Here is a 57,671-nt window from a genome sequence, read left to right as displayed (position 1 = left end):
TGCCAATACAAATAATACGATCGATTTATCTGGTTTACCTAAAGGAGTTTATTATGTTTATTTAATCAATGGAGATGCCGCTTCTGCGAAAAAAGTAATTGTAGAATAATCACTATTCGTAAAAATTAAAAATCCCATTTTCATTCAGTTGAAAATGGGATTTTTTATAGTTTAATTTCTATCTTAAAAAATCTCCTCGCAGGTAAAAACCTCTTTTAATCGAACTCCTTTTTCGGTATGTTCGACCGTTATAATTTGATTATGAGCATCGTGCTCTAAAAACAAATAATGATTTTGGTCTGCTGCCAAATTCAAGAATTTTGATTTTTCAGGCATTGTTAGCAAAGGTCTTGTATCGTAGCCCATAACATAAGGAAGTGGAATGTGTCCGGCAGTCGCTAATAAATCGGCACAAAAAACGATTGTTTTATCTTGGTATTTGATATAAGGAATCATTTGTTTTTCGGTGTGGCCGTCTACGTAGAAAATTTCAAAGCCCATTTCTTTTGAAAATCCAAAATCGGTTTCTCGTCTTTCGATGAAATTCAATTGTCCGCTCTCCTGCATTGGTAGAATATTTTCAGATAAAAAAGACGCTTTTTCTCTTGGATTTGGTTTTGTAGCCCACTCCCAATGATTTTCATTTGTCCAGAATTTTGCATTTTTAAAAGCTGGTTCATATCCTGTTTTATCCGAATTCCACTGAACGCTTCCGCCGCAATGATCAAAATGAAGATGTGTCATAAAAACATCTGTAATATCATCTCGGTTAAAACCATATTTGGCTAGAGATTTATCTATAGAATGAGATCCCCAAAGCGAATAATACCCAAAAAACTTTTCAGACTGCTTATCGCCCATTCCTGTATCAATTAAAATCAAACGATTTCCGTCTTCGATCAATAAACAGCGTGCGGCAATATCAATGAGATTATTAGGGTCAGCAGGATTTGTTTTGTTCCATATTGTCTTTGGAACAACACCAAACATAGCACCGCCATCTAATTTAAAATTTCCAGATTCGATTGGGTAAAGTTTCATGAGTTTGATTTTGTAAAAGAACAAAGCTAGCAAATACAAAATCCTTTTACTACAATTTATTTTTAAAAAACGCTTATTCTAAGGTAATCGAAGCGCTTCCCATTATTTCCTGCTTGTCGAAGAAATTGACAAAATAGGTTCCTTTTTTAAACTGGTCATTTAGAATTCCATACACATTTACCGATTTACCCTGAAAATCTGTGCTCACAATAAAACTATATACCAAAGCTTTATCATTTCCAAATTCAATCAATTTATTATCACCCAAAACATTATTCTTCTGGTCGAGTACTTGAATGTAAAAGATTCTTTTTCCTGTTTTTGCAACAGCATTTCCATTAACAGTAAAAATAGCTTTAAGTTTTTTTGTGCTTTTTGCCTTTGTAGTTTCCAGTTCTGCTCCCGAGCTTTTTTCGCGCAGAGCAATTACTTTAAAATTACTTAGAGAAAGTTTTGATGCATCTTTTAAGGTAGACTCTAATTTCTTTTGTTTAGAAATAAGTGTGTCATTTTCTGCTTTTTGGTTGTACATTACAACATTCTGACTTTCAATTTCTGTCAATAAATTTTTATTCTGAGATTTCAATTTCTTAATTTCTAACACTTTTCCTTCTAAAGAAGAATTCAAATCTGAAAGTTGATTTCTAAATATTTTAATTTGAGCAGCAGATGGATTTTGAGAAGCCTTAATGATTTCCATTAAATTCTCAACATTCTTACGCTCTAGCTCCAACTCTTGAGATAGCGCCGTTTTTTCTAAAATTGCAATATCGTACGCAGCCTTGAGTGTATTTAGAGAATCTAAAATATTTTTTTGTTCCGTGTTTTCTGTATTAACAAATGGAATTTTGGAAGTACTTTCTTTTTTAACCTTATTTTCATTTTTATCAGACTCATTGCTAAAAACTAGTACTGCAGCACCTACTCCAAAAACAAAAAATACTGCAAAAAAGATTTTTACCCAATTATTCTTCTGTTGTTTTTTCATAATTACTCACAATTTATTGCAAAAGTACCAATAAAGCGTGGGTTGGAATTGAGTATAAATACTTGTTTTTTAACATTTACAGGTGATAAATTCAATTTAAAATCATAAAATTGAATTATTCGGATTCTAGTGCCTTTTTTTCAGGTTGATTTTATCAAAATAACTAATATCTATTTTCACATTTGTTATAATAATGTGAACCGTTATGGAAAAAGGTTTTTAAGTCGTATCTTTGCAGATAATTTCTATTTAACATTGAAAATTAGCGCTTTAAATCTGTACTAAATTAATTACAGACAAGAAATGCTTATTAAAAACAAACATCTAAGAACAATGATAAAAGTTTCTGATACTGCCAAAAAGAAAATCATCGACTTGATGACTGACGATGGTTTTGACGCCGCAAGCGACTACGTAAGAGTAGGCGTAAAAAGCGGTGGATGCTCTGGCTTGTCTTATGATTTAAAATTTGACAAAACCAAAGGAGAAGATGACAAAATATTCGTAGACAATGATATCCAAATTGCTGTTGAAAAAAAATCATTTCTATATTTAGCTGGAACAATTTTAGAATTTTCTGGCGGATTAAACGGAAAAGGATTTGTTTTCAATAATCCAAATGCAAGCAGAACTTGTGGCTGCGGAGAATCATTCTCTCTTTAGTCAAAGCTGAAAGTCGCAAGTCGTAAGGACTTAAAATGACTTTCGAACTTTAGACTTTAAAACTATTTAGACAATAAAAAAATAATGAGCAAATACACCGAAGACGATTTAAAAATCGAACTGGAAACAAAAGAATATGAGTACGGATTTTATACCAATATAGAATCTGAGACTTTCCCTATTGGCTTAAACGAAGAGATTGTTAGAGCTATTTCGCTTAAAAAAGAAGAACCTGAATGGATGACCGAATGGCGCATCGAGGCTTTCCGTGCTTGGAAAGAAATGATCGAGCCAGAATGGGCAAACGTAAATTACGAAAAACCAGACTTTCAGGCAATTTCTTATTATTCAGCTCCAAAACAAGTAGATCCTAATAAAACTTTGGATGATGTTGATCCAGAACTTTTAGAGATGTACAAAAAGTTAGGAATTTCTGTTGATGAACAAAAAATGATGAACAATGTCGCAATGGATATTGTGGTCGATTCTGTTTCTGTAGCAACAACTTTCAAGAAAACTTTGGCTGAAAAAGGAATTATTTTCTGTCCGATTTCTGAAGCTATTAAAGAACATCCTGAATTAGTAAAAAAATATTTAGGGACTGTTGTACCTCAAAAAGACAACTTCTATGCAGCATTAAACTCAGCGGTTTTCTCTGATGGAAGTTTCTGCTATATTCCAAAAGGCGTTCGTTGTCCAATGGAACTTTCTACTTACTTCAGAATCAATCAAGCAGGAACAGGACAATTCGAAAGAACTCTTGTCATTGCAGATGAAGGAAGTTATGTTTCATATCTTGAAGGATGTACAGCTCCAAGCCGTGATGAAAACCAATTGCACGCTGCTGTAGTTGAATTAATTGCTTTGGATGATGCTGAAATTAAATATTCTACTGTTCAAAACTGGTTCCCTGGAAACAAAGAAGGAAAAGGCGGGGTTTACAACTTCGTAACCAAAAGAGGTTTATGCGAAACAAACGCTAAAATTTCTTGGACACAAGTTGAAACTGGTTCTGCTGTAACTTGGAAATATCCTTCTTGTGTACTTAAAGGAGATAACTCAGTAGGAGAATTTTATTCAATCGCCGTTACGAATAATTACCAACAAGCAGATACTGGAACTAAAATGATCCATTTAGGGAAAAATACTAAATCGACTATTATTTCTAAAGGTATTTCTGCTGGAAAATCACAAAACAGTTACCGTGGTTTAGTGCAAATCTCTCCAAGAGCAGAGAATGCAAGAAACTTTTCGCAGTGTGACTCATTGTTAATGGGTAACAATTGCGGTGCGCATACTTTCCCTTATATCGAAAGTAAAAATCCATCAGCAAAAATCGAGCACGAAGCAACTACAAGTAAAATTGGAGAAGATCAAGTTTTTTACTGCAACCAAAGAGGTATTCCAACTGAAAAAGCGATTGCCTTAATTGTAAACGGTTTCAGTAAAGATGTATTGAATAAGCTTCCAATGGAATTTGCTGTAGAAGCTCAAAAATTATTAGAGATTTCTTTAGAAGGATCTGTGGGATAAAAGTTTAAAGTTTCAGGTTTCAAGTTTTACAAATGCTTTGATCCTTAAAATAGAAACTTTTCACAAAACCTAAATTGAAAAATAAATAGTTTAAACAAAAAAAGATTTTAAAGTAGCATTTCTTAAAACTAAGAATTTGAAACTTTAAACTTTAAATAAAAATAACATGTTAAGTATAAAAAACCTTCACGCCTCAATTGGTGATAAAGAAATCCTTAAAGGAATTAATATAGAAGTTAAAGCTGGAGAAGTTCACGCTATTATGGGACCAAACGGTTCTGGAAAAAGTACACTTTCTGCTGTTATTGCAGGAAACGAAAACTACGAAGTTACAGACGGAGAGGTAATTCTTGACGGAGAAGATCTTGGTGATTTAGCTCCAGAAGAAAGAGCGCACAAAGGAGTTTTTCTTTCTTTCCAATATCCGGTAGAAATTCCAGGAGTTAGTGTAACTAACTTTATGAAAACTGCTATCAACGAAACTCGTAAAGCAAACGGTCAGGAAGAAATGCCTGCAAATGAAATGTTGAAAGTAATTCGTGAGAAATCTGAATTATTAGAAATCGACCGTAAATTCTTATCTCGTTCTTTAAACGAAGGTTTTTCTGGAGGAGAGAAAAAAAGAAACGAAATTTTTCAAATGGCAATGTTAGAGCCAAAATTAGCCATCCTTGACGAAACCGATTCTGGTCTTGATATCGATGCTTTAAGAATCGTTGCAAACGGAGTTAACAAATTGAAAAGCGACAAAAACGCAATTATCGTTATTACTCACTACCAACGTTTGTTAGACTATATCGTTCCAGATTTCGTTCACGTTCTTTACAACGGAAGAATTGTAAAATCTGGAGGAAAAGAATTGGCTTACGAATTGGAAGAAAAAGGATACGACTGGATTAAAGCAGAAAACTAATTTGTTTCAGGTTTCATGTTTTTTTAGTTTCAAGTTACAAACTATATTTGTAAGTTTTAACTTAAAACAATAAAAACAGAAATGGCCACAATTAATAGATTTGAGGATTTAGAAATTTGGAAAGAGGCTCGCCGATTAGCAAAAGAAATACATTTTATTTCAGTTGAAACAGAGTTAAGATCTGATCTTAGGTTTAAAAATCAAATCAAAAGTTCTTCTGGCTCAGTAATGGATAATATTGCTGAAGGATTTGAAAGAGATGGAAATTTAGAATTTCGACAATTTTTATCAATTGCAAAAGGCTCGGCGGGAGAAACAAGATCTCAGTTATATCGGGTTTTTGATTTTGAATATATTTCAGAAGAAAAATTCGAAGCTTTAAAAAAGGATTATGAAAATTTAAGCGGTAAAATAAAAAACTTTATCACTTACCTAAATAAAAAAGATTTCAAGGGGAATAAGTTTCAATAGGCAACCTGAAACTTGAAACCTGAAACACCGAAGGAAACAAAAGAACAATGGATTTAAAAGAAAAATTAGTATCGTCTTTTATGGCTTTTGAAGAGCGTGTCGATGTACATTCAGATTTACACGACATACGCACAAATGCTTTAAAAAACTTCGAAAATAAAGGTTTCCCAACCAAAAAAGAAGAAGCTTGGAAATATACATCGCTAAATGCCATCTTAAAAAATGACTTTACGGTTTTTCCTAAGCAGGAAAATGCAATCGAATTTAATCAGGTAAAAAAATACTTTTTACACGAAATTGACACTTATAAATTAGTGTTTATTGATGGTGTTTTTAGTTCACATTTATCTTCTACAACTCACGACGGAATCGATGTTTGTTTGATGTCATCGGCATTGACCAAACCAAAATACAAAATGGTTATTGATACTTACTTCAATAAAATAGCAAGTAAAGATGACAGCTTGACTTCATTGAATACAGCTTTTGCAATTGAAGGTGCTTTTATCAATATCCCACAGAAAAAAGTAGCTGACAAACCAATTGAAATTATGTATTTCTCAACAGGAAATGAAGCTGCGTTAATGGTTCAGCCAAGAAACTTGGTTATTGTGGGTGAAAATTCACATGTTCAAATTATCGAGCGCCACCAAAGTTTGAATGAAAATCCAGTTTTAACAAATTCTGTTACTGAGATTTTTGCTCAAAAACGTGCGATTGTTGACTATTACAAAATTCAAAATGATAATAGCGAAGCTAACTTAGTTGACAACACTTATGTTTCTCAGCAACAAGAAAGTCACGCTTCTGTTCATACATTTTCGTTTGGAGGAAATCTAACTCGTAACAACTTAAATTTTTACCATTTTGGAGAAAGATTGACAAGTACGCTTAACGGAATTTCTATCTTAAATGATAAGCAGCACGTTGACCATTATACTTTGGTAAACCACGCAACTCCAAACTGCGAAAGTTTCCAAGATTATAAAGGAATTTTTTCTGATCGCTCAACAGGAGTTTTCAACGGAAAAGTTTTGGTAGAAAAAGAAGCTCAAAAAACAAACGCTTTCCAAAAAAGCAACAACATTTTATTGAGTGATAAAGCAACTATCAATGCAAAACCACAATTAGAGATTTTTGCGGATGACGTAAAATGTTCTCACGGATGTACTGTTGGACAATTGGATGAAACAGCAATGTTCTACATGCAGTCTCGCGGAATACCGAAAAAAGAAGCAAAAGCTTTATTGATGTACGCATTCTCAAATGCCGTTATCGAAAGCATCAAAATACCTGAATTAAAACAAAGAATTACTAAAATCATTGCCATGAAATTGGGCGTGAATTTAGGATTTGATTTGTAGTCAGGTTTTACCGCAAAGACACAAAGGTTATGCAAAGTTCGCAAAGTTTTTTATATAAAATTTGCGAACTTTGCGCTTTTTACTTGGCGTTTGCGATTAAATTTTTTTAATCTCTTACTGCTAAAACAAACATTATAATTCCAATAAAAAACAATACAATACCTCCTAAAAAACAAAATGTATTTATTATCGAATAACCTAGATTAGTAGAATAACCTAAGCCGATTGAGAACCAACCTCCAATTATCATTAAAACCGATTGTAAAACTTTGTTTTTTATCATAACTATTGTTTACTTCTTCACACTCTCAATTACCTCCTTCAAAAACCCATTAAAGTCGAAACTTTTATCACCTTCTCTTACTCCCATTCTCACCACAACCATATCCAGAGACGGAATAATTGCCACCATTTGTCCTTGATAACCGCTGCAATAAAACATATCACGAGGCACATCTGGAAATTTCCCTCCCGCGTTCAGCCAAAATTGCGCACCGTATTTTCCCTCAGAAGTATTCGTTGGAGTTGCAGTATATTTTACCCAGCTTTCGTCAAGGATTTGTTCGCCGTTCCAGTTTCCTTTTCTTAGATATAACAATCCAAATTTAGACCAGTCGCGTGGCGTTGCCCATCCGTACGAAGAACCAACGAAAGTTCCAGACATATCCTGCTCGACAATCATCGAGTTCATTCCGATTTTGTCGATTACAGCGCTGTACCAAAAATCAAGATATTCTTGCTGCGTTTTAAATTGTCTTCTTAAAATCAGGGATAATAAATTGGTTGTTCCAGAAGAATAATTCCAATGTGTATTGGGTTTAAACTGCGACGGTTTTTCCAATTGCACTTTTCCCATATCTTCCGCCTGAAAAAGCATCTTTGTAGCATCACAAATGGTGCTATAGTTCTCCTCCCATTCTAAACCAGAATTCATGTGAAGCAAATCGTTAAGCGTAATATTTTTGCGTTCGTCATTTTGCCATTCTTTAACTGGTGCCGGTTTGTAAATATCGATTTTTCCTTGTTTTGCCAAAACACCAAAAGCCGAACTTGTGATACTTTTTGTCATCGACCAACCTAAAATTTTGCTGTCTTTATTAAAACCTTTATCGTATTTCTCGGCAATTAATTTGTCTTTATATAAAACTACAACGGCGCGGGTTCTTTTTGTTCCGCCACTAGGTTTATCAAAAGCATTATCAACCGCTTTTTTTAATTTGGAATAATCAATATTCGAAAATGCGGTATCTTTTGGCTCCTTATTACCGTAAGGAAAAGGAAGATTATTAACCAATTTGGTTCTCTTTGGCAGCAGATACGGTTTCGAAACATCAAAATCATCATTAATCAAAACAGCACCTAAACCTTCTCTGTAAATCGCTTTTCTTTCTTTTAAACCATAAACATTTGAAGTTGCAAATTTTCCTGCATCATCAATTGCATTCGTTGCCAAATCAATCATGTCGATATCATTGTCGGTTTTTTCAATTAATTCTTTCGAACGATTATCTATAAAATGTCCTGATGCAATACTCTTGGCAGAAAAACCCGAAATCAAATCTAATTTTGGATAAGTTGTAAATCCGAAATATAAAAAAGCCAGAACAACTACAAGCAGAAGTACTTTGAGAAATTTTTTCATTGATACGTTATTTTTATTGCAATATAAATAATTTATGTTCACGTTTTTAGGAGTCAAATTATAAATCTGATTCAGATAATTCAGAAAAGTCAACAGATTTTTACAGAATCAGCATTTACGCCTTGTAACAATGATGCCATAAAAGGAAATTATAGAATTCCTGTATAAACAAATTTAGTTTTAGTACTTTTGTAAATAGATTTTTTCTAAATAAGACATGCTAGATATTCAAAAAATAAGAGCTGATTTTCCAATTCTTAACCAAAAAGTTAACGGAAAACCTTTAGTATATTTCGACAACGGAGCTACTTCGCAAAAACCACAAGTTGTGATCGATGCGGAAGTAAAATATTATCAAGAAATTAACGCCAATATTCACCGTGGCGTTCACACTTTAAGCCAGTTAGCTACTGACGCTTACGAGATTTCTCGTGGCAAAGTAAAAGAACATATAAACGCAAAACATGCTCATGAAGTACTTTTTACTTCGGGAACAACTCATGGTATTAATTTAGTAACCAATGGTTTTGCTTCAATTTTAAAACCAGGTGACGAAGTAATTGTTTCGTCATTGGAACATCACAGTAATATTGTGCCTTGGCAGATGTTGTGTGAAAAAACAGGGGCGGTTTTAAAAGTAATTCCAATTAATGAAAACGGAGAATTAATTCTAGAAGAGTTTGATGCTTTGCTTTCGGAAAAAACAAAGGTGGTTACACTTAACCATATTTCAAATGCACTTGGAATCATTAATCCGATAAAATATATAATTGATAAAGCGCACTCTGTTGGTGCCGCTGTTTTAATTGACGGTGCTCAGGCAGTTCCGCATTTAAAACCAGATGTTCAAGAATTGGATTGCGATTTCTATGCTTTTTCAGGGCATAAAATGTGCGGTCCAACCGGAACTGGAATTTTATACGGAAAAGAAGAATGGTTAAACAAACTTCCTCCTTATCAAGGCGGCGGCGAAATGATCAAAGAAGTTACTTTCGAGAAAACTACTTACGCAGATTTGCCTCATAAATTTGAAGCAGGTACGCCAAACATTGCCGGCGGAATTGTTCTTGGAACTGCAATTGATTATTTGAATACTATTGGTTTAGAAAATATTCAAGAGTACGAACACGAACTTTTGGAATACGCCACAAAACGTTTATCTGAAATAGAAGGTTTGAGAATCTACGGAACGGGGAAAAATAAAGCATCTGTAGTTTCGTTTAATATTGATGGAATTCATCCGTATGATATTGGTTCAATTATAGACAAATTAGGAATTGCTGTTAGAACCGGACATCATTGTGCACAGCCAATTATGAGTTTCTTCTGTATTCCTGGAACAATTCGTGCTTCTTTCTCTTTTTATAATACTAAAGAAGAAATTGATTTAATGGTTGATGCCGTTAAAAAAGCACAAACAATGCTAAGCTAAAAAAAAACTATTTTTATGAGAATATTGTCTTTATTGCTTTTAACGCTTTTTATTGCAACTGGATGCTGCAGTCAAAAAAAAACAGATATGACTTCAACACAAATTGAATATTCTGCGCACTCAAGAGGTTATTACAAAACTATCGTAGCACAAAACAAATCGGTTTTGGTTACTACAGCACGTAATGCTGAACCTGTGCAAATTAATATTGATGATGCAAAATGGAACGAAATTGTTACTGCATTTTCTAAAGTTAATTTAGACAATCTTTCCTCTTTAAAAGCACCAACTGACAAACGCACATACGATGGCGCTGCAATAGGAAATTTAAAAATTACAAAAGATGGAAAAATCTATGAAACACAAGGTTTCGACAATGGTTTTCCTCCTAAAGAAATCGAAAAACTAGTAAATTTATTAGTTGATTTTGTTAAAGAATAATTATGACAATAAAAGAAATACAAAACGAAATAATAGATGAATTCTCAATGTTCGACGACTGGATGCAGCGTTATGAATACATCATCGAGCTCGGAAAAACGCTTCCGCTGATTAAAGAAGAATATAAAACCGATGAGAATTTAATTAAAGGATGCCAGTCAAAAGTTTGGTTACAAGGTGAAGAACAAGACGATAAAATTGTTTTCACGGCAGACAGTGATGCTATTTTGACTAAAGGAATAATTGCAATTTTAATTCGTGCTTTCTCTAATCAAAAAGCAAAAGATATTCTTGAAGCTGATGTCGATTTTATTGATGAAATCGGCTTAAAAGAGCATTTATCAGCAACACGCGCAAACGGATTAGTTTCGATGATTAAAAACATCAAAATGTACGCTTTGGCATTTGATTCAAAAAATAAAAATTAAATTCTTCTGCCACGAATTTCACGAATTAACACAAATTTTAATTCGGGAAATTTGTGAAATTCGTGGCAAAAAAACAAAAACAATGGAACAAGAAATAGACACAAACGAATTAGGAGAATCAATCGTAAAAATTTTAAAAGGAATTTACGATCCTGAGATCCCTGTTGATATTTACGAGTTAGGATTAATTTATGACGTAATGGTAAATACAGATTACGAAGTAAAAATCCTAATGACACTTACATCTCCAAACTGCCCAGTTGCAGAAAGCTTACCACGCGAAGTTGAAGAGAAAGTAAAAACAATCGAGCACATTAAAGATGTTGAAGTAGAAATTACTTTTGATCCACCTTGGAGTAAAGATTTAATGAGCGAAGAAGCGAAATTAGAATTAGGAATGCTTTAAAAATATTTGTTTCAGGTTTCAGGTTTAAAGTTTCAGGTTACTCAACTTGGAACTTGAAACCTCAAACTTGAAACTAACTTTTCACATGGAAGAAATTATCAATAAAGTTGCCAATAGTGCTTTAGAAGTTTTTGATTTAGAGGATTATTATCCAAAAGGAATGCGTGTGCAAATTGACATTTCGCAATGGCTTTTGGAAGGATTTTTATTGAAAGAAAAAGACTTTAGAGAGCACCTAAAAAATCATGATTGGTCGCAATATCAGGATCAATATGTTGCTGTACATTGCAGTACAGATGCTATTATTCCAGCTTGGGCATTAATTTTAGTGAGTGTTCATTTAGCTCCGTATGCCAAAAAAGTAGTTAACGGAACAATCGAAGATCTAGATGCAAGTCTTTACGAAGAGATTTTAAGTAAAATTGATTATTCTGTTTACAAAAGCAAACCCGTAATTGTAAAAGGATGTTCTAGAAAACCCGTTCCTATGCGTGCTTATATTTTAGCTGCAAATTATTTACAGCCATTTGCTCGCAGCATAATGTATGGCGAAGCATGCTCTGCAGTACCTTTATACAAAGAATCTAAGAAATAACCTGCAATTACAAGCGATAATTATCTAGTTTCAATTGGTTTTTAGTATATTTGATAATACACTTAAACTAAACAACCATGAGAAAGCTGGCGTTATTACTATGCATTTTAGCGAACTTTGCTATTGTTCAGGCACAAAATTCAGAAAAAGAATTAATTCAGAATACCGAAAAAGCAGTAAAAAAAATTAATGATACTATTGAAGGAGAAGGCTGGAAAGCAAAAGGAACAGTATCTCTTTTGTTAAACCAATCAAGCTTCAACAACTGGATCGCTGGTGGTGAAGATAGTTTTTCTGGAACTTTAGGAATAAACTATGACTTTAATTATAAAAAAGACGATGTAACCTGGGATAATAAAATCCTTGCTTCTTACGGACTTTTACAAACTAAAAATACCGACTTCGGAAAAAAAACCGATGACCGATTAGAGTTTAATTCAATTGTAGGGAAAAGAGCTTTTGGCGAGTGGTACTACTCTTTCTTTTTAAACTTTAGAACGCAATTTACAACGGGTTATATTTATGGTCAGGATGCTAACGGAAAAGAAATTAGAACTGAGCAGACTAAATTCATGTCACCTGGATATCTAACTACTGGACCTGGTATTTATTGGTCTAAAGATGAAAATCTGAAAATAAATTTTGCACCGCTTACTTCAAAATTCACTTTTGTAGACAATGCTTATACAAGCGGAATTGATAGATTTACAGGTCTGCCTTATGTAGATGGCGATTATTTTGGAGTTGACGAAGGCAAAACGATGCGCTATGAACTAGGTTTTTATGCTTCACTTTATTACAAATTGGCTATTATGACCAATGTAACTGCAGAAAACACATTGAATTTATACTCTAATTATTTAGAAGATCCTCAAAATGTTGATATCAATTATTCTTTGAATATCATAATGAAAATAAACAAATTCTTATCTGCTAACTTAGCATTCCAAGCAATTTACGATGATAACGCTTTTGAAGGTCTCCAAACTCGAGAAGTATTTGGTTTAGGAGTTAACTTCGGATTTTAATCTATAAAGTCTTATTATATTTTACCGCAAAGAGGGCAAAGTTTTTTCAAAGCTCAATTTTATAAAAATAAAAATTCGCAAAGCTGGATGTTATTTAGCTTTGCGAACTTTGTTTTTTATGATACTATAATATAAAAATCTTAACGCTCTTTGCGGTAAAAAATTTATTATTCTTCATTTTCTTCTTCCTTCTCAATCGCATCCTTATAATCTGGATACAAAAATTTATTATAAGGAAAACGAGTAATATGAATTTGTCGAACAGCTTCATAAACCGTTTCTCTAAATTCTTCAAAGTTTTCTTTTTCTCTTGCTGAGATAAATAAAGCTTTGCCTTCTCCTACATCATTCATCCAAGTTTGTTTCCATTCTTCGAGTGTATAATGTTTGCGGGTTCTTTCGGTAATTAAATCATCTTCTTCAATAGTGAGATGACGGTAAGCATCAATTTTATTGAAAACCATGATCGTTGGCTTATCATTACTTTTAATTTCCTGCAACGTTTTGTTTACAGATTCTATATGATCCTCAAAATCAGGATGTGAAATATCTACAACATGCAAAAGCAAATCTGCTTCACGAACCTCATCTAGTGTACTTTTAAAAGAATCAACCAATTGGGTTGGCAGTTTTCGAATAAAACCAACAGTATCTGAAAGCAAAAATGGTAAGTTTTTAATCACCACTTTTCGAACTGTAGTATCCAAAGTTGCAAACAATTTGTTCTCAACAAAAACATCACTTTTACCAATTGCATTCATCAAAGTCGATTTCCCAACGTTTGTGTAACCAACCAAAGCCACACGAACCATCGCACCGCGATTACTACGCTGAATGCTCATTTGCTTGTCAATGGTTTTGATTTTATCTTTCAACAACGAAATTCTGTCACGCACAATACGTCTGTCGGTTTCGATCTCTGTTTCTCCAGGTCCACGCATACCAATACCCCCTTTTTGACGCTCAAGGTGTGTCCATAAACCAGAAAGTCTTGGAAGTAAGTACTGACATTGAGCCAATTCTACCTGAGTTCTTGCATATGAAGTTTCAGCTCGCTGCGCAAAAATATCCAGAATCAAATTGGTTCTATCCAGAATTTTACAATCAATAATTCTCGAAATATTTTTTTGCTGTGAAGGCGTTAATTCATCATCAAAAATTACTGTCGATATTTTGTTTTCTTTTACAAAAAGATTGATGTCATCAATTTTTCCCGTACCCACAAAAGTCTTGGGATTCGGACGTTCCATTTTCTGCGAAAAGCGTTTAATAACTTCACCTCCTGCGGTAAATGTCAAAAACTCTAATTCGTCCAAATATTCATTTAGTTTTTCTTCACTTTGATTTTGAGTAACAATTCCAACAATTACTGTTCTCTCAAAATTTATAACTTCTTTTTCTAACATAGTCTTGAATAAGTTGCAAATTTAATCATTTGTAAGCTACAATCAATTATACAATTTCGTTTTTAAATTTATATCTACAACTGCTTTTACAGCAAATTATAAAAAAATGGAATTCTGTTAAGCTTACCTCAACAAAATTCCATTTTGAATAATTTCTAAATTTGAAATATTTACTCGTAAATAAACGTTTTTTCTGTTTTTACAATTCCGTTTTCTTCAATTTGCGAACAAGAAATCGGAAAGTTTAGTTTGTTGTATTTGTATTTTCTGCTTACCGCTACTAAAGCTGTAGACGAAGGACTAAAATTCATTTCATTATTGTATGAAATTGATTCAAAGGCAAATTCGTCTTCATGGTAAGAAATCATTGGTACAATTACTTTGTAATTATCACCAAACAAGCTTTGAACAATCAATTGATCCACCGATTTTTTATCATCGTAAGTGTAGGTTTTAGAAATTTTATCTCCAACCAATCCTTTGTGTTTAGATACATTATCGTTTACATAAACGTATTCAAGTTTTCCAATAATTTGTTTATTTCTATCGCGTGAAGTACGTCTTACAATGATTCCGTTTTCAACAAGATATTCGATATCATCTACTAAATTCTGGTGATTCGTGCTCTTTTTTGTAGTAACTTTAATCCTTGCACCTTCATAAACAAATGAAACCACTTTAGTAATATAATTTGGTCCTTCTTGATATTTTTTGACAAACTTTGTAATATTGTTGTCAGCATCATAAGTATAATTTACGACTTCTTTCCAGTCGCTTCCAACCTTATCCTTAACAGTCATATCAAGCAAACCATTTTTGTTGTAAAAGAAATGCTGTACAACGTCTGAAGTTGTTACGGTTTGAAGTTTACCATCTTTAAAGACCATTGTTTTATTTACAATTTCACCGTCTTTAGAGTTTTGGTAATTTGTTTTAACAATATTGATCTGCTTCAATTTAACAGGAGCGTCCTGACTATGCAGTAAACATGGAAAAACCATCATCAAGATGGCAAGAAAGTAGGTTTTCATGAGGTATTTGTATTGATTTGGGATGACCAAAATACAAAATTCAATTAAATTTCAGGAATTTGAAATACGAAAACTACAAACTTTTAAATAAAGCTCTAAAAATCAACTATTTAATTTTGAATTTAAAAATTACGTCCTATTTTTCTCCAAAAATCTTAATATCATCAACCATAAAAGCGCCGTTTAAAGTTTTATCTTTTCCAGAACCGATGTATTTAAATGCAATATGAATATTTCCAGAATACGCCGAGAGATCAATTCCTCCAGAGCTTATAAATTCGCGTGTTGGTGTTGCTAATGAAGGAACTTTAGCTTCTAATTTTGTCCATTTTGCTTTGGTAACATTCGAACCATCAAAATTGGTTGAAACATAAACTTCTAACGTATTTAAAGGCGAATCCATTTTTAAATCATGCTGTGCACTTCTAAACGAAAATACCGCATTTTTATATCCTGCTAAATTAATTTTAGGAGAAACCAGCCATGCAATATTTTCGGCTGCCGTCGTGCTTGTAGTATTAAACTCTGCATACCCATTTCCGGAATATACCATACTCTTCCAAAGTTTAGTGGCTTTTTCTACAATATTGCTCCAGCCAGGCAAAACAAAATTTACATTGTTTTTAACGGACTGAAAATCTTCTGCAAAAAACGGGACATTCCTTTTTCCATTCATATCAATGTCACTTTCGTATCTTAGCATCAATTGATAATCAGTGCCAAATTTGGTCAAAATCCCTCTTACTTTTCCACTCCCTTCTGGCACAAAATGATCTGCAAATTTTGCATAACTGCTGGTTCTAAAAATAATTTGGTTTCCTGTTTTATCTCGCAGATTCCAATTTGTAGATCCGCCCACATTATTTGATTCTTCAAAATAATGACGTCCTAATGCCGCCTCTGTAAATTCGACATCATTTAATTCTATTAATGTGTTTAACTTAATATCCTTAAGCGCCTCTTCTATAGAAAGTGATTCAACCAAAGTATTTTCATCAATTATTGTACAGGAAGCATTCAGAACATTTTTATAATCATTTTGAGAAATCCTGCCAATTGTTGGATCGCCGGCATTACTTACATATAAACTTCCAATTCTTAATCCGCCATAATATAAATCTGTAAATTGGTTTTTAAGTTTTACATATACTTTATTTCCAACGCGATAATCAATATAAGTATTTGATGCGTCTATGGGAACGCTAAAACCAATTGCTGGAGTTTTTGCAGCAGCAATTGTTTGCAATGAAATCGTCTTAAAAAAATTACCGCCTTCGTCACTAGAAACTACATACGCTTCAATAATATCATCGTATAAATATTGTTTGGCCGTATTATTGGAAAGTTCATATACTTTTTCTACAGTCTTATTTACTGTGAAATCTGGCTGTGTGCAAACCAATTTCGGCATTTCGACTTCGGTACTGCAACTCGTGATGATAAATAATGATATTCCAAAAAATGAATTTAAAAATATGTTTTTCATGAGATTTTGATTTACAATCCAATGGTGAGATTTAAAAAATAAGTTCTTCCGTAACCATAATAATATTTAGGACCAAAGGATGGAGTTCCGCTGGAAATATCTTGATTTAAAGCTCTGAAGTTTGCATTCCGCGCCTGTTCAAAACCTCCAGTTTTATATATTGAATTGAAAACGTTATTAACGCTGGCAAAAAGACCTATATATTTTTTACGAATGCGCCATGACTTTCCTCCACTTATATTTAATAATGATACTGGATCAAACTTTTCTTGTTTTAATAATTCATTTCCTCTTTCTGAAGTTGCTTCTGGGAAAGGAAAATTATTGGCTGGATTAATGTAAAATTGGGAAGTTCTTGAAATTGGCGAAACATCGATATAACTTTCTGCCAAATAATTAATATTAGCAGCCAGCCACCAAAATTTTGGATCGCGATATTCCATTCCAAACGAATAAGCCTGCTGCGGAGTTCCTGGCTGTTTGTAATTTTTAAGATAGGCTTGACCAAAATCAAAGGTAGTCTGCGCACCATCTTTTGCTGCGTTTGCATCATTTGTAATTGATACGTTTGGATTACTGCTGTAAACATAATTTCCGTACGCTGCAGACAAGGTCGCTTTTACTGTCGATGAAAATTGATATTCTAAACTTAATTCTGCTCCAGTATTTTTCTTGTCTAAATGCGTTAAAGTCTGACTTACAAAAGCATCTGTAGCATCATAACCTGCTCCGTTATCAAAAATTCCTTCGGCATAGAAAAAAGAAATTTTTGAAGTGTTTTTTATTAAAGTATAATAAGCCGTAAAACGCATTTTAAGTTTTGGTGAACGATAAACATAATTAGCTTCAGCACTGCTAATATTTTCACTTTCAATTCCATTAACTATCGAATTATTTAATCGTGAATTTGAAAATGTATTTCTAAGAGAAGGAGCTCTTGTCAAATGCGCTACATTAAAAAACAACAGCTGCTTTCCAGAGATTTTATACGTAAATCCGCCTTTGAAACCAAAATTTTCAAAGTTTACCTTATCACTTTTTCCCAGTGAAGACGTTGGATAAAGTCCGTTTTGATACAATCCTTCTCTTTGATAATCGGACATTGCGTATGATTGTGCCAGATAAAATTCTGTTTTATTATAAGTAAATTTAAACTGCGTGAAAAGATCTAAAGTATTAGCAAGCAAATTATAATTATACCCATAAATATCTCCTTTCTTAACTTTTCGATCTGGATGCTGTAAATCTGATTGTGAAAGATTTCCTTTGTAAAATGGATCAATATCTTCAAAATATTCTCCGCCTAAAAGATCCAGCAAATACTGAAAATTATGTGATTTTAATTTTCGGAAAGTGAATCCGCCATCAAATGAAATATTTGGAGTAATCTGCGTGTTTAAGTTTGAATTTACTGCAAAAGTCTTATCGTCTGTTCGGTCTTCATAAAGAACATATTTACTTTTTGCAGGTTCATAACCATTTTCCGTTGGATTTTGATTAGCAAGATACATTGACTCCCAATCAATCTGAGGATTTTCTAGAAGTGCAATTGTATTTTTTGCTGCATTTTCATAATCTGGAGTAAACTCACCTGAAAATTGTCCTTGATCTTTCGCATAAAGCGAACTAAAATAACTTGGCATTTTTTTATAATAAACGGGATCTGGATTATCTGCATTTTGATAATCTATACTGCTGTTTCCGACTTTCCCAAATTGATACATAACGCTCGAATTCAGGTTTGTTTTAGCATCAATTTTAAAATAATGATTCAGCATTAATAATGGTTCTTCAACATTTTTAACTCTTGCGTTTCGTTTTTCACCATTCTGAAATCCCCAGTACGAATTGTACTTTTCGCCCATTAAACTGGTCACTTCACTTGTATTTGCTGAATTTTTTCCGCGCGAATTCGGAGTATAAAAGCCTGTAAAATTGAGAGAATTTCTGTTGGTTAATTTCTTTTCGACACTAATGAAAAAAGAATCTGCATTGAAATTTGTTCCTTGAAAGTAACCTTCATCCGCCCATCTTTTTCCAGCTGCAACCGCATAAGCCCAACCAGAAGAATTCATTCCAGATGCATATGTTCCAATTGCACGCCAAGTGTATGTTGTATTGCTTCCAGAAAATGTAAGTGATGTTCCCTTTCGGTATAAGGAAGCTCGAGTTGTTATTTGCTGTGTACCTAAAATTCCACCGAAAGTATAATTTGATGCAGCCGTTCCAACAGAAAATTCTTGATTGCGCAATACATTATTTAAGCCTCCCCAATTGTTCCACTGCGGTCTTCCGTCGTAGATTTTGTTCATTGTCATTCCGTTGAGCATCATTGTTCCGTTTTCACTGTCTAAACCGCGAATTCTAAAGCGAGCTTGACCCCAATTAAACGCAGATGCCTGCATAAAGGCATCTTTTGAAGATTGTAAAAGTCCAGATGTCATTTCTGAGGAGCTGTTATCTTCAGAAAAATCATTATCAGACAAAGTAATCAATGCAGCTGGAACTTCATCCGAATAAGTATCTTCGATCTGTAAAGTTCCTAGATTAATGTTTTGTTTTGAAGATTGGATTTTTAAAATATAATCTTTGTATCCTTGGTTTCTCAGCAAAAGTAATTGCTCTTTTTGCGGAAATATATGAAGTTCAAATTTTCCATCTTTTGACGTGAGCTGCATAACTGCTGTATTCTGTATCGTCACGACTACATTTTCCAGCGGATTTTGCGTTCGCGCATCAATAACGATTCCAGTAACAGTTATTTCTTGCTGCTGTGCCGATGCAAAAGTACAAAACATTAAAATTAAAGCCGTTAAGTATTTTTTTACCATTAAAAATTCCAATTTATTTTTGAAAATTTTTTAGGATCGCAATCCTTATTCAAAAGATAAAATTGGTTTTTGGAAAAGAAATTCTAAGTTTTAGCTGTGAGGCTCTACATTCAAAAATAGGTAAAATATTTAAATATAGGTAAATTCTTTCAAATTTATTTTAATTAATGAAAAGCTAATTAAGTACTCATAAGCGATAGTTTAAGCTGTAGTGCGAATTTTAGAAACCATAAAGGCGATCAAAACTCCAAATATTCCGATAAAAGCAAAAGAGAATTGAAGACCAAAACTTTGTGCAATATGCCCAATTACAGGAGGTCCCATCAAGAACCCTAAGAAACTTACACTCGAAACAATCGTTAAAGCTTCGCCGGCAGGCACGGTTGGATTTTTCCCAGCAATACTATATACGGTTGGAACTATAGTAGCAACGCCCAAACCAACGAACATAAAAGCAATGGTGCACGGAATAATATAAGGAAGAAAAACAGCCGTAAAAAGTCCGGCAGAAATCATAACGCCGCTAATCTGCATAACACGTTCACGACCAAATTTATTGATTAATCCGTCACCCAAAAATCTTCCGCCAGCCATCATAATCATAAAAGAAGTGTAGCCTAAAACTACTAATGCTCCAGGCGCTTGTACAATATCTTTAAAGTAAACACCGCTCCAATCGAACATAACTCCTTCGCTTGCCATACTGCAGAATCCGATTACACCAAGCCAAAGTAAAGCTGTGTCTGGTTTTACAAATAGTTTTTTGCCTTCTTGTTTTACTTTTACTTTTTCTTTGGCACGCACCAAAAATTTAAAATTAAAAGCAACCATAAGCAAAACTATTCCGGCTACAATTAGAAAATGATGTAATGGACTTAATTTTAAAGCAAGCATGCCTAAGCCGACTAATGCTCCTGTAAATCCTGCAAAACTCCACATTCCGTGAAATGCTGACATGATTGTTTTTTTGAACAAAACTTCCGTATAAACTCCTTGCGTGTTTACGGCAATATTGGCTAGATTTCCAAACAGGCCAAACAAAAATAATCCTAAAGATAATTGTAATGCAGTTGTTGCTAAACCTAAATTAATTAAGCAGAAGACGTACATTATTAAAGAAAAAATCAAAATGCGGTGACTGCCAAATTTGGTAACCATTTTTCCAGAAAAAGGCATAATCATTAATTGCCCAACTGGAAGCGCAAAAAGTATAGAACCCAAATCGCCTTCTGTTAAATGCAAAGCCGTTTTAATATCTGGAATCCTGCTCGCCCATGTTGCAAAACTCAAACCCATTCCGAAATAAAACATTCCAACGGCAAAACGAATCCGATTTAAATAAGAAGCCTTTGCTTCTCTAAATACTTTCTTGATTTTACCTTTGGTCTGAAAAAGCGCTAATGGATTAAAATTTATCAGCATATTTAATTTTTAATGAATGATATTTTCAAAAATACTAAAAACGCTTGTTAAAGTGCATAAAACCTAATGTTATGCACAATATACAACGTTATTGTTTATAAATTCGAAGGTTTTCAATTGAAATCTTCTTATTAAAATTACAACTTTTCAGGTTTAGTAGAATTATAATCTGCGTCATTTTTTTATTAAAAACAAAAAAAGGAGCAATCTCAACTTTCGAGAAAAACCCCTTTTTATTTATATTTCTCTGTTCCATAGGAACATTTCGTCGGTAGAAAAAATTATATCGTTGCGATATTTTACGTTCCGTAGGAACGTTTGATACATTTAGATTATAAAAATGACAACAAAATCAAACGTTCCTATGGAACGTAAATGTGACTGAACATTATATTTTTTACCGACGAAACATTCCTACGGAATGATAATCCTACTTAATTACATACTTATTATATACTTATTACCTTTTGCTGGGCATTACTTGCAATTGCAGCTTCTATAACCTGCATCACTTTTACACCGTCTTCTGCAGTAACAGGTTCCTTTTTATCGTTTACGATTGAATCATAAACTCCATCAAAAAAACTGAAATAATTACCTTGAAGTGTCGGGATTTTTTCCCTTACTATTTTACCATCAATTTCTGTGTGTAAAAGTCCTTGGAGATTTTCATCTTCTGTTCCCCAAGATTCTAGATTTGGCTTTTTTCCGACTTTCAAATCGTCTTCCTGAACATCTCCTCGAGGTTTTAAGAAAGAACCTTTTTTACCGTGAATGGTATAAGCTGGATTGGCTTCTCTCACAAAAAAACCTGCTTTTAATCTTACTCTGAAATTAGAATAAAACAATGTCAAATCGATCCAGTCGTCTACAACAGAATTTTCTCTGGTTACTCGAATATCTCCAAATACTGATTTCGGACAGCCAAATAAACTCACCGCTTGATCTATTAAATGCGGACCTAAATCTTTTAAAACTCCAGCGCCGTCATTTGCCGTTTCTTTATGTGCCTTCGGACTCAATAAAGGATTATAGCGGTCAAAATGAAATTCTGCTTCTATCAAATCACCTAAAACTCCTTCATCAATAATTTTCTTGATTGTTTTAAAGTCACTGTCCCATCTTCTGTTTTGAAATACGGCTAATTTCAGTCCTTTTTCTTTAGCGATTGATGAAAGTTCTTTTGCCTCAGCAACTGTTGTTGTAAAAGCCTTTTCTACTACAGCATGTTTGCCTGCCAAAAGTACTTTTTTAGCATATTCATAATGTGTTCCTACGGGTGTATTTACAATTACTAAATCTACATCGTCGTTTAATAATTCGTCTATCGAAGCGTAACTTTTAACGTATGGATAATCTTCTTGAATTAACTTTTTGCTTCTTTCCCAAGAACCTAATAATTCAAATCCTTCGTGAATATCTAAAAACGGAGCGTGAAAAACTTTTCCCGACATTCCGTATGATAAAAGTGCTGTTTTTATTTTTTGCATGTTATTTTTAGTTTTTTGCCACAGATTAATGTGATTAAAAAGGATTTTTGTTTTGCCACGAATTTCACGAATTTACACAAATCGTTACTTTACAAGTTTAAAATAATTCCTGAAATTCGTATCGAAAAACATTAAAAAGAAATCATTTTAATCTGTGAAATCTGTGGCTAATAAAATTTAAATCTTAGCTCTTTCGTATTGTTTTGGCCATTGAATTTCGCTGTCTAATTCTTTAGCGAAATCTAAAGGCAAATTGGGATTTCTCAAAGATTCTCTGGCGAATAAAATTAAATCGGCTTGACCGCTATTTAGTATTTCTTCAGCTTGTCTGGCTTCTGTAATTAAACCAACTGCTCCAGTTGAAATATCAGCTTCTTTTTTTACTTTTTCTGCAAAAGGAACTTGATAACCCGGACCAAGTGTAATCTTTTGATGCGAAACCAATCCGCCTGATGAAACGTCAATTAAATCTACTTCTTTTTCCTTTAATATTTTTGAAAGCTGTACCGATTCTTCAGGATTCCATCCGTTTTCTGCCCAGTCAGTTGCCGATATTCTAACAAATATTGGTAGATCAGACGGCCATTCGGTTTGAACTGCTTCTACAATTTCGAGTGTAAAACGAATTCTATTTTCAAAACTTCCTCCATACTCGTCTGTTCTTACATTTGTTAATGGAGATAAAAACTGATGCAGCAAATATCCGTGCGCGCCGTGAATTTCTAAAACCTGATATCCAGCTTCTACCACTCGTTTTGTTGCTGCTTTAAAATCTGAAATCACTTTTTGGATTCCGTTTTTATCCAAAGCTTCTGGAAGAAAAGGTTCGCCATCATGATACGGAATCGCACTTGCAGAAACCGTCTGCCATCCGCCTTGAGCGAAATCTAATTTTTTATTGCCAAGCCACGGGGCAGAAACACTTGCTTTTCGTCCCGCATGCGCCAATTGAATTCCCGGAATTGAATTTTGAGAAATAATAAATTGGTTGATCTGTTTTAGTTTTTCGACATGTTCGTCTTTCCAAATTCCAAGATCTGAAGGAGAAATCCTTGCTTCTGGAGAAACTGCCGTAGCTTCTTGAATAATTAATCCTGCACCTCCAGTCGCTCGACTTCCTAGATGAACCAAATGCCAATCGTTTGCAAAACCGTCTTCTGCAGAATATTGACACATTGGAGAAATTGCAATTCTATTCTTTAATGTAATTTTTTTTATAGTTAATGGAGTAAATAATTGTGAAGCCATAATTGTAACTTTTGAAGATTTTATGCTACCAATTGAAAATGACAGCAGTTTAAAAAGTAAAGTTACGGCATCTTGCGAAAACGAGAAATTGAAATGTTTATTAATTAACAAACATTTAAAACCTTAAACATTATCTTGCGGTCTTAAATTAAATAAGAAAACGCTACTTTTGTGCGTTAAATACGAACTAAAAATAAAAAATGGATATAGTTATCAAACTCTCTCAATTTCTATTGAGTTTATCTTTACTTATTATTCTTCATGAATTAGGGCATTTTATCCCTGCAAAATTGTTTAAAACAAGAGTCGAAAAATTTTATTTGTTTTTTGATGTTAAATATTCACTTTTCAAAAAGAAAATAGGAGAAACAGAATATGGTATCGGTTGGCTTCCGCTTGGAGGTTATGTGAAAATTTCTGGAATGATTGATGAAAGTATGGACAAAGAGCAAATGGCTCTGCCTCCACAGCCTTGGGAATTTCGTACTAAACCAGCTTGGCAGCGTTTAATTATTATGCTTGGCGGTGTTACTGTAAACTTTATTCTGGCTTTTATTATTTATATCGGAATGGCTTTTGCCTACGGAGATACTTATATTGCTAATGCCGATTTAAAGGATGGTGTTGCAATTGAAAATCCTGCTATGATTAAAGCTGGTTTTAAAACTGGCGATAAAATTATTTCTATTGACGGAAAAGCTGTAGAAAATTACGACAGTGATATGAACATGAATGTTATCATGGCAAAACATGTTTTGATTGAAAGAGACGGAAAACAGCAGACTATTACAATGCCAACTGATTTTGTAGACCAACTTTCTAAAACAGAAAAAGGACTTCTTATTGGTATTCGTACTCCTTTTGCAATTGGTAAAGTTGCGGAAGAATCTCCTAATCAAAACTTAAAACCAAAAGACTTGGTTCTTTCTTTGAATGGACAAAAGATTAAATACTTTGATGAAGCTAAAACAGTTTTGGAAGCTAATAAAGGCAAATCAATTCCAGCTGTTGTTTTACGTGATTTAAAAGAAACTCCAATTACCTTAAAAGTTAATAACGAAGGAAAACTAGGTGTGGTTGCAGGTGGTTTAGACATGAAATCTTTAGAAAAGCTTGGTTACTATAAAATCAGTACTAAAGAATACGGTTTCTTCGAATCTATTCCGGTTGGTCTTGAAAAAGGTAAAGACCAATTAGTAGGTTACGGAAAACAATTGAAAATGATTTTTAATCCAGAAACTAAAGCTTACAAACAAGTTGGCGGTTTTGCAGCAATTTTCAATATTTTCCCTACTTCTTGGAGCTGGGAAGTATTTTGGTCAATCACGGCTTTATTGTCAATTATGCTTGGAGTTATGAATTTATTGCCAATTCCAGCACTTGACGGTGGTCACGTAATGTTTTTATTGTATGAAATGATCAGCGGTAAAAAACCAAGTGATAAATTCCTAGAGAATGCGCAAATGGTTGGTTTTGTTTTACTTATTTCACTATTACTATTTGCTAACGGAAACGACATTTACAAAGCAATTGTAGGCAAGTAAAAATATTTAATAAAAAGAGTGAAAATGTTTTTGAGAAACTAAAAATAGTTTTATATTTGCACTCGCTAAAAAGAGCAACAACTTCCTCCTTAGCTCAGTTGGTTAGAGCATCTGACTGTTAATCAGAGGGTCCTTGGTTCGAGCCCAAGAGGGGGAGCAACTTTTTTTAGCAAACATATTTACCTTTAAGGTGATTCCTCCTTAGCTCAGTTGGTTAGAGCATCTGACTGTTAATCAGAGGGTCCTTGGTTCGAGCCCAAGAGGGGGAGCTTAAAAAAAAGACGATCAATTTGATCGTCTTTTTTTTTGTCAAATTCCAAAGTTTAAAAAATTCCAAATTCCAATACTTTAGGACTGATTATTTTAATAGTAAAGGCGCAGGGTTTTACGCAAAAAGCGCCAATTTTGTCATTTCGACCAAAGGAAGAAATCACGCAAGAAACTACACAATTTAAATTGCCAATCTATGTCGACAAACCATTGATCTCTGGCCCCTCGAGATGACAAACAAGATATCTAATAACATGCTTGATTTTTTGATTTATGTAAACCATTTTGTTTAAATTATCAAATTAACATAGCCTTTGGTTTCAACTGTTCACCTTTTTTTTAATATTGATTTTCAAAATCTATAAAATTAGATCTAATTAACCTTTGCGCTTTTTCTTAGTGTCTTTGCGGTTAAAATCTGCGGCTAACAAAATCTACTTAACTACCAAGGTCTCGCTTTTAAATCGTTTCATCAACAAATCAGCTTTTTCGATTTGGTTGACTGATTTTAAAGACTGGGCGTATCTGTAATAATAAATAACATCTGGATCTTTAACGAGATTAAACAATTGCTCATAATATCCTGCCGCTGTATTAAAGTTTCCTTCGAAGTAAAGTCGATCCGCAACCTTTTGAAGCATTTCTGGAGATTTATATCCTTTTTCCAGCACTCTTTCATAAGTTCTCGTTACATCTACTTTGACATATTTTTCAGGCTCAGCTGGAACTTTAACCACAACTGGCTCTGAATAGGCTGTTATACTTTCAATAGAAACTTCAGGCTGTGTCATACTTGCTCCTTTTTGTTTTCGCTTGACATATCTCGGAATAATAGTTCTAGTATTATTTGGTCCTAAATCGTTGGTATAAACCATATCCAATTTAGTTACCTCATAAGTTGTAATTCTGCCTCCAAAAAGTTTATTGATTCTCTCTTCTACATAATATGATTTTATAACATAATCACTGTTTGAAGCAAGATTGTCGGTTAAAATTATAGTTTTTCCGTTAGCGGAAGATCCCTGGGCATTTGCAGTTTGTTGTGCAAAGCAATTAAGAGATACTATTATTAAAAATGCGCTTAAAAACGCTTCGAGCTTTTTCATAAATATTCAATAAAATTAATGGATCGCCTTAAAATTTTATTAAATATATGCCATTCAAGCCGTTACGATTAATATTCTCCGCAAATAACTAGAAAAAACGTTGAAGCGCTTCTTTTCTTTTAAGTGTTCCTGATTAGGGAAAAAGGTTCCTTAAATTGTTTATAGGAAAAATGGCTTAATGAAAAATATATAATTAATCAATAAAAAAAGCGCCACAATTTCCATTGTGGCGCTTTCTCTATTTCTTAAAAACTCTCAGGATAATTAAACCCCTAATTTCTTAGCAATCTCAGTTGGAATTCCTCCTTTGTTTACTAATAATGCTGTAGTTTTATATTTTACGAAGTTCTTAGTTACAAACAAGAAACCTTTGTAGTCGTTTGTTTCTCCCCAAGAATTTTTTACGATATAGTATTCTTTTCCAGTTTGATCTTTTGCTAAACCAATAATGTGCATTCCGTGGTCGTCTGTTGTTGCGTAGTTATCAAACGCAGCCTGACGCATTTCTGGAGTAATTTCTGGTTCTGCTTTTGGTCCGTTAAACATGTCTGCTTTTTCTTCAGCCGTCATATCGTCGAATTTTTTAGTTGGAACATAAGCTACTCCATTTTTCCAGCTGAAACTTTTCTCACTCACATCTGTTGCCCAAGCCACAGTATATCCTTTTTTCAAAGCATTGTCGATAACATCTGTCATATCGTTTACTTTTACGTTGTAAACTTGATCCAATGACCAGTTGTCTGGCACCATCATTGTAGTTTTTTGATAGTACGGAGATGTTGTGAAAGATGACATTTCTACATAATCATCTGGGTTAATTCCAACCACTTCTTTTGCAAAAGATTGCGGCGTATAGTTTTTTCCTTTGTAATTGAAGTTATCAGGCACTTTTCCTAAATAAGAGTCAATAACTGCTGTGTAAGCTTTTTGCCAGTTTGGTGTCAATTCTCCATTCGGGTTTTTAACAACAGCTGCCAAAACTCCTTCGATTAGAGCAGCCATTTCTCCAAATTTATTTTTATCTGTTCCGTAGTTTAATCCTGTGTAAACTTCTCTAGGAACAGTTCCGTATTTTTTGTACATATTAATTACATCGTGCAAAGCTCCTCCATCTCCAAGCGTAATTGCTCCGTGCATACGAACATAATTTACACCTTTGTCAACATATACATTTCTTGCAGAGTAAATTTGAGATAATTCTACTGGCTGTTTTCCTAAACGAATCATTTCCGACTCTAAGAATGAGTTTGTTGAATAACTCCAGCAAGTTCCAGATGAACCTTGAGTTTTTACTGAGGTTGTACCTAAGTTAATTACTTCTGTAAATTTAAAGTTCTCTTTACTTTTGTCGCTAGCGTTTAGTTTAAGTGAATTTACTAACACGTCTTGCGCAAAACAGCCTGCTGTTCCAGCTAAAAATACTGAAGCTGCAAACACTGATTTGAATGAAAATGTATTCATAATTTATGTTTAAAGTTTAATAAAATTAGTCTCTAATGTTTCTAATTTGTTACAAAACAATTAAATATTATAGAATTTGTGTAATGTTTAATTGTTAATATTTTCTTAATGAATATAATTATTAGGTTATTTACGACAAAAAGCCTCAATAATGCAATATTGAGGCTTTTCAAAATTATTTTTTTTATAAATCAACTTCTTACAAGTTTTTTGCTTTTAATTTATCGCAACCAATTACTTCCAAAAACGATATAGTAAGCCCAATCTTCTGGTCCTTTTGCAACGTCAACACCCATTCTGAGTTTAAACTTTCTGGCCAGTAAATATCTGAAACCTGTTCCGTAACTATAAACAACTGGTTTTGCAAAAGCATCGTCCCAATCGTTAAAAGCACTTGCTAGACCTCCATAACCCATTATACTCCATCGTCGGTAAAAATCCCATCTTAATTCGGCTTCTGTTACAATACTTGTTTTTCCTTGGTATCGTGCGGCTGGAATTCCTCTTAAATTAATTCCCGGCAAAAGATAAAAAGGCGGGTTACCAAACGCCTGTTCCCCTTCAATCCTCAGCCCGCCGATTAATTTTTTAGTTAAGGGATAAAATCCAATTGCAGATAAATTGACGCGCCAGGCATCATAATCACTTCCTAAAATATTATCTGACCAGAAGAAATCTGATTGAAGCCTAATTCCTTTATCTGGTGTAAAAATATTATCACGTCCGTCGAATTGCACTGCTAATCCGAGCTGGCTTATGGTACTTTTAATATCTTTTGGATCTACAAATGGCGGGGGAAGATTAACGTCGGGCAGGTTTATTTTAGAATTTAAAAAAAGATATTGTGGTCCTGCACTCCATTTTGGATTATTAAACTGCTTGAGCCATTGTGTATAAAAAATAGTAGATTTAAAATTGAGTTTAAATTCCTGATCTGGCAGATTTGGTCTGTTGTTGGCATAAAATGATAAATTCATATCGCCATAGCCAGCCATAACTCTGTATAATATTTTGGGTTTAATAAGCGTTCCTGAACGAAAAGCTCCAACCATCCAGCTTTTATTTCCTGTATACATCCCAATTCCGCCCGTGATATCTGGATTTATAAAACGCTTTTTACCATTTTCGTCTACAACTGGTGCATGTTTTTTTAAGAAAACAGGCACGATTGCACCTCCAATTCCTCCTAAAGCTGGTTCTGTAATTACGGTTGGAACGACCAGAAATCCGTGTGCGTAAATAATATAATCACTTAAATCAAACGCTCCGTCTAGAGAATCTTTTACACTTATATGCTGTTTTTGTGCATTTATAACATTAAATGACAACAGAAATCCAAGCAAGAATAGGATAATTTTTGGTGGTGTTTTTTTGTTTTTCATATAAAGAAGCTGAATCGTTTTACATTTAAAAATTACCGTATTCTTAAAGTTCCGAAATCTCTTAATTACTTTTTCTTGAACTCGAAAACATGTGCCAGCGTAATGAAGAAGGTATTTCCTTGAAATCTATTTACAGCGTTAACTTCTCCAATCCATCTCAATCCTGCAGAAGTCATACAGCCAATATGAAGGTAATTAATTTCGGCACCAAGTCCGCCGACATGATCTTTATCTGGCTCAAGCAATAAGCTTCCTACTGGAATTTTATCATCCGAAACTTTGTATTGGAAATAATAAATTAACCCTGCATTTAATATTCCTTTTGGAGCTGTTTTCTCAGCATTCATACAATAAAAAGTTTTCCCAAGACCTCCTTCAACACTAAGGATATCACCTGTTTTGATATCGGTATCTTTTTTCTTTCCATTAATTTCATAAGAGGCTAATGCTGAAAAATGAAATGTTTTTTTATCATTAAAGAACAAAGTTGTTCCTGCTGAAAACTCATTCATAAACATTCCTAACCCGCTGTTATTACTTCCGCCAAGCTCATATTTTCCTGTTGGAAGATACATTTGGTAAGTAAAAATAAAATCGGCTCTTTTATTATGCCAGCCTAACTGAATGGGCTGTATATACATATCTGTAAAGGCAAAATCACTTTTTGAATCGATATAACTTCCTTGAATAGTATTAGAAGCACCTGCTAATAAAATAGTTGCACCATAATTGGCCCCCAGAATTTTAAAGTCGCTTACATAAGAGGCTCCTGCCCCAGTTATAAACATAGTCAAATCTGGATTGCCAATTTTGTCCCCGTCACCATTCCTTAACGAAGATGCCGTATAAATATAACCTGGAATGTATACTCCTAAAGTATTTTCTGGAGCTTGAGTTCCTGATTGAAGTCCCATGGCGCCAAGAATATGTCCTCCTTTTAATTGTGCCGTGCTGTGAAAGGAAATGGCGAATGATATAATGGTGAAAATTGATTGTAATGCTTTTTTCGAATTATTAATTTTTGCTTTCATATCGAAATGTTTTAAAATTAATTAAGACTTTACGAGCGCTAATCATAACTGATTTTATACAACAGCTATTTCTTATTTAAAATAGTAAGCACTTGTACGATCAGTATTTATTCTAATGGTTTTAAAATATTCTGATGGTGATTTCCCAGTATGCTTTATAAATGCTCTAAAACAGGTTGTACGGGATTTAAAACCAGAATCCCAAGCCATTCCTTCTAGAGACAAATCTTTCCATTCTGGATCGTTTATTTTGTCTTTAAAATATTCTATCCTTTTGAGGTTGACATAATCTTGAAAATGAAGCCCAAATTCAGAATTAATCAAATTGGACAAATGGTGAACCGATATTCCTGTTTCATCTGACAAATCTCTAATGACAAAGTCTTTCTTTAAAAAAAGCTTTTTAGCATTTAAAACATAATCTAGTTTTAATAAATAATCTTCTTTTTTCTCGGGTGTTAACTCATATGTTATGAGAAGATTATTCTTGATTTCTTTTGATTTTACAGCAACCGTATTATCGCTTATAAAATCGAATGTTTCTTCTTCATCATGAAAAATTTGAGGTTTGAAATAAAGCCATCCCACAGTAAAAAACAAAACTGATGAAATTAAGAAATAGCAGGAAATGTCTACGACATCAATTTTTCTTAACAGAAAGTGATGAACAAAAAGCGCAGAAAATAAAAACAAAATCATAAGATTGTAAATCTTGATCCAGTTGATTACTTTAATTCGATGAAATTGATCTCCTTTAAATTTTTTCAGATCATAGTTTAAAATCAACATGGTTTGAAAAAAGACATAGGACAGCCAAATCGTCAAGGCTAAAATAGAAAATGGATTTTTGATTTTGATTGCAATATAATGTGCCGCTTTTAGATTGGTAAAACTTCCAACGTATGCAAAAAGTGTCAATACAAAATAAATAACAAAAGGCAGAAAATGAAGCCAATCGTATTTCCTGATTCTTTTATTGAGAGATAAAATGTTTCTAACATACAAATAAGAACAAGGGGCTGCTAAAAAAATAAACGATTTTGTAATAGTGAATAGTTCTGGAAAGTTTTTAATGGTATTGGCAGACAGATAAAAATTGTAAATACTTACCACTGCAAGACTCAGCAAAAACATTCCTAAAAAGAAACTTTTTGAATAGGTTTTTTTGGAAAAAAGCACCATAATTGAGGTAGCCAGACCTGCAATTGTGGCTATAAAAAAGAAGAGTGAAAGTAATATATCGATCATTTTTTTTAAGGTTAATTAGCATTATTTCTCTTAAAAATGCGAAAGGGAGCATTCAAATAGAAGCTTCGGGCCTGTCTAAGCTGACAGGCACAAAGCTGTTTATTGATTATTTACTTTTTAGCTGATCCCGGAGGAAAATCAGCAAGTATTTTTTTGATAGCACCATTTATAAATTCTTCGGGATTATCTGGTTTACTGTCAATTTCAGCATTTCCAATTCCCTGCCAAAGCAGTTTTTGACTTTTAGTAGAGACAATATCAATTACCAATGAACCATCGACATAATCGTAGGTATTGAATGTTGTATTGGCTCCTCCCATCATAGCGCCGCCGCCCCAATATCCGTACGGACGATACATACCGCCGTATCCATAAAAATCTGTGTTTGCACTTACAGAAGTTTTATTTTTTAATATCGAAACTGCATTTACTTTTAAATCAGGATTACTAGATTCTGTAAAGCCTTTAGCAAGCATTTCGTTTCGAATAGCTTTTGTTACACGATCAACATTTAGTTGATTAACTTGGCCTTGCTGTGCTTTTAAATCATAAACCGCAAAGGTTTTATATTCGCCAAAGTTGGCAGAATGATCATAATCTGATGTGACTTTTACAGTTGGAGAACAGCTGTAAATTAATCCCAAAAACAATACTGGGAGTATACGAAGATTTGTTCTTTTAATCATTGTTGTAGTATTTAAATTGTTAATTAAATTATTTTTAACTAGAATGTATTAAAAACTTAAAATCTTGAATAGAAGGGCTTAGAATGGCTAAATACGACCTAAATACACACAAGTATCTACTAAACAATTACTTAGCTTACTCTCAAAGATAAATCATTTTATTTAATAATTCAATTAAATAAATAAAATCTTACTTGTTTTTTTACCTCCTTGTTAAATTCATAAATTTCAAATTTATTTTACTCTATGCAGTTATTTAAAAATTATATCTCTGGCGAAATTGGGAGTCTTCCTGCTTTTACAGCTTCGACCATTTTATTGTAATCTGACTCATTTTGATCTGCATATAAAATGGAAAACTTGGCAATTGCGTCGGCGAAGTCGTCATTTTTACCCATATATCCCGACAGCAACGACGGATCTCCTGTTCTTGCGTGTGCTCTTGCAAGTGCCCATCCGCAGGCTTTGGCATAATCATTCATATTTTGTTCTTTCATTATTTCAAGAACTGGTTTTACTTTGGCATCACGAAGCTGGCGGATGTAAAAAAACTTGTTCTGGCTGTCGTTTGTCCATCCTAAAAACATATCCGAGGCAGACTGCATCAGCTTTTGTCCCATTACAATTCGTTCTCCTTCGTGCGGATACTTGTTTTTAATTTTTACATTTTCTTCGAGTACACTTTTTCGGGCTTCTTTAAATTGTAAAAAAATAGGTTCACCAGTTGCCGACATCAGTAAACTAATGCCGCAGCTTGTGCCGACACTTCCTACACCTACCACTTTTACAGCTAGATCGTGTAACGTGTAACGGTTTAAAAGCACCTTTTTATCATCTGGCAGAGAATCGATATAACGTTTGTGCACAATTTCGGCTTCTTTCAAAATTCGTTTTCCTTCTTCTCCCGTTGGATGATAAATTAAAGGTGGATCGTCTTTTATTCTTGCGCGCGAACCTTCGTGATAAGTCATTTTTGCAAACTCTTTTTCGTGTGCGGTATATTCAGCTGCTTTTTTAATCCGCTTTTGCTGAAAGGATTTTATTTCTTCGTCTTCTCCTTTTTCTATTAATTCTGCCAGATCAATATGGGCGTACCAAATTTGAAGTGCCGATAATTTACTGTATTCCAGCATATGCCTTTTGTAACTATCAGCAACATTCCATGCAAATTCCTTACAGGTTTTGTTCGAAAATTTTTTCCATCTTCCAGCAATGGCAAAACTGGCAGCCAGTCTTTTCAAATCCCATTCCCACGGACCTGGATATGTTTCGTCAAAATCATTAATATCAAAGACCAGTTTACGTTCTGGAGTTGCAAATCCGCCAAAATTCATCAAATGACAATCACCGCAAAGCTGCAAATGAATTCCAGTATTGGGCGTGTGAGCCAAATCGGCAGCCATAATTGCGGCGGCTCCTCTAAAAAATGCAAAAGGCGACTCCATCATTCGGCTGTATCGAATAGGCAATAGATTTTCGATTCTTCCAATACTTGTTTTAATGAGAATCTCTACAGGATCTTCGCGATCCTCTGTGAGATTCAATTGCCGATGAACCGAACGGGGCGTAGCTTTTCTAATCGCAGCGCCTTTCTCAAAACGTTCCGCTTTTGAAGCTGCAGCATCAAATGAAGTGTCAGTTCTATTTTCAAATTCTTCAGCCATAAAACTATTTTTAATCTATTACACTTTAATTACAGCTGGCGGCGTCCAAATATCTTTCAGTACTTTTTCTTCTGGCCAGTAACATCTTATGTAAAGTGAAAAAACTTCTTTTGGTGCTGGCAGCCAATTGCTCATTTTGTCAGCAGATGGCGGTGCATTTTGAACATATAAAGTCAGTGATCCATCGGCATTGTATTTCAAGCCTTTATTCTTAGTTCCCAGAGAAAATCGATCAACAGAATTTGGAGAGAAGAAATGGTATTCATTATACAATGTAAGTGACCAAAAACCTTTTACAGGAGGCACTTCACCTTTTGCAAAAGTTACCGTATAATTATTCTTTCCGCTTAATCGTACACCTGAAACATCTCGGTCTTGATAGAAATATTTTGTTTCAAAAGGTTTATTCACGAAAATATTTGCTTTGGCACAAGACGTTCTGGTTAGATAATCTAAACCAAATTGCGCTCCATTTGATTGCGTTGTCCAATAATCTTTTACTGGATAACCCACATTCGAAAACTGAAATAAAGGCTGAATCAGCTTTTGATCTGCTTCGATGGCAGTTTGTTTGAGCAGATTTTTGATCTTTGGATCTTTTGTAGCGGCGGCTAAAACAGATTGAATTTGTCCATAAATGGCTTCTTCTCCTGGCAACGCAGGAACTTCTTGTAAAATAGCAGGCAGCTCATCAAAAAATACCTCAGGTTTTACCCATTTAGTTTCTTCGTTTCCGGTTTTTGGATCTGCTGGAAGAATTGGTGTTTTAGCCCATTCTTTTGTTTTCATTTTTCCGTCGAACTGACTTAAAGTGTATATCATTATTTTGGTCAGAACGGGTTGAATCGCTTTTTTATCTGCTGGATCATCTGATTGAAAAACACGAGGAATTACAACTCCTAAATCTGTATCACATTTATAAACTCCCGAAATTCCATCTGGCACTTTTCCCTTCCATTTTGGACCAGTCAGCAGATAAAAACCAGGTTTTGTCCCGTACATTTTTCCTATTGGGGCGTATCCGTCTATTCGCTGGTTGCAGATTTGGTAGACCCAAAAACGATCTCCAAAATCAGGAACCTGAACTACAATTGCATCTTTTGTAAAATCAGTAATTCCAAATCCATAAACCACATCCTGATTAGGACATGCCACTTCTCTTTCTCCTGGTTTAATGTAATCCGTAAGCATACACAATTGGTTTGGAGGACTTAAAGGAACAATTCCGCCTTTGTACATTGGCTGAGGAAGTTTCTCAAAAGTTACTTTTCTGTTATGGATATTAACCATTGGCCATCCCCATAAATAAGCAATTGCCCCAACATGTTTTACATATTCATCTGTCAAAATAGTATTTGCGACTGGACCGGCAGGGATATTTTTTTTAACTGCTGAAGAATCTGCGACAGTTACATTATCCCCTTCTGTTTCTTTAATTGTAGTTTCTTTTTTACAGTTTATAAATAGTAATGAAACTGTAAGTAATAATAGATACGTTTTTTTCATTTTTAATTTTTTTATTATAAAAATTACTTTATTTCTTTAATGTCATCCATTTTCCAACTCTTATCGAAATAAGCTTCTGTAGGTCCATAAAAACGCATATAAGTAAACCAGTGTTTTCCCGGTAAAGTCTGCACCCAGTTTTTCTCTTTTCCTGCTGGAGCTTTTGGTCCAAAATATAAATCAACAGAGCCATCGGCATTTTTTATCAGATCCTTACGGGAAGATAAATCAGCATTTCTCTGCGGATTATCAATCAAACATCGTGTTGCTGTATCATAAATCGTAATCGACCAGAAATTGACTGCAGGTGGATTTGCCGGAACTTTCAGCGTGTAATTTTTACCGCCGTCTAACCAGTTCCCTTCACTGTCGTAATAAGAGCCTAAATACGCCTGACCGACATTTGGAATTTTGGTAATCATAGCTTTTGAATATGTAACGGCTTCATAGAAATAAGAAGTTCTTTCGAAGAATTCGTCGTAATTATCAGCATGCTGCGAGGGATCTTTGATGATCATTACATAATCCCATTTTTTATCCGGCCAGTGTTTCACATCTTTGAATCTTTTGTTGAAAGAATTTGCCATGGCCATTTGTTGTCCTTTTGCAGCAGCGGCAATTAAAATTTTCTTCTGACGTTCGTCTGGCGTAAAAGGTTTTCCTTTTTCGATTCCGAGATTTCTAAGCCAAGCCATGAAAAAACGATCGCGTTCTTCAACTGGTTCGTTTTGTAAAATAGCATGAAGGCGTTCCCAATAAGCGATTCCCGTTGGCTGAATTCCGTACCATTTTTTTCCTGCCGGCGGACTTACCACTTTTGTAGGTGTTGGATTGGCGCGTTGTGCGTATGGATAAATTTTTACTTGTTTTACTAATGTTTCAGTCGCTTTTGGATCTGGATCTAATGCTCTGAATCCGAAAAACATATTTACTGTCGTACACGGCACTATAAAATATCCTGCTGGTTTGAAATCTTTCATCGTTGGCGGCACTAAAATGTATTTTCCCCCTTTCCCTTTATCCGGTCCCATTTCACCAATTACGGCTTGCTCACGCTGCCAAAAATCTCCAAGCCCGCCTGCTGTGTGTCCTGCGGGCATTTCAATAACCGTTGGTCCGTTTGCAGCAAGGTCAATAAATGACATAATATAAGGCGTTGTAGCATTTCCTGTTAGAATTCCTAAACGGTCATTATAAGTATTATAAAAAACAAGGTCATTACTTGTAGCATTAAATGTTTTGTAATGAATTTGCTGCCATTCGGCGAAAGCCACAATTGGCAATCCCCATAAATAACACTGGGTTGCCTGCTGAAAATCCATTTCATCAAACAAAACCGGAATCGATTCTTTTGAAGGCAGTTCGCCATCCATTTTTACTGGAGTTCCAAACTCAGAAGCCACAACTGTTGTTGTGTCAGATGGTGACGTTTCATTTATTACTGTCTTTTTTTCACATCCAACAGCTAAAATCAGCATAGAAACTACAAGGATTATAAGGCTTTTGTTTTTCATAACTTTTGTTTTTTGAGTATTAAAAAGTGCTATTTTTTCTCTTCAATAGGAGCAGGAAACCATTTACCATCCTGAACTTCTTTCTTAGGAACATACGTTCTAAAGTTGATAGAAAAACCTTTTCCTGCAGGAGTTGGCAGCCAGTTGCTTTCGATTGCATCTTTTGGCAATGAAGAAGCTAACCAAATGCTTAAAGAACCATCAGGATTTTTCTTTAAACCCGAAACATTATTAAGGTTATAGCGTTTTAATTTATTAGGTACTACTCGATAATCAGGTACGCTGTAAACCGTTGCTGACCAAAATGCATTAACCACTTTGTCTGGAAGTCCATCTTTTGGAAATCTGATTTCATAAACTTTATCTCCGCTTAATGGCTGTTTATTGCTGTCAATTAATCCAATGAAATAAATGGCTTCATCAATTTTATTAGCCCATAAACCTCCATAATTAATAATATCACGTGCCAAAATATCATCACCAAAATTACCTGTCGCGTATGATACTGACCAGCCTCCTTTTTGAGTTCCAAAGCCTTTTGCTCCAGCTAAAAATCCTGGAATTGCTTTTGTTTCAACAATTTCATCGATACGGGCTTTGGCTTTGTCATCTTTTTTGCGATATTCTCCAATTGAGATTGCTTTGGCCTGATACTCTTTTCCTTTTGGCATTACGTCAGGATAAGAATTTAGGACTTCTTCGACTTTGTCAAATATTTCACCGCCAATTGGTTTTTTGGGTGTAAAATCTGGAATAGCAACTGGAGGCGCAATTTTAATTCCTTCAGGAACTGTCAGCGTAAATTGTTTTTGCAGTTTTTGTGCAATATCTGGAGTTCCTTTTAATTCTACACGAGCCAGAATTTTTGCTTTTTCTGCCGGCAGTTCTATTTTTACAGCATCTGCAGGAATGGTTGGATTTGATCCTTTTAAAACCAAAGCAAATTTCCCATAAGGAGTTTTAGGAAAGTTACGGTTATTGATATTGACAATTACATTGGCCCAGCCGTCTAATAATTGTGCGGTATAATAACGTCCTTCAATTTTAGGAACATTTAAAATAACTGCATGATCTTTATCTACAGCAATCCAAGCTTCTAAATAAGCGACATCTAAATTTGGATTCACAAATTGAGCCGACCCAAGCGGATTGTATTTGATTTTATTGTATCCTATTTTCTCGACATTGATATCATAATTTTCTTGTTGCAGTACTAAATATCTTGCATATAAATAAGTATAAGCATCTACAATATCCTGATCTGAAGGAACTGCATTTGTTGCTTCTACATTAGAAGTTGATTTTTCTGAAGTTGATGTTTCTTTTTTGCAGCTGACAAACAGAATTGCTGCAACTAAAATTAGAAGTACTTTTTTCATGGAATAACTTTTTAAATGAGGAATGATCTTAAATGAAGAAGCCTTTTAAGAGCCTGGAAATACAAAAGCGACAACAGCTCTTAATCCCCAATCGGGTTTAATTTCATGAGGCCCTACAATTGGTATCAGAGGCATAACAGCAAACTGAACGACTTGATCTCCTAATTTAGTAACGGCTCCAATGGATGGATTTAAGGAAATTAAGGTTGTATTGGCTTCCCAGTTTTGAGTGATTTCAGCATTTACGCCTAAACTCGCTCCACTTTTGTAACTGTGTGAAAGAAAGATTTGTGTATAAAAACTATTAAAATCAGCACGGTCTTCATTGCCCGCAACAGACCATATTTGATTGGCTATAAAACCAACCGAAAGTCCTTTGCCTTGATGCATTACCAAAACACTTGGTCCAACACCAAATTTTTCTGTTCCTAAGAATTTCTCTGTTGCAGTTGGTACTAAAAACGCTGGTCCAATTCCGAAAATAAGTCCTTTCGTTTTAGGTGCGAAAAAGGCTGTTACAGTTGCATCACTTAATCCAAATTCGTGCGTGTTTTCACCAGTTATATCGCGTTGATCAACAACTGGAAGAATGTAACGCGTAATTAAGTTTAAATTATCACTTAATTTAAAAGGAATTACGGGTTGTATATTTATAGTATATTTTGATCCGTTAAATGGTCCAATACCATAACTAAGATTGTTTTGTAATGGAACGCTAATTAAACTAGCAACCGGATTGGCTAATTTATCTGCTAATTCTTGAGCACTTGAGCCTGGTTTTGCAGGTTCTTCTTGTGCGAATGCAGCGAAATTTAAAAGAAAAAATACCGCCGTAGAGAATAATTTGATGCTATTATTTGCTAATACATATTTCATAATCAGAGACTTTAAAAGGATTTCGTAATCATTCTCAGAAAATCAAATGAAACAACTTTCAACCTTTAAAAGTTGTTTCATTTTACTTTTCACTAATTCAAATTATTGGTCTGGAAATATCTTTTTCCAGTCGTCTTTCATACTTATTACGTGATACTTATATTTAGCAGCCGTATTTAGTGATAAATTATCTTTTTCCTGATAGTTATATTCCCTGATAGAATCATTGTGATTTACAATCATTTGGAATGAAGGATATTTACTTCCTTGAGAATATCTAAGCATGGCAAGATCACCAGCGCCGCCTTCGTTTCCGCAGGCAAAAACAGGTCTTTGACCAATATGCAATTGTATACCAACTGGTTTTCCTTCTTTATCATTAAATTGATTTAAAGCAGGTTCTCTAACAATACTATTCTTTGCATCATCAAATTTGTATTTAAAAGAAGTTCCAACTACTTGTTCTTTTGGAATTCCATAAAAATCTTGTGAAATAGCACGGACTAATTCTATCGTTCCTCCCGTTACGATAAAAGTTTTAAAACCGTTTGCACGGAGATAATTTAGCAGTTCTAACTGAGGCTGGTATCTAATTTGCTTTAGAGAAACGTTTTTGCCTGGATATTTAGCTCCGGTGAAGAATTCTTTGGTAGAAGCTTCAAACTCATCTTCGGTCATACCGGTATGGGTTGCAGCAACTAATTCGATAAGTGCTTTGTCTCCTCCTTTTTCAAAAAAAGATTTGTCTTTTTCTACAACGGCTTTAAATGGCTGTTTTTGTGCTAAAGAAGGATTGGCTTCCACCATTTTTTTTACACGGTAAAAAGCAAATAGTTCTTGAACATAAGGTTTTTCAGCCCATAGCGTTCCGTCGTTATCAAAAGTGGCAATTCTGTTTTCTACAGGAATAAAATCGGCACTTCCTTCTTTGGTTACTTTGGTAACATAATCGATAATTTCTTTCTTCAACGGTGTGTCGTTCCAGCTTGGCAGCGGATCAGAACTTTTGGCAATTTTTGTAGTGTCAGAAGCAGTAGAAGTCGTTGTTGAAACTGTATCAGCTTTTTTGCAAGAAACCAACAACAATAGAAATAAGGGCAATATATATATTTTCTTATACATCATGATATTGATTTTTAAATTGATAGAGCTTGAAACATTGGATAGATTCAAGCTCTACTTATGATATTTCTATTTTTTCTTAGAAGCTGCTGCTTTTGCTGCTTTTTCCTTTACCTCAGCATCATGTACTGCATCACGAACAAAATTTATCGGATTAAAACTTGGAGGTACAGAACGTGGAGGCCAATCTCTAAGGCCTTGCGCAAATTTAGCTACCTCAGATATTACATAGTATCCTAAGAATACGTGATTCATTTGATAATCCCAGAAAGTATTTGAAGTTATATCGGATTTTTCATAAGGATCCATATACAGATTGTAAATCTTCTGCAAACGTAATTCTGTAAATGGTTCAGCCCATAAACCCAATGTTCCCTGCATACGCTGCTCAGCCATCACAGATTTCCATGGGCCAATTCTAACAGCAACCAATAATCCATCATCATCAGAATAATAGAATTCATTTCTGGCGCTTTTTTCTGTTGTACCACGTAAAAATGGCGTTTGATCATATCCATCTAAATGAACTTTGTAATTTTTGCCATTTGCTGTGTAGCCTTTTTGCATTTTGTTTACAATGTCTGGCTCACCTGCAGCAGAAACAAGAGTGGGAAACCAGTCGTTATGGCTCATTAATTCGTTTGTTACCTGGCCTGGCTTGATTACGCCTGGCCAGCGCACAACACAAGGAACTCTAAATGCACCCTCCCAATTGGTGTTTTTTTCTGAACGAAATGCAGTTGTACCACCATCAGGCCAAGTATTACTATGCGGTCCATTATCTGTAGAATATACAACGATAGTGTTTTCTTCTAATCCCATTTCTTTCAGAGCATCAAGTATTTGTCCAACTTGACCGTCGTGCTCAATCATACCATCAATATACTCACTATCCCCATATTTAAATTTACCTCTATGTTCTGCTTTAACGTGAGTACGTAAGTGCATACGCGTAGCATTCCACCAAATAAAAAATGGTTTACCGGCATCTTTTTGTCTTTTCATAAAATCGATGGTAGCAGCAACTGTTTCTTCATCGATAGTTTCCATTCTTTTTTTAGTAAGAGGTCCAGTGTCTTCTATTCTTTGTTTTCCAACTTTACCAAAACGAGGATCAACTGTGGGATCATCTTTATCTGAAGCAAAACATTTTAAAACTCCTCTTGGTCCAAATCCTGAAAGAAATTTTGGATCTTTCGGATAATCAGGCAATTCTGGTTCTTCTTCTGCATTTAAGTGATATAGGTTTCCTAAAAACTCATCAAAACCATTAACAGTTGGAAGACTTTCATTACGATCTCCTAAGTGATTTTTTCCAAATTGCCCTGTTGCATAACCAAGCTGTTTTAATGCAACAGCAATAGAAGGATCTAGTTGATTCATTCCCATTGGAGCACCTGGAATACCAACCTTAGTCAATCCAGACCGTATTCCATGTTGTCCCGTAATAAAAGCCGCACGACCTGCTGTACAACTTTGTTCTCCATAATAGTGAAGAAATCGAATTCCTTCATTAGCTATACGGTCAATATTAGGCGTTGTATACCCCATCAATCCGTCACTATAAGCACTAATATTAGATGTTCCAATATCATCTCCCCAAAGAATCAGAATATTTGGTTTTTTATTGTCTTGAGCTTTCACCTGAAGAATCGTGAAGCACACAAATGCAAAAAGCATTATGGCATTTTTAAGTTTACTCTGTTTCATGATAAAAAAAATTCGTTAATGATCTTGTTATTTATATGAGTTTGTAAATCCGAAAGAAAAATGGGTAAAATGCTGCTTTCAAAAACTTATTAATGGAGTATATTTTTTTGATATGGCTTGGAAGATTTATTCCAGAAACTTGAGATATTTTTTTAACTTTTTTTTAAGCTTCTCAAAATTAGCTAATAAATGAGCGAATAATTGTATTTATTTAGCGTGAGCTTGTTTCATTTTATAAAATGAAACAACATAAATGAGGAATTTGCAACAAAAAGCATCATTTTTATAAAAATGATAAATGAAAAATAGAAGAAAACGCTTTTTTTACATATAGTAAAAATGACTATTAATAATTCTATTAGACAGAAATATTTGTAGCCAGAGGTGAAAAATGTGTAAGTAAAAGATTTAAAACAAAAAAAGCCGCTTGAATCAAGCGGCTTTTAAAATATATGTATAGAATAATTTACTCTATTTCAGAAACTCTCATAGTGTTAACCATTCCTTTTTCTTTGATTGGCATTGCAGCAAGATTAATTAAATAATCTCCTTTTTGTGCATAACCTTTTTCAACTGCAATTTGATTTACATCTGTTACAGTATCATCTGTACTCTCTTCATTATCATAGTAGAAAGATTTAACTCCCCATAATAAATTCAATTGTGTTAAGATTCTTCTGTTTGAAGTAAATACTAAAATATGAGCAGAAGCTGGTCTCCAAGCTGAAATTTGGAAAGCTGTATAACCGCTGTTTGTTAAAGTACATATTGCTTTAGCTTCGATTTCATTTGCTAATAAAGCTGCTTGGTGGCAAACTGTTTTAGTAACAAAACGTTTTGTTTTAATTTGCGGAGTATTTTGTGGAACTTGGATTAGTGGTGAATTCTCCACAGCCTCACAAATTTGTGCCATTTTTTGAATTACTTGTACTGGATAATTTCCTGTAGCAGTTTCTCCAGATAACATTACAGCATCTGCTCCGTCCATTACTGAGTTAGCAACGTCATTAACTTCTGCTCTTGTTGGAGTTAAACTTGTAATCATTGTCTCCATCATTTGAGTTGCAACAATAACAGGAATTCTAGCTGTTTTTGCTCTGCGGATCAAATCTTTTTGAACCAATGGTACTTCGTGAGCAGGAAGTTCAACACCTAAATCTCCACGAGCAACCATTAAACCGTCGCAATACGCTACAATTTTATCCATGTTCTCAAGAGCTTCCGGCATTTCAATTTTAGCAATAATTGGAATTTTAACGTCAGAATGCTTTGCGATTAATTCTTGTAAGTCTTGTAAATCGCGTGGTGTTTTTACAAACGAAAGCGCAATCCAGTCCACTCTTTGCTCAATTGCAAAAATTGCATCGGCAATATCTTTTTCAGTTAAAGCTGGTAAAGAAATCTTTGTGTTTGGAAGATTAACTCCTTTTTTAGATTTTAATTCTCCACCTTGGATAACTCTAGCAACAACTTCACTTTTTTTATCTGTAGAAACAATTTCGAAAATAAGTTTACCATCGTCAAGCAAGATACGCTCTCCAACGTTAACATCATTTGGAAAATTTTGATATTTCATGAAGGCTTTTTTCGATGTTCCAATAATATCTTCTGCAGTTGTAAAAGTGATTTCATCACCATCATGTACTACAGTACCTTCTTCCATTACACCTACTCTAAGTTTTGGTCCTTGCAAATCTCCTAAGATTGCTGTAGTGTAACCAAACTCATCGTTAAGGCTTCTAATAATATTAATCTTTTCTTTTACTCCTTCGTAATCTGCATGCGAAAAATTGATTCTAAACACATTAACCCCTGCATCGATCATATCTTTGATGATCTCTCTTGTACTACAAGCCGGGCCAAGTGTAGCAACAATTTTGGTTTTCTTGTTTGTTAACATTTTTTTTAAAAAATTAGATTGTTTTTTGATTTTATTTTATCTGTATCTACAGCATAAATAGCTGCAATACTTTCTATGGTATTTAGTTTTTGTTGAATTTCTGAAAAATTAAGCGCCTCTTCGCTATTGTCTATTTTCAGGAAAAAATCGACTTTTTTAAATTCAGGAAGTAAATGAATTGTTGTCGAAACCTCACTTGTTTCATTAGAAAACAAATTCTGAAAATCATTCGTACTCACAGAAATGATTTCATTTTTATTCTGAATTAAATTCCAGGAAACAGCTTTTTCAGAATCATAATAATAGAATCTCGAAAAATTTGCTTCTCCTTCCTTAGTCTGAGCATGGATCTCGTTTTTGCTCTTACTTAAGTTTATCGGAAGGATTTTATTTATAAAATAGGCTAATCGATAATCTTCTAATGAAGTATGAATTGCCATTAAATAATAATCAATTTCGTCAAATTCGTCTAAATCCAATCTATGAATAGCCATGTCTTGAAAAATCAAGTTGTAAATATACTATTTCTAAACGGAGCTTCAACGGTTATAACATGGTTGTTTTGTTAAATTATAAACGAAAACGTTGTAGCATTGTGATACTTACAACATTTTTGCAGCTATTTCTTGTCAATTTTTTCTTGAAACGCAAAGTAAGCTCTTTGAGATGCTTTCTCTTCGGCTTTCTTTTTTGAAGTTGCTCTCGCTCTCGCAACTACTTTGTCGTCAATACTAAGTTTAACACCAAATAAACGCTGTCCGTCTATACCGTTATCTTCAAAAATATCATAATGAAAAACTCTTTTTTCTTTTTGACACCATTCAATAACAAGACTTTTATAACTTATAACTTTTCCTTCTAGTCGAGCAATATCGACATAAGGAGTTACTACTCTTTTCTGTATGAATTTTTCACAAAAAGAATAGCCTTTATCTAAATAAATTGCACCAATAAGAGATTCAAAAATATTACCATGGATGTTTTCACCAAAGTGCTGAATAGGCACTTTACTTTCTACAAACTGTACTAAATTTAAATCTTTACCTAATTCATTCAAATGTTCGCGGCTCACAATTTTTGAGCGCATTTTGGTTAAATAACCTTCATCTCCATTTGGGGCTTTATTAAATAAATGTGCAGCAATTACGGCACTTAACATCGCATCTCCTAAAAATTCCAAGCGTTCGTAATTAATAGGATGCCCATTTGGATCCAGTTTATTAGAAGAGCGATGCGTAAAAGCTCTCTTATAAAAATCGATGCTAGAAGGCTGAAAACCAAGAATTTTCTGAATAGTGTCAAAAAAAATCCCGTCTTCTAGAGAACGGGATTTAGAAAATATTTTTTTGATAATATTCATATACAGAAATTAGTCAACTAGTTTTTTAAACAATACACAAGCATTGTGTCCACCAAAACCAAATGTGTTACTCATAGCAACATTTACCTCACGTTTTTGAGGTTTGTTTAAAGTAAGATTCAATGATGGATCAATATTTTCGTCAACAACAGTATGGTTAATCGTTGGAGGAACAATTCCGTGTTGCATTGCTAAGATAGAAGCAATTGCTTCAATAGCTCCAGCAGCACCAAGTAAATGTCCTGTCATTGATTTTGTTGAGTTGATGTTGATGTTTTTAGCATGTTCTCCAAAAACTTTACTGATCGCTTTTAACTCAGCAACGTCTCCTAATGGAGTAGAAGTTCCGTGAGTATTAATGTGATCTACATCTTCTGGGTTCATTCCAGCATCTCTCAAAGTATTTTCCATTACGGCAATTACTCCAATTCCTTCTGGATGTGGTGCAGTTAAGTGATAAGCATCAGACGACATTCCGCCACCGCCAATTTCACAATAAATTTTAGCACCTCTGGCTTTAGCATGTTCGTAATCTTCAAGAACCAAAGCTCCTGCTCCTTCTCCTAAAACGAAACCATCTCTGGTTGCATCAAAAGGTCTTGAAGCCGTTTCCGGGCTTTCATTTCTTGTAGATAAAGCGTGCATTGAACTAAATCCTCCCATACCTGCAATTGTAACTGCAGCTTCAGAACCTCCAGAAACAATAACATCGCACATTCCTAAACGAATGTAGTTGAAAGCGTCGATTAATGCATTTGCAGAAGATGCGCATGCAGAAACCGTAGTATAATTTGGTCCCATATAACCATTACGCATAGAAATATGCGCAGGAGCGATATCGGCAATCATTTTAGGGATAAAAAACGGATTGAACTTTGGAGTTCCATCGCCTTTAGCATAATACATAACTTCGTCTTGGAAAGTTTCTAAACCTCCAATTCCTGCTCCCCAGATAACACCAACTCTTTGTTTGTTTACATTATCATTAGTAATTCCAGCATCTTTAATAGCTTCATCACTGGCAGCAATTGCATATTGCGCAAATTTATCTAATCTACGAGATTCCTTACGATCCATGTAATCTTCAATGTTGAAGTTTTTTACTTCGCAGGCAAATTTCGTTTTATGCTTTTCTGTATCATAATATGTTATAGGAGCCGCTCCGCTAACCCCATTCACAAGTGCATTCCAATAATCCTGGATATTATTCCCGATAGGAGTAAGTGCACCTAATCCTGTTACAACAACTCGCCTTAATGCCATAAATATGTATTTTGTACTTTAAACAAATAAAACCCACGCTTTCTTAACTTATTGTTACTTAAGAGCCATGGGAATTACAATATAAATATATCTTTTTGATTGAAAATCAATCGAAATTTAAATTTAAAAAAATAATAACACCCGACTTTTAAAAATTTCAATTTTTTAAAAACAAACTCCAATTTTTGGAATTTAAATATTCAAATCTGGAATTTTTAAAATTCGGGTGTGGTATTATTATTTTTTAGCTTCCTCGATATAAGAAATAGCTTGACCAACAGTAGCAATGTTTTCTGCTTGATCGTCTGGAATTTGAATATCAAATTCTTTTTCGAATTCCATAATAAGCTCAACAGTGTCTAATGAGTCAGCTCCTAAATCATTAGTGAAGCTTGCTTCTGTTACAACTTCGTTTTCGTCAACACCTAATTTGTCTACGATAATCGCTTTTACTCTTGATGCAATGTCTGACATAATCTTTAATTTTAGAATTTAATTTGTTGGCAAAAATAAAAAACTTTATTTTAAAACAACTATTTAGTTTATAAATGTGACACTAATTTATAAAATTAATTTCAAGAAAGGTCTTTTAAAGCTATTTATTTTCGTTTTTTATTCCGTTTTTTGCATTCTCAAAATAAATTCTATTATGAAAAAAATTATCGTTTTTGCCTCAGGATCAGGAACTAACGCAGAGAACATTATAAAATATTTTTCGAACATTGAAATTGCAAAGGTGGTTTCGGTTTTTACAAATAATGCTTCAGCAAAAGTTATTGACAGAGCAAAAAATCATCAAATTCCTGTCGAAATCTTCTCAAAAAACGAACTTTTAGAACGAAATTTATTACAAAAAATACAAAAAATCGACCCAGATTTGATCGTACTTGCAGGTTTTTTATTGAAATTTCCTGAAAACATAATTGAACAATATCCCAACAAAATAATAAATATTCATCCGGCACTTTTACCTAAATATGGAGGTAAAGGTATGTACGGCATGCACATCCACAGGGCCATAGTTAATAATAAAGAAAAAGAAACTGGAATTTCTATTCATTATGTAAATGAAAATTATGATGAGGGCGGTATTATTTTTCAAGCAAATGTATCCTTAACAGACGAAGACACGCCAGAAACTGTTGCAGAAAAGATTCATGAGCTGGAACAAACACATTTTCCTGAAATTATCCATAAAATTCTGGAAGATTCAAATTCCAAAATTTAAATTCCAAATTCCAATTTTTAGGTCGCAGAAATCTGCAATCTAAAATCTAAAATCTACACTCTAAATAAATGACTCACGAAGTACATATCTATACAGATGGCGCAGCAAAAGGAAATCCTGGAAATGGAGGTTACGGCGTAGTCATGGAATTGGTTGGAACACCTCACAAAAAAGAATTTTACGAAGGTTTTCGGCTTACTACTAATAATAGAATGGAACTTTTGGCTGTAATTGTTGGTTTAGAAAAACTGAAAAAGCCAAATATGAAAGTTCTTGTAATTTCTGATTCTAAATATGTCGTTGATTCTGTTGAAAAGAAATGGGTATTAGGCTGGGAAAAAAAGAAATTTGCCGGGAGAAAAAACCCAGATTTATGGAAACGCTTTTTAGTTGCCTACCGAAAACACCAGGTCGATTTTAAATGGATAAAAGGCCACAACAATCATCCACAAAACGAACGCTGTGATGAACTTGCCGTTATGGCATCTATGCAGCCCAAACTTTCTGTAGACGTTTACTACGAAACTATAGGATCTAAAGAATAAAAAAAACGCATCAAATATTTGATGCGTTTTTTTGTACTAACTTAAACTTTTACTTTACTTATTCTTTATCTAAGTCTTTTGCTGTTTTAAATCCAATTAAAAGTCCGATACCTGCCATTATGAAAATTATTGAAGGATAAACTGCTCCATCATTCAAAGATGTATAGGTGGTAATCAATAAGGCAATAAAGATCCCTACTCCGCTTCCTATTAATAAGAATGCGAGATTTACAACGAAGATTTTCCAAGCTGGAACTCCGCTTCCTTTTCCCTGCATAAAAATACTGGCATCAACACCTTTCTCGATAAGCGCCAAACGTTCTCTGTTTCTAGTTGAATAAATTAAATAAACGATCCCGAAGATCATTAAAAAAAAGCTGATTGGAATAAAAATTTTGTCCATAATATTTACGTTTTTAATTGATTGATACTCCATATGACGAAGCTTTCCAAATTCAGGTTACAAGTTTTAGTGAAAAATTTTAATTTTTAAATCCCAAATCCCAAAATACACTGATAATCAGTTAATTTTGAATGTATTTTCACGGTACAAACTTGGTCAAAGTTTTTAAACTTTGGCCAAGTTCAGAAAGCCAATTGGAATTTGGAGTTTAAAAATTGAAATTTATTTTTTAAAATTCTTGTAACCTAAACATACAAACTGTCGTCCTATATAATATGAGTACAATAAATGATCAACATTATATCGACAAAGTTCTGCAAGGCGACAACAATTCGTTTGCCGTTCTTGTAGATCGTTATAAAGATATGATCTTTACTTTGGCACTCAAAATGGTTAAAAACCGAGAGGAGGCAGAAGAAGTTGCACAAGATACTTTCATCAAGATCTATAGTTCTCTTTCTAAATTTAAAGGCGATTCTAAATTTTCAACATGGATTTATAAAATTGCTTATAATACCTGCCTCGACAGATTGAAGAAAAGTAAAAAAGACGATTTAAATATTTCTATAGATGATTTTTCTTCCCATTTAATTAAAACGATGGACAATGCTTTGAGCGCTTTGGAAGAAAAAGAACGAAAGCAGACGATTCAAAAATGTTTAAATTTATTACCAAGTGACGAAAATTTCCTTTTGACTTTATTTTATTTTGATGATCAGAATTTGGAAGAAATCGGAAAAATCATGAATATATCGGCAAACAATGCGAAAGTAAAATTATTTAGAAGCAGACAAAAATTAGCCGTAATTTTGAGACAGCAGTTAGAACCAGAAATAATAGAATGTTATGAAAGAGAGCGATAAAAACATAGAACACCTTATTGATAAAATGATGGCTGAAGACAAACTGCAGTCACCATCAATAGATTTTACTTCAAAAATAATGAGTGAAGTTCTGGTTTTAGAAGAAAGAAAACTTAAAGCATACAAACCTTTAATTTCTAAACCCGTTTGGATTTTCATTGGAACTGCTATAGTTGCGTTGGTAATTTATTTATCTTTCTTTTCAGTTTCAGAAAACAATCTGGAAATCGGAAAAGCATATACAGACAAAAAATTACAACTGCTTTTTCGGGAATTCACTTCTCTAAAAATATCATGTATGCTGTTTTAATTGTTCCTTTCATGATTTTGATTCAGATTGGAGTTTTGAAGAATTATTTTGACAAGAAATATCAACTATAAAAATGAAAAATAAAAAGTTAATTCTTAAACACATTTTAAGAGCAAAAAAAACATGCACATATTCTCTTTTAATGTTGTTGTTTTTTGTCACTAGTTATGCATCAGCAATCCAGCCAGACTTTACTACTAAGGAAATAAAATTTGTTAGTGAAGGAACTTCACTCGCTGGTACTATTTTTACACCGAAAAATATACAGGGAGCCGTTGTGATTATTCATGGATCTGGACAAGAAAAAAGAATGATAAACTTCGCTGCAACTCTAGCTAATAATGGAATTGCAGTTTTAACGTATGACAAACGCGGAGTCGGAGAATCAGGCGGTGTATATGCCGGACCTGAAGTAGGAACTAATAATGTTGATTTCTCCAATCTAAATCTTTTGTCTTTAGATGCCAGTGCTGCCGTAAATAGTTTGTCTAAATATTTATCAAATGATAAAATACCAATAGGTTTAATAGGAGGCAGTCAAGCTGGATGGATAATTCCATTGACCGCAGAGAAAAATAACAAAGTTAAATTTATGACAATATTTAGCGGCGCTCTTATAACGGTTAAAGAACAATTGAGATTTCAATTTTTCACCAATGGAGATCAAAATTTCTGGAATACACACTCGGAAGAAGAGGCAAGAAAACATGTATTCAATGACCCTGATAAATATGAGTTTATTGATACAGACCCCAAAGATATTCTAGCTAAATTATCGATTCCAGGAATCTGGATTTTTGGCGGTAAAGATATTCAAGTCCCGGTAAAGCTATCAATCGAATATCTTGATGTATTAAAATCTAAAGGAAAACATTATGACTATAAATTATTTCCAAACTTGGGTCACAATACCGCATTTTCAGACTCTGAAGAACCTATGAAAGATGCCATCAAATGGATTAAAAGCATAAAATAAATAAGGCCAATCGTACTCAAAAAAATATTCCCGTTTTAATCTGAAAAAGAAAAACTACTTGTTTTAAAAGCTCAGATAAAATTAGATATATTTCAAAAATAAAACTTGCAATTTAAATCTGGAAATCATATTTTAAGCACTCTATTAAATCAAATATAATTCACTCATTTACAATATAATTACATCCGAAATCGATATTATTTTTTTAAGAAAATTTTGAGAACCTAAACCGTTGCAATATTGTAACTTATAGAGTATCTTTGCACCCTAATTCGAAATTCATAAAATGAATAAATTATTGATTGTTGGAACAGTTGCTTTCGACGCGATCGAAACTCCTTTCGGAAAAACAGATAAAATATTAGGTGGTGCTGCAACGTATATTGGTTTATCAGCTTCATTTTTTAACTTGCAATCGGCCATAGTTTCTGTAGTTGGCGACGATTTTCCTCAAGAACATTTAGATTTATTAACTTCAAAAAATATTGATATCTCTGGTATCGAAATTGTAAAAGGCGGTAAAACGTTTTTTTGGAGCGGATTGTATCATAACGATTTAAACTCTAGAGATACATTGGTTACTGAGTTAAACGTTTTAGCTGATTTTCAGCCAAAAGTTCCTCAAAACTATAAAGATGCTGATGTTGTGATGTTAGGAAACTTACATCCGTTGGTACAAAGCAGTGTTTTAGATCAAATGGAGAAAAAACCAAAATTAGTTGTTTTAGACACAATGAACTTTTGGATGGACTGCGCTCTTCCTGAATTATTAGACGTTATTAAACGTGTAGATGTTATTACAATCAATGACGAAGAAGCAAGACAACTTTCTGGTGAATATTCATTAGTAAAAGCGGCTGCCAAAATCCAAGATATGGGACCAAAATATGTGGTGATCAAAAAAGGAGAACACGGAGCACTTTTATTCCACAATAGAGAAGTATTCTTTGCGCCTGCTTTACCATTAGAAGAAGTTTTCGATCCAACTGGAGCTGGAGACACTTTTGCAGGTGGTTTCTCAGGATTTATTGCGCAAAGCGAAAACATTTCGTTTGGCAACATGAAAAATGCAATTATTTACGGTTCAAATTTAGCTTCGTTCTGCGTAGAGAAATTTGGAACTGAAAGGATGGAAACATTAAGTAAAGCAGAAGTAGCGATTCGATTACAGCAATTTAAGTCGTTAACTCAGTTTGACATAGAAATATAATGCGCAAAAGCCTCGATAAACCGGGGCTTTTTTATTACGTTAATACACACAACTTACAACAACACAAATACAAGAAACAATGAGCGACGCTTTAAAACACGAATGTGGTATAGCCTTAGTTAGACTTCTTAAACCGCTTGAATATTATAAAGAAAAATACGGAACTGCTTTCTACGGAATTCAGAAAATGTATTTAATGATGGAAAAACAGCACAACCGTGGACAAGACGGTGCTGGTTTTGCAAGCATTAAATTGGATGTAGAACCTGGACAACGCTACATCAGCAGAGTTCGTTCGAATCATGCACAGCCGATACAAGATGTTTTTAAACAAATAAATGAGCGAATCAGCGAAGAATTAAAAGCACAGCCTGAAATTGGTGACGATATCAATAAAATAAAATCACAGATTCCTTATGTTGGCGAATTGTTTTTAGGACACGTTCGTTACGGAACTTTTGGGAAAAACAGCATCGAAAGCGTTCATCCATTTTTACGTCAAAGCAATTGGATGCACCGCAATTTGATTTTGGCTGGAAACTTCAACATGACCAATGTTAAAGAACTTTTCGAAAATCTAGTTGAACTTGGACAACATCCAAAAGAAATGGCAGATACTGTTACGGTAATGGAAAAAATTGGTCATTTCTTAGACAAAGAAGTAATGCAATTGTATCAAGACTGTAAAACAGAAGGTTACTCAAAAAGAGAAGCTTCTCCAGTAATTGCTGAGCGTTTGGATATTGCTAAAATATTAGCTCGTTCAGCTAAAAATTTAGATGGAGGTTACGCAATGGCCGGTTTATTAGGTCATGGTGATGCATTTGTTTTTAGAGATCCAGCAGGAATTCGTCCAGCTTATTTTTACCAAGACGACGAAGTAGTTGTTGTAGCTTCTGAAAGACCAGTTATTCAAACTGTATTTAATGTACCTTTTGAAAGCGTTCAGGAAATTGAACCAGGAAATGCTTTAATCATTAAGAAAAGCGGTAAAGTTTCTATGAATCAAATCTTGGAACCAACCGTTAAAAAAGCTTGTTCATTTGAAAGAATTTATTTTTCTAGAGGAAGTGATGCTGAAATTTATCAAGAACGTAAAAACTTAGGAAAATTAATTTTACCTGCAGTTCTTAAAGCAATTGACAGCGATACAGACAATACTGTTTTCTCTTATATTCCAAATACTGCTGAAACTTCATTTTATGGTTTAGTTGAAGCTGCACAGGATTTCTTGAATCAGAGAAAAAACAATTATATTTTAGAAAACAGAAATACACTGACTGCCGAAACACTTCAGGAGCTTTTAGCTGTTAAAATACGTACAGAGAAAGTTGCTATTAAAGATGCTAAACTTAGAACCTTTATTACAGAAGACAGCAGCCGTGATGATTTAGTAGCTCACGTTTACGATGTTACATATGGCGTAATTAAACCAGAAGATAACTTAGTTATTATCGACGACAGTATTGTTCGTGGTACTACATTAAAAATGAGCATCATTAAAATGATGGATCGCTTAAAACCAAAACGTATTGTTATTGTTTCATCTGCACCTCAAATTCGTTACCCAGATTGTTACGGAATTGATATGGCAAAACTAGAAGGTTTAGTTGCCTTTAGAGCAGCACTTGCTTTATTAAAAGAAAGAAACTTATACCATATTGTAGATGAAGTTTATACTAAATGTAAAGCACAAGAAAATTTCTCAGATTCTGATGTTGTAAATTATGTAACAGAAATTTACGATCAATTTACAGATGAGGAGATTTCAGATAAAATTGCAGAAATGTTAAGCTCTCCAGAAATCAATGCTGAAGTGAAAATTATTTTCCAAACTGTAGAAGATCTTCACAAAGCTTGTCCTAAAAATTTAGGTGACTGGTACTTCACTGGAGACTACCCAACTCCTGGCGGAAATAGAGTTGTAAATCGTGCCTTTATGAATTTTTACGAAGGAAAAGACGCTCGAGCTTATTAAAAAAGTATTAACAAAAGGTTAAATAGTGCATTTCATCGGTTTTTTTTGCCGTTCATCCTGTTTGTTTGGTGAAATTGAAAAGCTACAATACTTTTGAGAGACCATAACATTAGTAGGTTAAGTTTATGGTAGATTTGGGGCAAAAAGGGTGGAAGAAATTCCACCTTTTTTATTGGAATAAACTCAAATATTTCTAAAACAAGAGATTACCTTTATCTTGATCGAATTATTCCCTTTAACTACAAAGTTTTTTCAGAGAACACTTTCCATACATATATTCAAAGACATTAGCACATTTAGTTTATAATAAATTGGGGCAAAAAAAAGCTTATTAAAATCCGATTTTTTATTCGTTAATACACTTAAGTATTTACATCACAACAGATTATTCCATTTATCGGATTTACTTACCTTTTATCTAAAAAGTTTTTTTTGCAAAATTACCTTCCATACATTTACTAAACCATAACATTAGTAGGTTAAGTTTATGGTAGATTTGGGGCAAAAAAGGTGGAAGAGATTCCACCTTTTTTATTGTAATAAATCTAACAAAATCAATTAATTACATTCCATTTATCGGATTTACTTACCTTTCATCTAAAAAGTTTTTTTTACAAAACTACCTTCTATATATTTACTACACCATAACATTAGTAGGTTAAGTATATGGTAGATTTGGGGCAAAAAGGGTGGAAGAAATTCCACCTTTTTTATTTTTTTTTAGAAGAGAAAAAAAAATATGAGAATATAGATTACAGAAAATAGACTAAAGAGAAATAAAAAAATATAGACAAAAAAAGACGGATAATCTTTCGATCATCCGTCTTTTTTCTATATTCTATTTTCTTTAAATGACTATTTGTCTAAAGCAAATCTTCTAGCTACTTCTGTCCAGTTAATTACACTAAAGAAAGCTTCAATATAATCTGGTCTTCTGTTTTGGTAGTTTAAGTAGTAAGCATGTTCCCAAACATCCATTCCTAAGATTGGAGTTCCACCGTTTCCAGCAACTTCTGGCATTAATGGATTATCTTGATTTGGAGTACCTACAACTTCTAATTTTCCTCCTTTTTGAACTGTTAACCAAGCCCATCCTGAACCGAATTGCGTAGCACCAGCTTTAGCAAATTTTGCTTTAAATTCTTCAAATGATCCAAAAGAAGCTTCAATTGCTTCCAATAAATCTCCTGTTGGTAATCCACCTCCGTTTGGTGACATTACTGTCCAGAATAAATTGTGGTTGTAAAAACCTCCACCATTATTACGAACTGCCGCATTAGATTTATCTAAGTTAATCAAGATATTCTCGATTGTTTTTCCTTCTAAATCTGTTCCAGCGATAGCCGCATTAAGATTTGTCGTATATGCATTGTGATGTTTAGTATGGTGGATTTCCATTGTACGAGCATCAATATGTGGTTCTAATGCGTCATATGCATAAGGTAATTGTGGTAATTCAAAAGCCATGATATTAGGATTTTTATGGTTTATAATAATTTATCCCAAATTTAGACATTTAACTTTGGAATAGAAAATACTATTTCGTTATAATTCAATTTAATTAATCGATAAATTGCTTTTTTAGAAGATAAACACTTGTAAATCTTTATTTTCCATTGAAAGTAGTCATGGTATTTTCTAATCCTGCTGTCCCAAAAGTTTTGATAATTTCTGCCGAAGTCTCTAAACGTTCTGGTAATTTTGACTCTTCTTCTTCATTCCACTCTCCTAAAACATAATCTATTTGCTGCCCTTTTTTAAATTGATCACTTATACCAAATCTAAAACGAGTGTATTGCTGTGTATTAAGAACTAAATTAATATTTTTAAGTCCGTTATGCCCGCCGTCGCTTCCTTTTGGTTTGATTCTAATGGTTCCAAAAGACAGATTTAGATCGTCTGTAATCACAAGAATATTTTCTAATGGAATATTTTCTTTGTCCATCCAATATTTTACGGCTTTACCACTTAAGTTCATATAAGTGTTTGGTTTTAAAAGAAAAAAAGTTCTTCCCTTAAACTTATGTTCTGCCATTGAACCGAGTTTTACAGTTTCAAATGATAGACCTTCTTTTTTAGCTAAAAAATCAAGCACTTTAAATCCGATATTATGTCTGGTGTTTACATATTCGGCTCCGATATTTCCTAATCCTACGATTAAATATTTTTTCATATTATCTATGTTCTCTTCTTTTGGTGCTGATGAAAACAGTTTTATTATCCATTTTATCATGTTGCAAAAATAAACTTAATTGGGAAATTAAATCCTTTGCAATAATAATTTTCTCTAGTATTAAATCTAAAAATCCAAATAAATCTATACAAAATAATTTTTTAAAAAACCTTAATCTATTAAAAAAAAAACATCTTGGGGTAAAATCTCGTTGAACATAAAAAGAAATTTGCACATTCAAAAAAGGGGTCAAACTAAATATCTAAATCCCCGATAATTAAAAGAATACGCTATGAAAAACAAATTTCTTCCTTTGCTTTTTGTGCTAGCCAGTTACGGTGCCTACTCTCAGGTAGGTATTGGAACACTGAAGCCAAATGCATCAACACAGCTAGAAGTTGTTGCTTCAGATAAAGGGATTTTAATTCCTCGAGTTCCTTTAACAGGATCTACAGATGCCACAACAATTAAAAATGGAAATGTTAATAGTTTACTGGTTTTTAATACTGAAACAATTTCAGATATAACTCCAGGCTATTATTACTGGTATGTCGATAAATGGTATAGAATTGCAGTTTCTGGAGAAGGAACCGGTATAGGAACAGCAGAAGGCAATGGTATCCCAGGTAAAAAAGGCGATCCAGGTTATCCAGGTAAAAATATTAATATTTATACTGATAAAATAACTAATACAGTTTATGTACAAAATTCAGATGGTACTTGGACTCCTATTAATGGTCATAATGGAGCGACGGGAGCAACTGGTCCAACAGGATTGACTGGTGCGACGGGTGCAACTGGTGCGACTGGAGCAACTGGTGCGACTGGAGCAACTGGTGCAACTGGTGCAACTGGTGCGACTGGTGCGACTGGAGCAACTGGTGCAACTGGTGCAACTGGAGCAACTGGTGCAACTGGAGCAACTGGAGCTACGGGTGCAACTGGAGCTACGGGTGCGACTGGAGCAGATGGTGCAACTGGTGCGACTGGAGCAACGGGAGCGACTGGTGCAACTGGAGCAGATGGTGCAACTGGAGCGACTGGTGCAACTGGAGCAGATGGTGCAACTGGTGCGACTGGAGCAACTGGAGCAGATGGAGCAAC

General features: G+C 33.9%; 52 protein-coding genes, 2 tRNA genes and 1 pseudogene (1 of these 55 running past the window's edge). 23 read left to right on the top strand and 32 right to left on the bottom strand.

Annotated features, from left to right (window positions below):
- A protein-coding gene (locus QE431_RS00275) for a leucine-rich repeat domain-containing protein (protein WP_307291490.1) crosses the window boundary here: on the top strand, nt 1-109 show its 3' end. It extends 2,498 nt beyond the left edge of the window; only the last 109 of its 2,607 coding nucleotides appear in the window; its start codon lies beyond the left edge, outside the window; the stop codon is at nt 107-109.
- Nucleotides 110-183: 74 nt separating this feature from the next.
- Here QE431_RS00275 and QE431_RS00270 read toward each other — a convergent pair whose 3' ends face one another.
- Both QE431_RS00270 and QE431_RS00265 read right to left on the bottom strand, forming a co-directional pair.
- Nucleotides 184-1,041, bottom strand: a complete 858-nt coding sequence (locus QE431_RS00270) for an MBL fold metallo-hydrolase (protein WP_307291488.1) — start codon at nt 1,039-1,041, stop codon at nt 184-186.
- A gap of 73 nt (nt 1,042-1,114) precedes the next feature.
- Nucleotides 1,115-2,029: a hypothetical protein gene (locus QE431_RS00265; protein WP_307291486.1), complete on the bottom strand. Its 915-nt coding sequence runs from the start codon at nt 2,027-2,029 to the stop codon at nt 1,115-1,117.
- A 333-nt stretch (nt 2,030-2,362) separates the two neighbouring features.
- Between QE431_RS00265 and QE431_RS00260 the strand changes: the two genes are divergently transcribed.
- From QE431_RS00260 to sufD, 5 genes are all read left to right on the top strand, one after another.
- Nucleotides 2,363-2,692 carry an iron-sulfur cluster assembly accessory protein gene (locus tag QE431_RS00260; RefSeq protein WP_012023267.1) on the top strand — a complete coding sequence of 110 codons (330 nt, stop codon included), beginning with the start codon at nt 2,363-2,365 and terminating at the stop codon, nt 2,690-2,692.
- Between the two features lie 84 nt (nt 2,693-2,776).
- Nucleotides 2,777-4,225, top strand: coding sequence for a Fe-S cluster assembly protein SufB (sufB, locus tag QE431_RS00255; RefSeq protein ID WP_071635885.1), 1,449 nt, complete (start codon nt 2,777-2,779; stop codon nt 4,223-4,225).
- 166 nt (nt 4,226-4,391) lie between these two features.
- On the top strand, nt 4,392-5,138 hold the full coding sequence (sufC, locus tag QE431_RS00250; RefSeq protein WP_179000722.1) for a Fe-S cluster assembly ATPase SufC: 747 nt from the start codon (nt 4,392-4,394) through the stop codon (nt 5,136-5,138).
- An 81-nt stretch (nt 5,139-5,219) separates the two neighbouring features.
- The gene (locus QE431_RS00245; RefSeq protein WP_194567777.1) at nt 5,220-5,609 is read left to right on the top strand and encodes a four helix bundle protein; all 390 of its coding nucleotides are present in this window, start codon (nt 5,220-5,222) and stop codon (nt 5,607-5,609) included.
- 47 nt (nt 5,610-5,656) lie between these two features.
- Entirely contained in the window at nt 5,657-6,973 is a 1,317-nt protein-coding gene (sufD, locus tag QE431_RS00240) for a Fe-S cluster assembly protein SufD (RefSeq protein ID WP_134138935.1), read from the top strand.
- Nucleotides 6,974-7,079: 106 nt separating this feature from the next.
- Here the strand turns inward: sufD and QE431_RS00235 are convergent, their stop codons facing one another.
- A complete protein-coding gene (locus QE431_RS00235; protein WP_157848498.1) occupies nt 7,080-7,256 on the bottom strand; it encodes a hypothetical protein in 177 nt (58 codons plus the stop codon).
- A gap of 9 nt (nt 7,257-7,265) precedes the next feature.
- The gene (locus QE431_RS00230) at nt 7,266-8,615 is read right to left on the bottom strand and encodes a serine hydrolase (RefSeq protein ID WP_307291474.1); all 1,350 of its coding nucleotides are present in this window, start codon (nt 8,613-8,615) and stop codon (nt 7,266-7,268) included.
- A gap of 217 nt (nt 8,616-8,832) precedes the next feature.
- Here QE431_RS00230 and QE431_RS00225 point away from each other — a divergent pair, with 217 nt between their 5' ends.
- From QE431_RS00225 to QE431_RS00200, 6 genes are all read left to right on the top strand, one after another.
- Complete coding sequence (locus tag QE431_RS00225) at nt 8,833-10,047, top strand: aminotransferase class V-fold PLP-dependent enzyme (protein WP_307291473.1); 1,215 nt, start codon at nt 8,833-8,835, stop codon at nt 10,045-10,047.
- A 15-nt stretch (nt 10,048-10,062) separates the two neighbouring features.
- Nucleotides 10,063-10,488: a hypothetical protein gene (locus QE431_RS00220; RefSeq protein ID WP_281867117.1), complete on the top strand. Its 426-nt coding sequence runs from the start codon at nt 10,063-10,065 to the stop codon at nt 10,486-10,488.
- A 2-nt stretch (nt 10,489-10,490) separates the two neighbouring features.
- Nucleotides 10,491-10,916: a SufE family protein gene (locus tag QE431_RS00215; protein WP_057115618.1), complete on the top strand. Its 426-nt coding sequence runs from the start codon at nt 10,491-10,493 to the stop codon at nt 10,914-10,916.
- Between the two features lie 82 nt (nt 10,917-10,998).
- Nucleotides 10,999-11,322, top strand: a complete 324-nt coding sequence (locus QE431_RS00210) for an SUF system Fe-S cluster assembly protein (protein ID WP_134138925.1) — start codon at nt 10,999-11,001, stop codon at nt 11,320-11,322.
- 85 nt (nt 11,323-11,407) lie between these two features.
- Nucleotides 11,408-11,917, top strand: coding sequence for a DUF2480 family protein (locus QE431_RS00205; protein WP_057115616.1), 510 nt, complete (start codon nt 11,408-11,410; stop codon nt 11,915-11,917).
- A gap of 77 nt (nt 11,918-11,994) precedes the next feature.
- Nucleotides 11,995-12,945 carry a DUF3078 domain-containing protein gene (locus QE431_RS00200; protein WP_307291469.1) on the top strand — a complete coding sequence of 317 codons (951 nt, stop codon included), beginning with the start codon at nt 11,995-11,997 and terminating at the stop codon, nt 12,943-12,945.
- A gap of 167 nt (nt 12,946-13,112) precedes the next feature.
- Here the strand turns inward: QE431_RS00200 and hflX are convergent, their stop codons facing one another.
- The 7 genes from hflX to QE431_RS00165 form a co-directional block, all read right to left on the bottom strand.
- A complete protein-coding gene (hflX, locus tag QE431_RS00195) occupies nt 13,113-14,351 on the bottom strand; it encodes a GTPase HflX (protein WP_057115612.1) in 1,239 nt (412 codons plus the stop codon).
- Between the two features lie 170 nt (nt 14,352-14,521).
- Nucleotides 14,522-15,382 carry a hypothetical protein gene (locus QE431_RS00190; RefSeq protein WP_057115609.1) on the bottom strand — a complete coding sequence of 287 codons (861 nt, stop codon included), beginning with the start codon at nt 15,380-15,382 and terminating at the stop codon, nt 14,522-14,524.
- Between the two features lie 136 nt (nt 15,383-15,518).
- A complete protein-coding gene (locus QE431_RS00185) occupies nt 15,519-16,868 on the bottom strand; it encodes a DUF5689 domain-containing protein (protein WP_307291465.1) in 1,350 nt (449 codons plus the stop codon).
- 11 nt (nt 16,869-16,879) lie between these two features.
- A complete protein-coding gene (locus QE431_RS00180; RefSeq protein ID WP_307291463.1) occupies nt 16,880-19,699 on the bottom strand; it encodes a carboxypeptidase-like regulatory domain-containing protein in 2,820 nt (939 codons plus the stop codon).
- A gap of 201 nt (nt 19,700-19,900) precedes the next feature.
- Nucleotides 19,901-21,121: an MFS transporter gene (locus tag QE431_RS00175; RefSeq protein WP_134138917.1), complete on the bottom strand. Its 1,221-nt coding sequence runs from the start codon at nt 21,119-21,121 to the stop codon at nt 19,901-19,903.
- A gap of 449 nt (nt 21,122-21,570) precedes the next feature.
- Entirely contained in the window at nt 21,571-22,611 is a 1,041-nt protein-coding gene (locus QE431_RS00170) for a Gfo/Idh/MocA family oxidoreductase (RefSeq protein WP_307291459.1), read from the bottom strand.
- Nucleotides 22,612-22,788: 177 nt separating this feature from the next.
- Nucleotides 22,789-23,859, bottom strand: a complete 1,071-nt coding sequence (locus QE431_RS00165; protein ID WP_307291457.1) for an NADH:flavin oxidoreductase/NADH oxidase — start codon at nt 23,857-23,859, stop codon at nt 22,789-22,791.
- A 200-nt stretch (nt 23,860-24,059) separates the two neighbouring features.
- Here QE431_RS00165 and rseP point away from each other — a divergent pair, with 200 nt between their 5' ends.
- From rseP to QE431_RS00150, 3 genes are all read left to right on the top strand, one after another.
- Nucleotides 24,060-25,403 (top strand): RIP metalloprotease RseP, encoded by a 1,344-nt coding sequence (gene rseP, locus QE431_RS00160; RefSeq protein ID WP_281867109.1) that lies wholly within the window; start codon nt 24,060-24,062, stop codon nt 25,401-25,403.
- 83 nt (nt 25,404-25,486) lie between these two features.
- A tRNA-Asn gene (locus QE431_RS00155) sits at nt 25,487-25,560 on the top strand.
- Nucleotides 25,561-25,598: 38 nt separating this feature from the next.
- Nucleotides 25,599-25,672 (top strand) — tRNA-Asn (locus QE431_RS00150).
- 435 nt (nt 25,673-26,107) lie between these two features.
- Here QE431_RS00150 and QE431_RS00145 read toward each other — a convergent pair.
- The 18 genes from QE431_RS00145 to QE431_RS00060 all read right to left on the bottom strand — a co-directional run bounded on the left by QE431_RS00145 (nt 26,108) and on the right by QE431_RS00060 (nt 47,355).
- Nucleotides 26,108-26,779 (bottom strand): hypothetical protein, encoded by a 672-nt coding sequence (locus QE431_RS00145; RefSeq protein ID WP_281867108.1) that lies wholly within the window; start codon nt 26,777-26,779, stop codon nt 26,108-26,110.
- A gap of 264 nt (nt 26,780-27,043) precedes the next feature.
- Entirely contained in the window at nt 27,044-28,240 is a 1,197-nt protein-coding gene (locus QE431_RS00140) for an aminopeptidase C (RefSeq protein ID WP_057115591.1), read from the bottom strand.
- 221 nt (nt 28,241-28,461) lie between these two features.
- Nucleotides 28,462-29,622, bottom strand: a complete 1,161-nt coding sequence (locus QE431_RS00135; protein WP_057115589.1) for a BamA/TamA family outer membrane protein — start codon at nt 29,620-29,622, stop codon at nt 28,462-28,464.
- Between the two features lie 65 nt (nt 29,623-29,687).
- Nucleotides 29,688-30,653 carry a transporter gene (locus tag QE431_RS00130; protein WP_307291452.1) on the bottom strand — a complete coding sequence of 322 codons (966 nt, stop codon included), beginning with the start codon at nt 30,651-30,653 and terminating at the stop codon, nt 29,688-29,690.
- Between the two features lie 72 nt (nt 30,654-30,725).
- Nucleotides 30,726-31,901, bottom strand: coding sequence for an AraC family transcriptional regulator (locus QE431_RS00125; protein ID WP_307291450.1), 1,176 nt, complete (start codon nt 31,899-31,901; stop codon nt 30,726-30,728).
- 110 nt (nt 31,902-32,011) lie between these two features.
- Nucleotides 32,012-32,587 (bottom strand): DUF4136 domain-containing protein, encoded by a 576-nt coding sequence (locus tag QE431_RS00120; RefSeq protein WP_057115586.1) that lies wholly within the window; start codon nt 32,585-32,587, stop codon nt 32,012-32,014.
- A gap of 263 nt (nt 32,588-32,850) precedes the next feature.
- Nucleotides 32,851-34,251 (bottom strand): DUF2252 domain-containing protein, encoded by a 1,401-nt coding sequence (locus tag QE431_RS00115; protein WP_307291447.1) that lies wholly within the window; start codon nt 34,249-34,251, stop codon nt 32,851-32,853.
- Nucleotides 34,252-34,269: 18 nt separating this feature from the next.
- Nucleotides 34,270-35,757: a DUF1254 domain-containing protein gene (locus QE431_RS00110; RefSeq protein WP_307291446.1), complete on the bottom strand. Its 1,488-nt coding sequence runs from the start codon at nt 35,755-35,757 to the stop codon at nt 34,270-34,272.
- A 23-nt stretch (nt 35,758-35,780) separates the two neighbouring features.
- Nucleotides 35,781-37,271 carry a DUF1254 domain-containing protein gene (locus QE431_RS00105; protein WP_307291444.1) on the bottom strand — a complete coding sequence of 497 codons (1,491 nt, stop codon included), beginning with the start codon at nt 37,269-37,271 and terminating at the stop codon, nt 35,781-35,783.
- Nucleotides 37,272-37,300: 29 nt separating this feature from the next.
- Nucleotides 37,301-38,650 (bottom strand): DUF1214 domain-containing protein, encoded by a 1,350-nt coding sequence (locus QE431_RS00100; protein WP_307291441.1) that lies wholly within the window; start codon nt 38,648-38,650, stop codon nt 37,301-37,303.
- A 45-nt stretch (nt 38,651-38,695) separates the two neighbouring features.
- The gene (locus tag QE431_RS00095; protein WP_057115584.1) at nt 38,696-39,526 is read right to left on the bottom strand and encodes a hypothetical protein; all 831 of its coding nucleotides are present in this window, start codon (nt 39,524-39,526) and stop codon (nt 38,696-38,698) included.
- A 102-nt stretch (nt 39,527-39,628) separates the two neighbouring features.
- Nucleotides 39,629-40,651 carry an HAD family phosphatase gene (locus QE431_RS00090; protein ID WP_307291439.1) on the bottom strand — a complete coding sequence of 341 codons (1,023 nt, stop codon included), beginning with the start codon at nt 40,649-40,651 and terminating at the stop codon, nt 39,629-39,631.
- A 66-nt stretch (nt 40,652-40,717) separates the two neighbouring features.
- Complete coding sequence (locus QE431_RS00085) at nt 40,718-42,358, bottom strand: arylsulfatase (RefSeq protein ID WP_057115582.1); 1,641 nt, start codon at nt 42,356-42,358, stop codon at nt 40,718-40,720.
- 466 nt (nt 42,359-42,824) lie between these two features.
- The gene (gene pyk / locus QE431_RS00080) at nt 42,825-44,258 is read right to left on the bottom strand and encodes a pyruvate kinase (RefSeq protein ID WP_057115581.1); all 1,434 of its coding nucleotides are present in this window, start codon (nt 44,256-44,258) and stop codon (nt 42,825-42,827) included.
- A gap of 5 nt (nt 44,259-44,263) precedes the next feature.
- Nucleotides 44,264-44,752, bottom strand: coding sequence for an IPExxxVDY family protein (locus QE431_RS00075; protein ID WP_057115580.1), 489 nt, complete (start codon nt 44,750-44,752; stop codon nt 44,264-44,266).
- 125 nt (nt 44,753-44,877) lie between these two features.
- Nucleotides 44,878-45,618, bottom strand: coding sequence for a ribonuclease III (gene rnc, locus QE431_RS00070; protein WP_057115579.1), 741 nt, complete (start codon nt 45,616-45,618; stop codon nt 44,878-44,880).
- A 9-nt stretch (nt 45,619-45,627) separates the two neighbouring features.
- The gene (gene fabF / locus QE431_RS00065; protein WP_057115578.1) at nt 45,628-46,881 is read right to left on the bottom strand and encodes a beta-ketoacyl-ACP synthase II; all 1,254 of its coding nucleotides are present in this window, start codon (nt 46,879-46,881) and stop codon (nt 45,628-45,630) included.
- Nucleotides 46,882-47,118: 237 nt separating this feature from the next.
- On the bottom strand, nt 47,119-47,355 hold the full coding sequence (locus QE431_RS00060) for an acyl carrier protein (protein WP_007137004.1): 237 nt from the start codon (nt 47,353-47,355) through the stop codon (nt 47,119-47,121).
- Between the two features lie 175 nt (nt 47,356-47,530).
- Between QE431_RS00060 and purN the strand changes: the two genes are divergently transcribed.
- Both purN and rnhA read left to right on the top strand, forming a co-directional pair.
- Nucleotides 47,531-48,109 carry a phosphoribosylglycinamide formyltransferase gene (gene purN, locus QE431_RS00055; RefSeq protein ID WP_057115577.1) on the top strand — a complete coding sequence of 193 codons (579 nt, stop codon included), beginning with the start codon at nt 47,531-47,533 and terminating at the stop codon, nt 48,107-48,109.
- 68 nt (nt 48,110-48,177) lie between these two features.
- Complete coding sequence (rnhA, locus tag QE431_RS00050; protein ID WP_134138893.1) at nt 48,178-48,654, top strand: ribonuclease HI; 477 nt, start codon at nt 48,178-48,180, stop codon at nt 48,652-48,654.
- 58 nt (nt 48,655-48,712) lie between these two features.
- Here rnhA and QE431_RS00045 read toward each other — a convergent pair whose 3' ends face one another.
- Nucleotides 48,713-49,057, bottom strand: a complete 345-nt coding sequence (locus tag QE431_RS00045; RefSeq protein ID WP_373428820.1) for a DUF6249 domain-containing protein — start codon at nt 49,055-49,057, stop codon at nt 48,713-48,715.
- A gap of 275 nt (nt 49,058-49,332) precedes the next feature.
- Between QE431_RS00045 and QE431_RS00040 the strand changes: the two genes are divergently transcribed.
- The 5 genes from QE431_RS00040 to QE431_RS00020 all read left to right on the top strand — a co-directional run bounded on the left by QE431_RS00040 (nt 49,333) and on the right by QE431_RS00020 (nt 54,394).
- Nucleotides 49,333-49,920, top strand: a complete 588-nt coding sequence (locus tag QE431_RS00040) for an RNA polymerase sigma factor (protein WP_307291202.1) — start codon at nt 49,333-49,335, stop codon at nt 49,918-49,920.
- Nucleotides 49,904-50,230 carry a hypothetical protein gene (locus QE431_RS00035; RefSeq protein ID WP_307291200.1) on the top strand — a complete coding sequence of 109 codons (327 nt, stop codon included), beginning with the start codon at nt 49,904-49,906 and terminating at the stop codon, nt 50,228-50,230. The genes QE431_RS00040 and QE431_RS00035 overlap by 17 nt, the downstream gene beginning before the upstream one ends.
- A gap of 73 nt (nt 50,231-50,303) precedes the next feature.
- The gene (locus tag QE431_RS00030) at nt 50,304-51,206 is read left to right on the top strand and encodes a S9 family peptidase (RefSeq protein WP_307291198.1); all 903 of its coding nucleotides are present in this window, start codon (nt 50,304-50,306) and stop codon (nt 51,204-51,206) included.
- Between the two features lie 286 nt (nt 51,207-51,492).
- Nucleotides 51,493-52,416 (top strand): PfkB family carbohydrate kinase, encoded by a 924-nt coding sequence (locus QE431_RS00025; RefSeq protein ID WP_035646428.1) that lies wholly within the window; start codon nt 51,493-51,495, stop codon nt 52,414-52,416.
- A 79-nt stretch (nt 52,417-52,495) separates the two neighbouring features.
- Nucleotides 52,496-54,394 carry an amidophosphoribosyltransferase gene (locus QE431_RS00020; protein ID WP_057115573.1) on the top strand — a complete coding sequence of 633 codons (1,899 nt, stop codon included), beginning with the start codon at nt 52,496-52,498 and terminating at the stop codon, nt 54,392-54,394.
- Between the two features lie 855 nt (nt 54,395-55,249).
- Here the strand turns inward: QE431_RS00020 and QE431_RS00015 are convergent.
- Together QE431_RS00015 and pth are read right to left on the bottom strand one after the other, a co-directional pair.
- On the bottom strand, nt 55,250-55,861 hold the full coding sequence (locus QE431_RS00015; RefSeq protein WP_307291190.1) for a superoxide dismutase: 612 nt from the start codon (nt 55,859-55,861) through the stop codon (nt 55,250-55,252).
- 139 nt (nt 55,862-56,000) lie between these two features.
- A complete protein-coding gene (pth, locus tag QE431_RS00010; RefSeq protein ID WP_307291188.1) occupies nt 56,001-56,627 on the bottom strand; it encodes an aminoacyl-tRNA hydrolase in 627 nt (208 codons plus the stop codon).
- Between the two features lie 232 nt (nt 56,628-56,859).
- Between pth and QE431_RS00005 the strand changes: the two are divergent.
- Nucleotides 56,860-57,671 (top strand): annotated as a pseudogene (locus QE431_RS00005) (hypothetical protein); the annotation flags it as partial.

Source organism: Flavobacterium sp. SORGH_AS_0622 (assembly GCF_030818825.1).
Classification (GTDB): domain Bacteria; phylum Bacteroidota; class Bacteroidia; order Flavobacteriales; family Flavobacteriaceae; genus Flavobacterium.
Note: the sequence above shows the minus strand (reverse complement) of the source record. Positions and strands in the feature narration are given on the sequence as shown.

Bases quoted from the DNA above. Each gene is read 5' to 3' on its own strand.
- QE431_RS00060 (WP_007137004.1), bottom strand. From the start codon at position 47,355: ATGTCAGACATTGCATCAAGAGTAAAAGCGATTATCGTAGACAAATTA.
- rnc (WP_057115579.1), bottom strand. From the start codon at position 45,618: ATGAATATTATCAAAAAAATATTTTCTAAATCCCGTTCTCTAGAAGAC.
- purN (WP_057115577.1), top strand. From the start codon at position 47,531: ATGAAAAAAATTATCGTTTTTGCCTCAGGATCAGGAACTAACGCAGAG.
- QE431_RS00260 (WP_012023267.1), top strand. From the start codon at position 2,363: ATGATAAAAGTTTCTGATACTGCCAAAAAGAAAATCATCGACTTGATG.
- QE431_RS00045 (WP_373428820.1), bottom strand. From the start codon at position 49,057: ATGGACAAAATTTTTATTCCAATCAGCTTTTTTTTAATGATCTTCGGG.
- QE431_RS00175 (WP_134138917.1), bottom strand. From the start codon at position 21,121: ATGCTGATAAATTTTAATCCATTAGCGCTTTTTCAGACCAAAGGTAAA.
- QE431_RS00230 (WP_307291474.1), bottom strand. From the start codon at position 8,615: ATGAAAAAATTTCTCAAAGTACTTCTGCTTGTAGTTGTTCTGGCTTTT.
- QE431_RS00265 (WP_307291486.1), bottom strand. From the start codon at position 2,029: ATGAAAAAACAACAGAAGAATAATTGGGTAAAAATCTTTTTTGCAGTA.
- QE431_RS00110 (WP_307291446.1), bottom strand. From the start codon at position 35,757: ATGAAAAAAACGTATCTATTATTACTTACAGTTTCATTACTATTTATA.
- QE431_RS00040 (WP_307291202.1), top strand. From the start codon at position 49,333: ATGAGTACAATAAATGATCAACATTATATCGACAAAGTTCTGCAAGGC.
- QE431_RS00205 (WP_057115616.1), top strand. From the start codon at position 11,408: ATGGAAGAAATTATCAATAAAGTTGCCAATAGTGCTTTAGAAGTTTTT.
- sufD (WP_134138935.1), top strand. From the start codon at position 5,657: ATGGATTTAAAAGAAAAATTAGTATCGTCTTTTATGGCTTTTGAAGAG.
- QE431_RS00025 (WP_035646428.1), top strand. From the start codon at position 51,493: ATGAATAAATTATTGATTGTTGGAACAGTTGCTTTCGACGCGATCGAA.
- QE431_RS00210 (WP_134138925.1), top strand. From the start codon at position 10,999: ATGGAACAAGAAATAGACACAAACGAATTAGGAGAATCAATCGTAAAA.
- QE431_RS00075 (WP_057115580.1), bottom strand. From the start codon at position 44,752: ATGGCTATTCATAGATTGGATTTAGACGAATTTGACGAAATTGATTAT.
- QE431_RS00035 (WP_307291200.1), top strand. From the start codon at position 49,904: ATGAAAGAGAGCGATAAAAACATAGAACACCTTATTGATAAAATGATG.
- QE431_RS00090 (WP_307291439.1), bottom strand. From the start codon at position 40,651: ATGATGTATAAGAAAATATATATATTGCCCTTATTTCTATTGTTGTTG.
- QE431_RS00100 (WP_307291441.1), bottom strand. From the start codon at position 38,650: ATGAAAAAAGTACTTCTAATTTTAGTTGCAGCAATTCTGTTTGTCAGC.
- QE431_RS00200 (WP_307291469.1), top strand. From the start codon at position 11,995: ATGAGAAAGCTGGCGTTATTACTATGCATTTTAGCGAACTTTGCTATT.
- QE431_RS00130 (WP_307291452.1), bottom strand. From the start codon at position 30,653: ATGAAAGCAAAAATTAATAATTCGAAAAAAGCATTACAATCAATTTTC.
- pyk (WP_057115581.1), bottom strand. From the start codon at position 44,258: ATGTTAACAAACAAGAAAACCAAAATTGTTGCTACACTTGGCCCGGCT.
- QE431_RS00235 (WP_157848498.1), bottom strand. From the start codon at position 7,256: ATGATAAAAAACAAAGTTTTACAATCGGTTTTAATGATAATTGGAGGT.
- QE431_RS00165 (WP_307291457.1), bottom strand. From the start codon at position 23,859: ATGGCTTCACAATTATTTACTCCATTAACTATAAAAAAAATTACATTA.
- QE431_RS00145 (WP_281867108.1), bottom strand. From the start codon at position 26,779: ATGAAAAAGCTCGAAGCGTTTTTAAGCGCATTTTTAATAATAGTATCT.
- QE431_RS00170 (WP_307291459.1), bottom strand. From the start codon at position 22,611: ATGCAAAAAATAAAAACAGCACTTTTATCATACGGAATGTCGGGAAAA.
- QE431_RS00270 (WP_307291488.1), bottom strand. From the start codon at position 1,041: ATGAAACTTTACCCAATCGAATCTGGAAATTTTAAATTAGATGGCGGT.
- QE431_RS00135 (WP_057115589.1), bottom strand. From the start codon at position 29,622: ATGAAAAACAAAAAAACACCACCAAAAATTATCCTATTCTTGCTTGGA.
- QE431_RS00140 (WP_057115591.1), bottom strand. From the start codon at position 28,240: ATGAATACATTTTCATTCAAATCAGTGTTTGCAGCTTCAGTATTTTTA.
- QE431_RS00185 (WP_307291465.1), bottom strand. From the start codon at position 16,868: ATGAAAAACATATTTTTAAATTCATTTTTTGGAATATCATTATTTATC.
- rnhA (WP_134138893.1), top strand. From the start codon at position 48,178: ATGACTCACGAAGTACATATCTATACAGATGGCGCAGCAAAAGGAAAT.
- rseP (WP_281867109.1), top strand. From the start codon at position 24,060: ATGGATATAGTTATCAAACTCTCTCAATTTCTATTGAGTTTATCTTTA.
- QE431_RS00215 (WP_057115618.1), top strand. From the start codon at position 10,491: ATGACAATAAAAGAAATACAAAACGAAATAATAGATGAATTCTCAATG.
- QE431_RS00115 (WP_307291447.1), bottom strand. From the start codon at position 34,251: ATGGCTGAAGAATTTGAAAATAGAACTGACACTTCATTTGATGCTGCA.
- QE431_RS00105 (WP_307291444.1), bottom strand. From the start codon at position 37,271: ATGAAAAACAAAAGCCTTATAATCCTTGTAGTTTCTATGCTGATTTTA.
- QE431_RS00085 (WP_057115582.1), bottom strand. From the start codon at position 42,358: ATGAAACAGAGTAAACTTAAAAATGCCATAATGCTTTTTGCATTTGTG.
- QE431_RS00095 (WP_057115584.1), bottom strand. From the start codon at position 39,526: ATGAAATATGTATTAGCAAATAATAGCATCAAATTATTCTCTACGGCG.
- QE431_RS00030 (WP_307291198.1), top strand. From the start codon at position 50,304: ATGAAAAATAAAAAGTTAATTCTTAAACACATTTTAAGAGCAAAAAAA.
- pth (WP_307291188.1), bottom strand. From the start codon at position 56,627: ATGATAAAATGGATAATAAAACTGTTTTCATCAGCACCAAAAGAAGAG.
- QE431_RS00245 (WP_194567777.1), top strand. From the start codon at position 5,220: ATGGCCACAATTAATAGATTTGAGGATTTAGAAATTTGGAAAGAGGCT.
- QE431_RS00220 (WP_281867117.1), top strand. From the start codon at position 10,063: ATGAGAATATTGTCTTTATTGCTTTTAACGCTTTTTATTGCAACTGGA.
- QE431_RS00120 (WP_057115586.1), bottom strand. From the start codon at position 32,587: ATGATTAAAAGAACAAATCTTCGTATACTCCCAGTATTGTTTTTGGGA.
- QE431_RS00015 (WP_307291190.1), bottom strand. From the start codon at position 55,861: ATGGCTTTTGAATTACCACAATTACCTTATGCATATGACGCATTAGAA.
- hflX (WP_057115612.1), bottom strand. From the start codon at position 14,351: ATGTTAGAAAAAGAAGTTATAAATTTTGAGAGAACAGTAATTGTTGGA.
- QE431_RS00125 (WP_307291450.1), bottom strand. From the start codon at position 31,901: ATGATCGATATATTACTTTCACTCTTCTTTTTTATAGCCACAATTGCA.
- fabF (WP_057115578.1), bottom strand. From the start codon at position 46,881: ATGGCATTAAGGCGAGTTGTTGTAACAGGATTAGGTGCACTTACTCCT.
- QE431_RS00190 (WP_057115609.1), bottom strand. From the start codon at position 15,382: ATGAAAACCTACTTTCTTGCCATCTTGATGATGGTTTTTCCATGTTTA.
- sufB (WP_071635885.1), top strand. From the start codon at position 2,777: ATGAGCAAATACACCGAAGACGATTTAAAAATCGAACTGGAAACAAAA.
- sufC (WP_179000722.1), top strand. From the start codon at position 4,392: ATGTTAAGTATAAAAAACCTTCACGCCTCAATTGGTGATAAAGAAATC.
- QE431_RS00180 (WP_307291463.1), bottom strand. From the start codon at position 19,699: ATGGTAAAAAAATACTTAACGGCTTTAATTTTAATGTTTTGTACTTTT.
- QE431_RS00020 (WP_057115573.1), top strand. From the start codon at position 52,496: ATGAGCGACGCTTTAAAACACGAATGTGGTATAGCCTTAGTTAGACTT.
- QE431_RS00225 (WP_307291473.1), top strand. From the start codon at position 8,833: ATGCTAGATATTCAAAAAATAAGAGCTGATTTTCCAATTCTTAACCAA.